This window comes from Paracoccus alkenifer, from assembly GCF_900108405.1.
Taxonomy (GTDB): domain Bacteria; phylum Pseudomonadota; class Alphaproteobacteria; order Rhodobacterales; family Rhodobacteraceae; genus Paracoccus; species Paracoccus alkenifer.
Genome location: NZ_FNXG01000008.1, coordinates 1 through 50773, shown reverse-complemented (window position 1 = coordinate 50773; position 50773 = coordinate 1). Strand labels below are relative to the sequence as shown.

Below are 50773 nucleotides of genomic sequence, written 5' to 3'. Positions count from 1 at the left end.
GCCGACACCTTCGCCCGCCCGATCTATGCCGGCAACGCCATCCAGACGGTGAAATCCTCGGATCCGAAAAAAGTGCTGACCATCCGCACCGCCAGCTTCGACGCGGCGGGCGAGGGCGGCGCGGCCTCGGTTTCCGACGCGGCGCTGGCCGACGATCCGGGCCTGTCGTCCTGGGTCGAGGACAAGGTGGCGGCCTCGGACCGGCCGGAACTGACCTCGGCCAAGCGCATCGTCTCGGGCGGGCGCGCGGTGGGGTCCAAGGAAAACTTTGCCCTGATCGAGGCGCTGGCCGACAAGCTGGGCGCCGCCGTCGGCGCCAGCCGCGCGGCGGTCGATTCGGGCTATGCCCCGAACGACTGGCAGGTCGGGCAGACCGGCAAGGTGGTGGCGCCGGAGCTGTATATCGCCGCGGGCATCTCGGGCGCGATCCAGCACCTGGCCGGGATGAAGGACAGCAAGGTCATCGTCGCCATCAACAAGGACGAGGAAGCCCCCATCTTCCAGATCGCCGACTACGGCATCGTCGGAGACATCTTCAACGTCCTGCCGGAACTGACCGAAAAACTGTGAACAACGCTACGGCAAAACACCTCTGACCCGGTTTTTTGCCGTGGCGAACGTCGAAATAAATATACATACTGACAGTATCAGTGCGAACGATTATTGTGGCACAGCCTGGCTGCAATTACCTCGCCGCTACATCATCGGAGGAAAGCCCACATGGCAAATGCACCCGCTTTCGAGGACATCATCTACGAAGTCCGCGGCCGCGCAGCCTGGATCATCATCAATCGCCCCAAGGTCTATAACGCCTTTCGCGGCCAGACCCTTGAAGAAATCATCAAGGCGCTGCATCTGGCCGGCAACGACAAGGACGTGGCCTCGATCGTCCTGACAGGCGCTGGCGACAAGGCGTTCTGCACCGGCGGCGACCAGTCGGCGCATGACGGCAACTACGATGGCCGCGGCGTCGTCGGCCTGCCCATCGACGAGTTGCAGGGCCTGATCCGCGACACGCCAAAGCCGATCATCGCCCGCGTGAACGGCTTTGCCATCGGCGGCGGCAACGTGCTGGCGACGCTGTGCGACCTGACCATCGCCTCTGACACCGCGAAGTTCGGCCAGGTCGGCCCCCGCGTCGGCTCGTTCGACGGCGGCTGGGGCACGGCGCTTCTGGCCCGTCATGTAGGCGAAAAGAAAGCCAAGGAAATCTGGTATCTGAACGAAGTGTACACCGCCCAGCAGGCGGCGGACATGGGGCTGGTCAACAAGGTCGTGCCGGCCGCCGAGCTGGACGAGGCCACCACCAAGTGGACCGACACGCTGGCCGAACGCTCGCCCACGGCGCTGGCCTTCCTCAAGCGGTCGTTCAACGCCGACAGCGATTCGATCCGCGGGATTTCGAACCTCGCCCTGCACGCGGTCAAGCTGTATTACGCAACGCCGGAATCGCAGGAAGGCGTCAATGCCTTCAATGAAAAGCGCAAGCCCGATTTTTACAAGTTCCTGGAATAAGCGGGAACAGCCATGGCACCCTTGCGGATCGGTTCGCACGACATTGCCGGCCATATTCCGGCCGGTTCCCGGGTCTGGCTTCACGCCTGCTCGGGGGAAAGCGCGCTGATCCGCGAGGGGCTAGAGGCCGCGGATCTACGCGGCCTGACCTTTACCGGGATCTTTGTCCCCGGGCTGAACCGGCTGGGCGGCCTGCTGGCGGCTGGGGGCCGGTTCGACAGCTATTTCATGATGCCCGAATTCGCGGGCCATGATGCGCAGGTCCGTTTCCTGCCTTTCTGCTACCGCGACATCCGGCTGCATCTGGGCGCCCTGCTGCCTGATGTCGCGCTGGTCATGGTGTCGCCCCCGGATGAGCAGGGCATGTGCAGCCTTGGTCCGGTCAACGATTTCATCGCTGATATCTGGCCGCAGATCCCGCGCATCATCGCGCATGTCAATCCGCTGGTGCCGCGGACGCAGGGACGCTCGATACCCCATGACCGTCTGCACGCGGTGATCGAGGGCGAATCGCCGCTGCCGATGTCGAACCCGGGCACCGACGAGGTATCCACCCGCATCGCCGCACTGGCAGCCGGGCTGATCCCCGAGGGCGCGGCGATTCAGGCGGGGCTTGGCCGCGCCCCCGAAGCGGTGCTGAGCGGGCTGACCGGCCACCGCAATCTATCCATCCATTCCGGGCTGATTGGCAATTCGACGCTGGATCTGCTGGACGCCGGGGCCCTGCGCAATGATGCCCCGATCCGCGCCGGAGTCGCCATCGGCGGCGCCCGGCTTTACGACGCTGTGGGCCGCCCGGAATTTCGCTTTGCCCCCCCCTCGGTCACGCATGATCTGGCCCAACTGGCGACGACGGGGCGTTTCGTGACCATCAACTCCGCCATCGAGGTGGACCTGGCCGGAAATTCTTATGCGGAAGCGACACCCAAGGGGCCGGTGTCCGGTCCCGGCGGGGCGTCGGATTTCGCGGCCGGCGCCCGCGGGTTGCAGGGGCTGCGTCTGGTGGTGCTGCCAGCGACCGCCGCCGGCGGCAGGATCAGTCGCATCGTTTCCCCAGGCCGGGCGAATGGTCCCGTCTCGCTGGGTCGCTTCGATACCGATGTGATCATCACTGAATACGGCATCGCCGACCTGCGCGCCGCCAGCCCGACCGAGCGCCGCGAACGACTGATTGCCATTGCCGCGCCAGAGCATCGAGACCGGCTAGCGGACGGCTGATCCGCCCTATGTCCGACCTTGCGGCCCCTGCCACACGAAAGGAAACCACATGATCGAACGCAGCCTGTTCAACGAAGAGCACGAACTTTTCCGGGCCACCGTCCGGCGCTTTGTAGAAAAAGAAATCACGCCCTATCACGCGCAATGGGAAAAGGACGGCGTTGTCCCCCGTGAATTGTGGCTGAAAGCGGGCGAACAGGGCCTTCTGTGCTGCACCGTCCCCGAGGAATACGGCGGGCTGGGCCTTGATTACCTGTTCGACGTGGTGGTGTTTGAGGAATTGTGGCGCGCCGGCGCCTCTGGTCCCGGCTTTCTGATCCACACCGATCTGGTCGCAACCTATATCATGTCTTTCGGGACCGAAGAGCAGAAGCGCAAGTTTCTGCCCAAGATGGTCACCGGTGAATGGATCGGCGCGCTTGGCATGACCGAACCCCACGCCGGTTCCGACCTCAAGGCGATCCGCACCCGCGCCACCCGCGACGGCGATGATTTCGTCATCAACGGGCAAAAGGTGTTCATATCGAACGGGCAAAGCGCCGATGTGCTGGTCTGCGCCACCAAGACCGACCGCGACGCGGGCGCCAAGGGCGTCACCCTGTTCCTGATCGAGGGCGACCGCGAGGGCTTTCGCCGCGGGCGCAACCTTGAAAAGCTTGGGATGCACGCGCAGGACACCTCGGAACTTTTCTTCGACAACGTGCGCGTTCCCGCCGCGAACATGCTGGGGGGAGAGGGCGAGGGCTTTGCCCTGATGATGACCAAGCTCAGCCAGGAACGGCTGGCCCAGGCGATCCGGTCGGCCACCGTGGCCGAGACGATCATCGAATGGACGCTGGACTACACTACCCAGCGCGAGGCCTTCGGCAAGACGATCTTCGATTTCCAGAACACCCAGTTCAAGCTGGCCGAACTCAAGACTCAGGCGACGCTGGCCCGAGTGTTCACCGACAAATGCATCGAGTTGTTCATGCAGGGCAAGCTGGACCCGGTGGATGCGGCCATGGCCAAGATGTATACCACCGAACTGCACTGCAAGGCGGCCGACGAGTGCCTGCAACTGTTCGGCGGCTGGGGTTACATGTGGGAATACCCGATCTGCCGCGCCTATGCCGATGCGCGCATCACCAAGATCGCCGGTGGCTCGATCGAGATCATGAAGACGATCATCGCCCGCGCCATGAAGGCAGAACACGATCGGCAGTAAGAAACCAGCTGGGATCGGCGCCTTCGCCGCGCCGACCCCGGGGACAAGAGAAAGGGTGCCCGGACCCCGCGGCCCGGGCACCCTGACCAGTAAGAAGGCCCCGTTACTGTGCTGCCTTGCCGGCCGCGTATTCGGTTTCAAAGAAGTCGATCATCGCTTCGGGGTCGTCCAGCCCGTGCTTGCGCGCCACCTCGAACCACCCGGTGCGGATCGGCTCCAGCCGCGCTTTGAGATCGGCGACGACATTATCGGGCAGGGTCTGCACCCGCATCCCTTCATCCGGCATCGCCGCCACCGCTTCTTCCAGTGATCTGGCATAGATTTCGCCCATCTGCGTGACCAGGGGCAGCCCGGACACCTCACGGATTGCCGCCTGGTCCTCGGGCGAGATTCGGTCCCAGGCCTCGTGGCTGAACGCCAGCATGTTGACCGTGTTCACAATGCCGCCGGGCACCAGCAGATATTCCTTCATCGTGCCGGCCAGTTTGAACCCCAGCAGCGTGTCGGGAGGTATAATCCCGCCGTCGATCGCCCCGCTCGAGGCAAGTTCATAGACCTCGGACATCGGCTTCGACACCGGGACGGCGTCCAGCAGATCTATCGAGGCCGACGCTGCCTGCTGTGGGCTGCGTAGCTTTTTTCCCGCCAGATCGGGCAGCGCCGTCACCTCGCCGGAACGCAAGGCAATATGGGCCGGGTTGCCGGTGAACACGGCCAGCGGCACGATTTCCTTGAAGATTCCGCTCGGTTCAAGATAGGTTTCATAAGCGCGGTAGCTGACCGGCATCGAAATGCGCGGATCGTCGCCCAGGAAGGGCAACTCCAGCCCTTCGGTCAGCGGGAACCGTCCCGGCGTGTATCCGGGCACCACCAGCGCCACATCGGCAAGCCCGTCGACCAGCACATCGTATTGCCCGGCTACCGTGCCAACCACTTTTGGGGTTGCGACGATCTTCACCCGACCTTCGGTCACCCGCGCGATTTCTTCAAACCACGGATCAATGATTTCAACCTGCAACGGATAAGTCGCGGGCAGCCATTGCGAATAGCGCAGCGTCACCGATTCAGCCTGTGCCGGCGTGGCGAGCGGCATTGATGCCATGGCCGCCAGCAGAACGCCTGACAGCAGTTTTCTAGAAATAAATGTCATGTTTCTCCTCCCCAGGATCGTGGATGGCAGCCAGGATTGCCCCATACCATTCACAAGCATATGATATGCATTGTTTTATATAGTGCCACCCCCAAAGCGGCCTGCGCGAGGCGCAAGGACCCCGGAAAGGCGGCGCCCCTGCTGAAGCTACGGTCGGGGGAACTCAACCCCGATTTTTAAGGATTTCTGGCTCCACCGCACGGTGGAAGCCGTTGTATTCCGGGATGTTGGTTGCCGGATAATTCTGGGTCCAGGTCTGCCGGCGATTGGGCGCACCACCGTCGACGCGCAGGCAACTGCCGGTCACATAGGCCGCCGCAGGGGACAACAGATAGGTGATCGCGGCCGAAATTTCCGATTCGGTGCCATAACGTGGCAGCGGCACCTGCGCCGGATAGGCTAGGATGCGCTCGGTGATCTCTGGGGTGTATTGGTCAAAGCCCGAGGACGCGATCCCACCGGGCGCGACTGCATTCACCCGAACCCCCGAATGCGCCCATTCGCAGGCAGCGGTTTCGGTCAACGTCCACATCCCACCGCGCGAGGCGCCGGAATGTCCCATTTCCGGCCAGCCATTCCAGATGTCGGCGATGATGTTGACGATTGCGCCGCCGTTAGCGTCCATCCAGCGATTGTAGATTTCCCGCATGAAAATGAAGCCGCCGGTCAGATTGTTGCGCACCACCGCCTCGAACCCTTTGGTCGAGATGGTCTTGAGCTCGGCCCGGTATTGCCCGCCGGCGTTATTGACCAGCGCGTTGATGGCGCCGAAACGTTCGAGCGTTTCGTCGATTACGCCGATGACCTGAGCTTCGTCGCGGATGTCGCAGGTAGCGGTGTGAACCTTGCCGCCGTCCTCGGTGATCTCTCGACGGACAGTTTCCAGCTTGTCGGGGTTGCGGCCGACGATGACAACCTGCGCGCCCAGATGCGCCAGTTCGTGCGCGGTGCAGCGTCCAATGCCGCTGCCGCCGCCGGTGACAATGATGGTCTGGCCTTTGAACAGGCCCGGAGCATAGACTGAGTTATAGGACATTCGCATCTCGCTGGTGTTGCGGCGGGCGCAAGGCCGGCCTGGTGTCATTCCCCTGACGTGGCTGGAACGGAATAGCACTGGCTGCGGTCGCTTTGGTGGCGCCCCCTCCTAAATGCAGCCCGTGCATATCATATGCTTACACACTATAGGGCGGGACGTCCTGTGCAATGGTTATTTTCCGGCTTTGCCATCTTTTGCAGCTGGCAGCGGAACGCGTTGCCAGAATCAGCCCAACGACATATGCTTGCATATAATCAATATGATTATCTAATAGGGAACAGCCGATGACGCCAGTTCTGGACCACATTGGTATCGCGGTGCGCGCATTGGAGCCCGCGATGGATTTCTACGGCAAGACGCTGGGGCTGGGACGGCCGATCATCCGCGAGATCCCGGAACTGGGGCTGCGGTTGGCGTTCTTTGACAGCCCCGACGGCGCGATCATCGAACTGGTAGAGGCATCAGGCAAGACCGAGTTGCAGCACGGCGATGTCGTCGTGGCGCTGGAGGTCGAGGATCTGGATGCCGCCATCGCGCAATACCGTGCCCGCGGCCTCAAGGTTTACGACCAGCCGCCGACCGACAACCTGCCGCTGCGCCGCGGCTGGATCACCAAGGGCGGCGGGCATGGCACCATCATCGAGCTTTGCCCCAAGGGGCAGGTCGCGGCCTTCGTACGCGGCACACACGGCTAGCTGGGCGTCAGCACCGCGCCACCGCAGACCGAAATCACCTGTCCGGTCACATAGCCGGACAGGTCGCCGACCAGAAACTCCAGCACATTCGCCATGTCCTCGGAGGTGGCAAAGCGGCGCAGGGCAATGGCCTCAAGCTGTTCGGGGGTGCCGACGCCGTTTTCGGGATCAAGCTTCTGCAACCGCGCGGTCAGGGTAATTCCGGGCGCAATGGCGTTGACCCTTATGCCCTTCGGCCCCAGTTCGGCAGCAAGATTGCGGGTATAGGTGTTCACCGCCGACTTGGCCGCGCCATAGACCGCCATCGCCCCGCCCTTCAGCGGCTCAAGCGAAGTCTGGGACGAGATGTTTACGATCACTCCCGTCCCTTTTTCCGCCATCAGCGGCGCGGCTGCCTGACAGCACATCACGCAGGACCGCAGGTTGACGTCGAGCAGAAAGTCGAAACCCGCCTGGCTGGTCAGGCTTGGAAACGGGCTGGCGTCACGGTAAACGCCGGCCCCGGCATTGTTGACCAGAATATCGACGCCGCCGAACGCCGCGACCGTTTCCGAAAACAGTCGCTCGACGGTGCCAGGGTCGCGCAGGTCGCCCTCGACCCCCAGCGCCCGGGAACCCAGCGCCTCGACCTCGGCCATGACGGTTTCGGCGGTCAGTTCCTCGCCGATGCGGGCCGCGCCCTGCATGTTGAGATCGGCCACAACCACATTCGCGCCCAGCCGCGCCAGTCGCAGCGCATAGGCGCGGCCGATGCCGCGGGCGGCGCCGGTGACGATCGCGGTCTTGCCAAGCAGGGGTTTCGTCATTGCATCCTCCGTTCAGCCGCGCAGCGTGGCGTGGCCGTTGTCGATGACAGTCACGCCGCGTTCCGCCACCAGCGCGCGGAAATGCACCGCCCGCCCCTCGCACCACAATTCGACGCGCAGCGTCTCGCCGGGGAACCCCGGGGCGCTGAACCGGCAGCCGATCTCGGCGATGCGGGCGGGGTCGTGGTCGCAGACCAGCCGCAGGATGGCGTGGCAGGCGATGCCAAGGCTGCAAAGCCCGTGCAGGATCGGGCGGTCGAACCCGGCCGCCCGGGCAATCGCCGGATCGGCGTGCAGCGGGATACGGTCCCCGCTAAGCCGGTAGATCAGCGCCGCCTGCGGCACGGTCGGCAGGTCGCAAGACAGGTCGGGGGCGCGGTCCGGCACCGGCGGCAGCGCCGCGGGGATTTCGCCGTGCACGCCGCCAAAGCCGCCGTCGGCGCGGGCGAATGCGGTGCGCTGGGTGGTGGCGATCAGCTCGCCCGTGTCCGCGTCGCGCAGTTCCTTGCGGCTGTGGACCAGCGCGCCGCGGCCGGCGCCCTTGTCGGCCAGCCCGATCACCCGGGTCTGCCCGACCACGCTGCCCGCAGGCGCAAGGGGGCGGTGCAGGATCACCCGCTCCTCCCCGTGCAGGCTTTGGGTCACGTCGATCCCAAGATCGGGGTCATGCACCCAGTCCATGGTTTCGCCCAGCACCACCGCCATGGTCGGGACCGCCTTCAGCCCCTTTTCATAGACGAATCCGAGCTGCCCTGGATCGGTGGCGTCATGCCCGATGCCGATGCCAAGGGCATAAAGAATCGTGTCGCGGTGTGTATACTGTTGCGCCAGTTCGGGGACGCGGACGGCCAGCGCCTTTTCTGGAAGGATCGCCATCGCCTTATCTTGCCCCGCCGGCGGCAGGCGAATCGCCGCCGCCCAGCCGGTCCCACAGCGCCTGCGGCAAGCCCCAGTCGGTCCAGATCTCGCGGCTGTTTTCGCCCGGTTCCGGGGTCGCGCGGCGCAGGCTGCCGGGGGTGCGCGACAGTCGCGGCGCGGGCGAGGGGTGCACCAGCCCGTCGAATTGCGCATGAACCTCGCGCGCCTGCATCTGCGGATGTTCCCACGCCTCGGCAATGCTGAGAACCGGAGAGAAACAGGCATCGCGCCCAGCCATGGCGGTTTCCCATTCGGCGCGGGTCCGCTGCCGGAACCGCTCGGCGAAAAGCTGCTTCAGCGCGGGCCAGTTCGCGCGGTCCGCGCGGTCGGGGAGGGTCGCCGCGTCAAGGCCCAGCACCTCCAGCAATGCGGCGTAGAACTGCGGCTCGATGGCGCCGACCGCGACATGCTTTCCGTCCGCGGTCTCGTAGCAGCCATAGTCGGGCGAGCCGCCGTCCACGATATTGTCAGCACGCCGGTCCGTCCATGTCCCCTGCTGGGTAAAGGCGCTGAAGGCCGACATCAGATGCGACACCCCGTCGATCATCGCCGCATCGACCCGCTGCCCTTGCCCCGAACGGCGCGCCTCATGCACCGCGGCAAGGATGCCAAAGGCCAGATACATGCCGCCTCCTCCCAGATCGGCAACCAGATTCAGCGGCGGTGCCGGCGGGCGGTCGGGATAGCCGATCGCATCCAGCGCCCCCGTCAGCGCCAGATAGTTGATGTCGTGCCCGGCCTCCATCGCCATCGGGCCGTTAGGCCCCCAGCCGGTCATCGACCCGAAAATGATGCGCCGACTAACCGTCGCGCAGACGTCATAACCCAACCCCAGCCTGTCCATCACGCCCGGCCGGAATCCCTCGATCACCACATCGGCGGCAGCAACCAGCGCCAGCGCCGCCTCGCGCCCGGCATCTGACTTGAGGTTCAGCGCGATGGAACGCTTGTTGCGGTTGTAGAAATCGTATTTCGGCGACAGCAGCGGCTCTCCGGGCCGGTCGACGCGGATGACGTCGGCACCGAAGTCCGCCAGCAGCCCACCGGCAAACGGCCCCGGTCCCTGCCCTGAAAATTCCACGATCCGCAGATCAGACAACGGTCCGGTCATATAGCCTCCTCCCTTCGCGCGCGACGGCCGCTGCCATGGCGGCGTCGCGCCGGAAATCTTGTTGGTTGACGACTCGCTTTTAACGAAATCGGAGCTTGCGCTTTCAGTTCGTCTTTATACAGTAATCTTGCGAAGCAAATTTTGGCAAGCTTGCACAACATCAAGCCTGTCAACTCAGACCTCAGAGCTCTTGGGAGGAGGGAGCGTGCGGGATCTGGCCACCGACGCGGTCGCTGACCACGGCCGGCTCTGGATCCATGAACGTTTCCTGCGCGGTATAGGAGGAGAGTAAAATATGCAGGGAACGTTGCTGCTCAAGCAGGCCGTTCATCGTAACCGTCAAGGTATTGCCACCGTCTGTGGCACCCGCAAACGGTTGTGGCACGAGGTGGGCGACCGCGTTCCACGGATGGCAGCAGCGCTGCGCCGGCTTGGCGTAGAAAGCGGAGCTTTCGTGGCGGTGCTCGCGATGAACTCGGACCGCTACCTGGAACTGTTCTATGCCGTTCCCTGGGCGGGCGGGTGTTTTGCCCCGATGAACGTGCGCTGGTCGGCACAGGAAAACCTGCTTGCTCTGCGCGACTGCGACGCTGTCGTCCTGTGCGTGGACGACAGCTTTGTCGAACAGGGGCACCAACTGCGCAAGGATTTCCCCGGCCTGAAGGCGGTGATCCACATTGGCGACGTCCCCACCCCCGAGGGCATGTTGTCCTATGAACAGCTGATCGCCAGCAATGAACCGATGGAGGACGCCGACCGCAAAGGCGATGATCTTTATGCGGTGTTCTATACCGGCGGCACCACCGGCCAGCCCAAAGGGGTGGCGCTGACTCATAACGCACTAGGCCATGCTGCCACCGCCTGGCTGGCGATGATCCCGGATGTCGAGGATCTGAGCTTTGCCTATGTCGGCGGCTTCTTCCATTTCTCGGGCGCAAGCCCGGTCCATTACATCACCATGGCCGGCGGCACCCATGTCGTGCTGCCCAAGTTCGATCCGCTGCTGATGATGCAGGCCATCCAGGAACACAAGGTGACGAACGCGGTGCTGGTGCCCACCATCGTCAACATGTTCATCAGCCACCCCGATTTCGACAAATACGACCTGTCCAGCCTGCGCACCTGCGTCTATGGCGGCTCGCCCATGCCCGAGGCACTGATGGCCGCCGCCGCAGCGAAACTGCCGAACCTGCGGTTCTATCAGATCTACGGCATGACCGAGACCGGCGGCTTTGCCACCATGCTGCGCTGGCGCGACCATGTGTTTGACGGCCCCAAGGCCGAACGCATCCGCTCCTGCGGCCAGCCGGGCCCGGGGGTCGAGGTCAAGATTGTCTCGCCCGACGGCGACACCCTGCCGCCCCGGGAACTGGGCGAGATCGCCATGCGCTCGGACTATCTGATGATGGGCTATCTGGGTAAACCCGACCAGACTGCCGAGGTTCTGCGCGACGGCTGGATGTATTCTGGTGACGCCGGCTACCTGGACGAGGACGGCTATCTGTATGTCGCCGACCGGGTCAAGGACATGATCGTTACCGGCGGCGAGAACGTCTATTCGATCGAGGTCGAGCGCGCGCTGTTCCAGCACCCTGCCATCCACGAAGCAGCGGTGATCGGGATTCCGTCCGAGGAATGGGGCGAACAGGTCCATGCTGTCGTTGTGCTCAAGCCTGGCGCGACCGCGACCGAGGACGAATTGATCGCGCATTGCCGCACCCTGATCGGCGGATACAAATGCCCAAAATCGGTCGAGTTCCGCTCTGAGCCCCTGCCGCTTGCACCCAAGAATACCGTCATGAAGAACGTCCTGCGCGACCCTTACTGGGTCGGGCAGGAGCGCAAGATCTGATCCGGCGACCGACCTGCCCGACTGGGCAGCCCCCAAGCCGCCAGAGCGGCGGCGAAGACAGGAGGGATGATAATGTCTTATTTTAACCGCGCGGGGATTCTGACCGGTGCGCTGCTGGCGACCTGCGGCGCCACTGCACAGGCGCAGGATGTCACCCTGCACTATTCCAACTGGTTGCCCGCCGGCTATGCGCTGGATGTCGAGCTGATGGAGCCTTGGATCGCCGAGATCGAGCGGGTTACCGAAGGGCGGGTCAAGATCCAGAAAACGACCAAGGTGGTGGGCAGCGTCGCCGCGCAATATGACGTAGTGGCCGAGGGCATGGCCGACATGTCGCTGATGGTGCTCAGCTATACGCCAGGGCGCTTCCCGCTGGTCGAGGGGATGGAACTGCCCTTTGCCAGCGATGACGAATCGCGCACATCACCCGCAGTCTGGGCAACATACGAGAAATATCTCGCCGATACGGACGTGTTCCGCGATGTCGTGCCGATCGGTCTGTTCCAGACCGGCGTCTTCCACGTCTTCACGACCGGGCGCGACCTGTCGATAGCGGACAACTGGAAAGGCGCAAAGCTGCGCAGTTCCAGCCCGTCGCTGACACGCATCATTGAACTGATGGGCGGTAGCCCCGTCAGCAAGCCGGTGTCCGAAGTCTATGAGCTGGCCTCGGGCCGCATGATCGACGGCGCAACCACGCCGCCTGATGCGCTGCTTGGCTTCAAGTTGGACGATGTGCTGCACACCATGACCTTTGTGCCGGGTAGCCTTGGCTCGACCACAGTGCTGGTGTCGGTGAACCCCGACGCCTGGGCAAAGATTTCCGAGCCCGACCAACAGGCGATTCGTCAGGTTTCAGGCGCAGCGGTCGCAAAAATGTCGGGTGACCTGCACCGTAAGGAAACCGAGGCCGCCATCGCCAAGATGCAGGACGACGGTCGGACCATCCACCGCATGAGTGCCGCCGAACTGGCCAAGATGCAGGCGCTTGTGGCGCCGCTGACCGCGGAATGGCTGGAAAAGGCCAAGACCGCCGGTATGGAAAATCCGCAGGAGATGCTGGATTTCTTCCGTGCCGAACTGAACCGGACCGCGCAGTAAGTCCCTCTTGTCCTGCGCGGATCGGGGGCGGGCCTTTGGGGGCCCGCCCTTTTTTCCCGGCGCTTTTCAAGCGCGACTTCCGGGCCGGGGATTACGGTCAGATATGGTCGGTGGGCCGGATCACGATTTCGGCCAGCGCCACGCGGCGGGGCCGGGTGATGATATGGGCGATGGTTTCGGCCACGTCCTCGGGGTGCAGATATTCTACCTTGTCGAGTATCCGCGACAGGCGTTCCTGCGCTTTCGGGGCCTGATGCTCGAACAGTTCCGTGCTTACAGCCCCCGGCTCGACCACCGAGACGCGGACGTCGCGCCGCGCGAACTCTTGCCGCATCGCCTCGCTGAAGGCGGTGACGCCGAATTTCGTCGCGTTATAGACCGCAGCGGTGCCGGACGCGACCCGACCGGCGATCGAACTGATGTTGACCACATCGGCCACGCCCCGCCCACCCTGCGCCGCCTGAACCAGATGCGGCAGCGCCGCCTTGGTGGTGGCCAGCAGTGCGGTCAGGTTCAGATCGACCATCTGTTCCCATTCCGATAGCGGCCGATCCATGGAATCGCCGTTGAGCATGATGCCGGCCGCGTTGATCACGATATCAAGCCGGCGTTCCGTCGCCACCACATCCGCCACCACCTGTGCGGGCACCCCGCGCTCGGCAATGTCGGCGGCAAGCACCCTGGCCTGTCCGCCGGCCGTGGCGATCCGATCTGCCACCTCGGCTAGCCGTTCCGCCCGCCGAGCGACTAGCACGACGCGCGCCCCCTGCGCCGCCAGTTCGACCGCGGTCGCCTCGCCGATCCCGCTTGAGGCGCCGGTCACCAGTGCCGTGCATCCTTCCAGCCTTTTTGCCATCCGCTCATCCTCCTGACGGGTCGGCCGCCTTGCTGTCATCCCTAGGCAGCGACCGTGCCGGGGGCAATGTTCATGCCGGGATCAGTTCACGGTGGAACATCACCGCATCTTCCAGCCCGGCCCTGCCGACGCGGGCCTGATTCGCATCCACAGCGGGATCCTCGTAGCCAAACGAGATGCCAAAGACAGCCCGATGCGTCTGGCCCAGGCCCAGATGGTCACGGATGATCCCCGGATACAGGCTCAGCGCCCCCTGCGCGCAAGAGGAAATCCCGCGCGAGGTCAGCAGCAGCATCAGCGTCTGCGCATAGATGCCCAGATCGACCGCCTCGCGCTCCTCGAACGTATGGTGGATGAAGATCAGCGCTGCATGGGGAGCGCCGAAGAAATCGAGGTTGCGGCGATAGGCCCAGTCCCGACGCGGACGGTCGTGCCGGTCGATCCCCATCGCCCCGTAAAGCTGGACAGCAGCATCGACCTGACGGGCGCGATACACCCCCTCGAACTTGCGGTCGGCGGCGAAGTCCGGGTCGGGAGGGATCCCCGCCTCGGCCGCCGCCACCATCTTGTCCCCAAGACTGCGCAAACTGGGCCCGGACAGCACATGAGTGATCCATGGCTGGATATTGCAGTTCGAGGGCGAAAGCTGCGCCAGCGCCAGCACCTCGCGCAACGTGTCCTGCGGCACCTCGTCTGGCAGATATCCCCGCACAGAGCGGCGCTTGGCCACGGCATCGTCGATATTCATCATGTGCGTTTCTCCTACAGGCCGCTGCGGGCGGCGATTTCCATGCCGCGACGGGCATAGGCGGCGGCAAGCCTGCGCCCCACCTGCGCCGAATCGGGCAGCGTGCTGTTGCCCTGCTCGCCGCGATAAGCGACGCCGGCGCTGCCCACCGCGGCGCGGAACATGGCAAAGACACGATGAAAGTCGGTCATCCGCTCGGTAGTTCCTGCTTCGGCGTAATAACGCGAAAGGTAATCTGCCTCGGTCGGGATTCCGTCGGCTGCAAGGTCGATGCCGAGCAGACCGCCGTTTTCATCGGGGGCCATGTTCCATGCCTGCGTGTTGAATGCCACATCGACCAACGGATGGCCCAGGGTGGACAATTCCCAGTCCAGCACGCCGATCACCCGCGGTTCGGTCGGGTGGAACATCAGGTTGCCGATCCGGCAATCGCCATGGCAAAGCGCCAACAACTGGCTATCCGGGATGCGGCTGCCCAGCCAGCCGATCATCCGGTCCAATTGCGGGTTGTCCTCGTCGCCCTTGCGGTACTGCTGCCAAAGCTGTGACCAGCGGCTGATCTGGCGCTCGAAGTAATTCCCCGCCCGCCCGAAATCACCAAGCCCCGCCGCCCCGAAATCAAGGCGATGGATCGCGGCCATGGTCGTAGCCATGGCCCGGTAGATCGCGCCGCGCTGGTCCGGCGCAAGGCCAGGCAGCGAATATTCAGTGAAGATACGGCCGTCCAGCCATTCCATCAGGTAGAAGGGCGTGCCCAGCAGGCTCGCATCCTCTTCGTAATGGTAAAGCTGCGGGACCGGTACGGCGCTGCCTTGCAGCGCGCCGATCACCCGATATTCCCGGTCGATGGCATGGGCGGATTTGGCCAGCTTCATGCCCGGCTGCTTGCGCAGCACCGCCCGCCAGTCGCCGGCGGTGACGAAATAGGTCGGGTTCGACATCCCCCCCGAGGTGGGGGCGACGGTCAGGTCGCCGACCTCGCGCCCCAGAAACCCGGTCAGGAAACCGCGCAGCGCCGCGATGTCGAAATCGAGCGCCGGGGTTGCGGGTTGCAGGGTCATTCCCCCCTCCGACTTTTAAAGCCGAACAGCTTCTGCGCGATGCGGCGTTTCTGCACCTCTTCCGAGCCTTCGGTGATCTTGTAGCGGCGGTGGTGGCGGTAGATGTGTTCGAACGGCATGTGGCGGGAATAGCCGATGCCGCCATGCACCTGCATGGCGAAATCCGCCGCCCGGCAGACCAGGTTGTTGGCCAGGTAGTTGCAGATCGACACCTCGTCCGACATCGAGGCCGGATCCTGCCGGTCCATCTTCCAGGCAGAGCGGAAGACATAGTTGCGGATCACCTCGCACTCGGCGTGCAGCTCGGCCAGCGGGAACTGGATCGCCTGCCGCGAGGAGAGGGACTCGCCGAACAGCACCCGTTCCTTGGCGTATTTCACCGCCTCCTGAATGCAGTAGCGGGCGGCACCGACGCTGCCGGCGGCCTGACGGATGCGGTTTTCATGGATGAACATCATGGCGATCTTCAGCCCTTCGCCCTCGACATTCAGGATGGCGCTGTCGGGGACGCGGACATCCTTCAGCTCGACCTCGGAGTGGTCGGTGGGCATGTTGAAGGTCCAGTGGTTCATCACGATGCGGTGGCCGGGGGTGTCGGTCGGCACGATAAAGGCGGTGATGCCGCGCGCCTCGCCGGGGTTGCCGCTGGTGCGGGCAAAGACCAGGTTCGCCTGCGCCCGGCCGACCTGGCTGTTCCAGCGCTTGCGTCCGTTGATGACCCAGTGGTCGCCGTCGCGGACCGCCCGTGTTTCCAGCCAGGTCGCGTCCGAGCCGTGGCGCGGTTCGGTCAGGGCAAAGCTCAGGTGACGCTCGCCGGTGATGATGCCCTCGATATAGACCTTTTGTTCCTCGGTCCCGTATTTGGCGATGGCGGGCACGATCGGGAAATTGCCGACGACCGAGTTTTCGTCCTGAAGATCGTTGTGCAGCCCCAGCCCCTTGGCCGCCAGATGCTCGCGGATCGCCGCGTTCATCAGGTTGCCCGCCGCCTGCCCGCCGCAGTTTTCCGGCAGGCACAGCCGCAGATGCCCGGCCTTGTCGGCGCGGCGTTCCATTTCAGACAGCAGCGCGCGCCATTCCTGGCTGGGCGCGCCGTCGTTTTCCCAGTCGGTGCGATAATATTCGCGCCGGTGGTCGAAGAACCTGACGTTCTCGCGCTCGAGAGGCTTGATTTCGGCCTCGATAAAGGCGTCGAGTTCAGCCAGCTTGTCGGTGATGGCCTGCGGCAGTTCAAAGTCCATGTTCGGTCCTCCCGGTTCGTTTCCAATTCGCGCCAGTCGGGCGCGCGCGTGCGTATCTTCAGTCAGCGGCGTATTTCGCCGCCTGTTCTTTCAGCAGGAATTTCTGGATCTTGCCGGCGGCGTTGCGGGGCATGGAGGCGATGATCTCGACCGCCTCGGGCCAGTATTGGCGGGCGGCGCCGCTCTCCTCCATCCAGGCGCGCAGGTCGTCCATGGAAAAGGGGCGGTCGTCGGCAAGCGCCACAAATGCGCAGGCGCGTTCGCCCATGCGCTTGTCGGGATAGCCCACGATGGCGGCATCGGTGACGCGGGGGTGGCGGTAGAGGATCGATTCGATCTCGACCACGGGGATGTTTTCGCCGCTGCGGATCACGATGTCCTTGGAGCGTCCGTTGATCCGGATATACCCCTCGGCGTCCATATAGGCGAGATCGCCGCTGTCGAACCAGCCTTCCGGCCCGCGGGCGTCCAGCCCCGGCCGCTTGAAATAGCCCAGAAATTGCAGCGCCCCGCGAAACCACAGCCGCCCGGTTTCACCCTGCGGCAGCGGCGCAAGGTTCTCGTCCGCGATCAGCAGTTCCACCCCCTCGACCGCGCGGCCGTCGGTGCTGGCGGATTTTTCATGCGCCCGCGCGGGTTCGGTCAGGCTGCCCGCCAGCCCCTCGGACATGCCCCACAGCGACGAGGCGCCAAGGCCGATCAACTCCCGCGCCCGCTCGATCACCACCGGGGGAATCTGGGCGCCGCCGCACAGGAAGGTGCGCAGCCCCGGCACTGGCCCGCCGCCAGCGATCACGCCGCAGATGTCTGACAGGAACGGCGTCGCGGCGGCCATGTGGGTCGCGCCCTCGCGCGCCATGATCGCGACCCCGGCCTCGGGTTCCCAGACATCCTGAAGCACCATCGTGCCGCCGCAATAAATCGCCTGCACCATCATCGCGGTGTAGCCGGTCATATGCCCGAAGGGCGTGACCGCGAAATGCACGTCCTCGGCCGTCAGGCCAAAGCGGTTGCCCAGCGCGGTGGCACAGGCGACCTGGGTGTTGGAGCAATGCATCACCCCCTTGGGCTCGCCCGTGGTGCCCGAGGTATACATCAGCACCGCCATCTCGCCCGGGTCGGCGGGGGTGCCTTCGGCGGCGGGGATCGGCGCGGCACCCGAGTTCATCACCAGCCGGTCGAAGCCCCGCGGACCGTCGTCATCGACGACGATCACATGGTCCAGCGCCGGCAGTTCCGGCCGCAGCCCGTCGATCATGGCCGGGAAGTCATGGCCGCGAAAGCTTTTCGGGATAACGATAGCCTTGGTTTCGGCGAACCCCAGCATGAAGCGCAGTTCGCGTTCGCGAAAGATATGCATCAGCGGGTTGGGCACCGCCCCGATCCGGCAGGCGGCAAAGGCGGTCACGACGAATTCCCACCAGTTCGGCAGCATCAGCCCGATGACGTCGCCCGGACCGACCCCCATCGCCCGCAGGGAACCCGCGGCCTGCGCCACCGCCGCGCCCAGTTCGGCATAGCTCATCACCTTGACCGGGCGATCAAAGCCTTTGTCCTTGCGATAGGCGACAATGGCCCGCTTGCCCGGCGAGGCGGTAATCGCCGCCTCAAGCAGGTCGTCGAAGGTCTTGTCCTGCCACCAGCCCGCCGCGCGCATGGCGCGGGCATGGGCCGCAAGATCAAATCCGTCGGTCATGATGATTTCCCCCCTTTACTGCCCGGCAATCCCGACAGCCGGTAAGGCTGTGCGTCCTTGGGCTGTCCGCGCAGATCGACGCCGGAACCGGCCGCGCGCCCCGTCCGCGGGGGTGCGGCCGGGGCACGTTCAATAGACGAATTTCCCGGCCGGGTGGGTGGCGGAAATCCCTCCGTCCACCGGCAGCAGCTGCCCGTCCATATAGGCCGAGTCGTCCGAGGCGAGAAACGCCGCCACCGCCGCCATATCCTCGACATAGCCGGGGCGCTGCATCGGGGTCAGCTTGCCCAGCCGATCCTCTTTCCCGGCCTTGCGGGCCCAGTCGAACATCGTCCGGGTCAGGCCGGTTTCGGTCAGCCCGGGCAGGATCGCATTCACCCGCACGTTCTGGCCGGCAAAGGCGCAGGCGGCGGTCATGGTCAGGTGGTTCACGCCGGCCTTGGCGGCGCCGTAAGCCTCGGTCCCGCCGCGGGCGCGCAGCGACCCGGTGGAAGAGTTCAGGATGATCGAGCCGCCGCCATGCGCAGCCATGTGGCGCCCCGCCAGCTTGCACGCGATGAAGGCCGGGATCACGTTGTCACGAAACATCCCGTCCCACTGCGCGACGGTCTGTTCCAGGAACGGGGTGACGGAATCGGTGTTGCCGGCATTGGCGAAAAACACCTCGAGCCCGCCCAGTTCCTGCACGCAGCGATCGATAGCGCCCTGCATGGCGGTCTCGTCCCCGGCATCGGCGATCTGGACGATGCAGCTGCCGCCCGAGGCGCGCACCAGATCGGCGGTTTCCTGCAACGGGGCCTCGCGCCGGCCCACAGCCATGACCAACGCTCCCTCGGCTGCAAAGCGCAGCGCGCTGGCGCGTCCGATTCCGCTGCCGGCGCCGGTGATGACAGCCCGGCGACCCTCAAGTCGTTTCACGCTACCTCCTCCCGAACCCTTTACTCCTCCGGGTCCAAATATCGGAATCAGTGTGAAGCTTAGCTATCATAAAGTAAACAAGCTTTCGATATGGCGGGCCGGACTTGTCATGTTAGTTTGCATGGTTATCATATTGCGAACCGCAACCCCCGGCTAAAGAGGCGAACATGCTGCAAGACCCCGTGCTTGTGGACGCAGCGAACCCACGCGTCACCGTCATCCGGCTGAATCGCCCCGAGCGGCTGAACGCCTTTGACGACGCAGCTGTCGAGGCATTCTTTGCCGCGCTGGACCGGATCGGCCGCTCTGACGCCAGCGCCGTCATCATCACCGGCGAAGGGCGCGGCTTCTGCGCGGGCTTTGATCTGAACGCGGCAGCCGAAACCGAGGACGATCCGGTAGCGACGGCCGCCTATTGGACCGGACGACAGGAACATTTCGCCGGGCTGGTCACCCGGCTGCGAGCGTTGCCCCAGCCGGTGATCGCCGCGGTCAACGGTGTCGCCTGCGGCGCGGGGCTGGGGCTGGCGCTGGGGTGTGACCTGCGTATCTGTTCCGACCGGGCCAAATTCAACGCCGCCTTCATCAAGGTGGGGATGACCAGTTGCGACATCGGGGTCAGCTACCTGCTGCCCCGCGCCATCGGCACCTCGCGGGCGTTCGAGATGATGCTGACCGGCCGCATGGTCGACGCCGCCGAGGCCGGGCGCATCGGGCTGGTCTACAAGTCCACCACCGCCGAGGGGCTGATGCCCGCGGCGTTCGAGCTTGCCGAGTCCATCGCCGAGAACGGGCGCCTGAACACCTGGCTGACAAAGCGCGGCATGTGGGCCAATCTCGAGGCCGGCAGCCTTGCCGCAGCAATCGAGCTGGAAAACCGCAGCCAGATCCTGATGCAGGGCACTGGCAACCTTGAACGTGTCGCGCGGGCGCGCGGATTTCTTTGAATATTCCCAACCGGAAGGACGTCAGCATGACCATGAATCGCAACTGGGTGCTGGACAGCTATCCCGAAGGCGCCGCACGGGCCGAGAATTTCCGGCTGGTCGAAAACCCGGTTCCCGAACCCGGGCCGGGGCAGATCCTGATCCGCACCCGCTGGCTGTCGATGGACCCCTATATGCGCGGGCGGATCAGCCCGGCTAAGAACTACACCGCCGGCGTCCACCCCGGCGAGACCATGCACGGCGGTGGGGTGGGCGAAGTCGTCGCCTCGAACCACCCCGGCTGGCAGGCGGGTGATCTGGTCGAATCGATGAACCTCGGCTGGCAGGAATATGCGGTGATCGCCCCCGATCAGGGCGGCACCGCCGCCGCCAACCGGGTGCTGGCCGACGCCCCGCCGCAGGCGGCGCTGTCATGGCTGGGGATGCCCGGCCTGACCGCCTATATCGGGCTGTTCGAAATTGGGCGGCCGAAGCCCGGCGACACGGTGGTGGTGTCCGCCGCCTCGGGCGCAGTCGGCCAGATCGCGGGCCAGATCGCCAAATTGATGGGCGCGCGGGTGGTTGCGGTCGCCAGCAGCGACGACAAGCTGGACTACTGCCGCTCGATCGGTTTCGACGCGGGGGTCAACTACCGCACCGCCCCGGACCTGACCGCCGCCATCGCCGACGCCTGCCCCGAGGGGGTGGACTTCTTTTTCGACAACACCGGCGGGCCGATCCACGACGCGGTGCTGGCCAATCTGGCAAATTTCGCGCGCGTGGCCATCGTCGGGCGCATTGCCGTGATCGACAAGCCCGCGTCGGAAGACATCGGCCTGCGGTCCAGCGCCCGGCTTGTGGTGACGCGCGCAACGGTTCAGGGACTGGTGGTGTTTGACTGGTGGCACCGCCGCAACGAGGCATTTGCCCGGCTGCTGAAATGGCACCGCCAGGGGCATCTGCAATTCCGCGAGGACATCCTCGATGGCATCGAATCGGCCCCCGAGGCGTTCCTGCGCATGATGTCCGGGCGCAATCACGGCAAGCAGCTGGTGCGGCTATAAAACGCAAACGCCGGGCCGGGTGGCACCCTGGCCCGCCTTTTTGCACCTGCGCCCTGCCCGAACCCAAAGGCGGATCAGGTAGAAGAGTCTTATTCTCGATCGCGCTTCCGGCCGATCTTGTAGACCACGCTGGCGTTCACCGAAGGCACGCCGTCCGCGGTCAGCACACAGCGGCTGAACAGGATGTTGCGGGTGCGGCGCAGGATCTGAGGCTGCGCCTCGACCCACTGGCCCAGCACAACGGGCGCAAAGTAATCCAACGTCATCGAGATTGTCGGATTGACCTCGCCCAGATCCTCGCTACGGCTGATCGGGGTGATGTTCATGTCGGCCAACGTCGCCAGAACCCCGCCGTGGCACATGCCGGCGCGGTTGAGGTGGCGACGCTGGACCCGAAAGCCGATTGCCGGCGCCTCCTTGTCTATCCGCACATAATAAGGGCCGCTCAGCAGCTCCGACTGGGAACTCTCGGACAACGGCACGAAGCCGGGCGGCGGGTTGTCCGCCTCGGCTTCGCCGGCCTGAATCGGGGCGCCGGGCATTCGTCGCCCGGTCAAATCATGTTCATCCCGCCCGAGACCGAGATGGTCTGACCGGTGATGAACCCGGCATCATCCGACGCGAGGAAGGCCACGATACCGGCGTAATCCTCGGGCTCGCCCATCCGGCGCAGCGGGATGCCGCGGACCATTGCGTCCTTCCATTTCACCGCATCGTCGCCGGTGCCCAGCACCGACGCCATCATCGGCGTGTTGGTCGGACCCGGGCAGACCGCGTTCAGCAGCACGTTGCTGCGCGCCAATTCTCGTGCCATGGACTTGGTAAAGGCGATCACCCCGCCCTTGCAGGCAGAATACACTGCCTCGGTCGAGGTGCCGACCCTAGCGGCGTCCGACGCAATATTGATGACCCGGCCACCCTTGCGCGCCACCATATGAGGGCAGACGGCTTTGTGGGTGTTCAGCGGACCGCGCAGGTTGATGGCGATGATCTTGTCCCACAGATCGCTTTCGGTCTGCAAAAACATCGCTGGCTTGTCCCACCCGGCGTTGTTCACCAGCACCCAGATCGGGCCGACATTTGCTTCGACATCGGCAACCGCCGCGTTCACCGCGGCCTCGTCCGCCACGTCCAACCCATAGACCTTGACCGTCACGCCGCTGGCGCGAGCCTCGGTAGCAGTGTCCTCGGCCAGTTCGGGCTTCAGGTCGAAGATGGCGACGTTGTAGCCTTCCTTGGCAAGGCGCAGGGTGATGGCTCGCCCAATTCCCTGCCCGCCGCCGGTGACAATGGCGGTTCTGTTGGCGCTGGACATAGATTTCTCCTCCGATGGCAGGGCCCGGTTATGAATCCGACGGGGGCCTCGCCCCGGCCGCATCAAATTTATTCAGATACGATATGCTAGCATACGATCTTTGGCAACAGGATTTTCCACTACCACGCAGCACGGCACTTTACACATATAGTCTACTTAAATACCATAATGAAGCAAACGAAATTGGACTCGGGGGGCATGGCGATTCATCCGCGCCCGACCCGTCGTTCCCGAGGAGGAGGAAGCCATGCGACCATCCAGCAAGGTGATCGTGAGTTGTGCCATCACCGGCTCGATTCACACCCCCACGATGAGCCCGCACCTGCCGGTCAGTGCCGAAACCATCGGCACACAGGCTATCGACGCCGCTCGCGCGGGAGCAGCGATCCTGCATCTGCACGCCCGTGTCGAAGGCACCGGGGCGCCATCGCAAAAGCCCGAGGACTACGCCCGCTTCCTGCCGCGCATCCGCGACAACTGCGATGCCGTGGTCAACATCACCACCGGTGGTGGCCTGGGCATGTCGCTTGAGGATCGGCTGGCGCCAGCGCTGGCCTTTGCGCCCGAGCTTGCCTCGATGAACATGGGTTCACTGAACTTCAATATTTCGGGCGCAGCAAGCAAGATCAAGGAATTCCAGCACGACTGGGAACGTCCCTATCTGGAGATGACGCAGGACTTCATCCTGTCGAACACCTTCACCCAGATCGAGCGCGGCATCCGTGCCCTGTCCGAACAGGGCACCCGCTTTGAATATGAATGCTACGACGTCGGGCACCTCTACAATCTGGCGCATTTCTTGGACCGCGGGCTGGTCGACGGGCCGCTGTTCGTGCAGGGTGTGTTCGGCATCCTGGGCGGGATCGCCGCCGAGACCGAACATCTGCTGCACATGCGCCGCACCGCCGACCGGCTGTTCGGCGACCAGTATGTGATGTCCGTGCTGGCCGCCGGCCGTCACCAGATGCCAATGGCGGTGACCAACGCCACGCTGGGCGGCCATGTCCGCGTCGGGCTGGAGGACAGTATCTATATCGCCAAGGGCGAGCTGGCGCAGTCGAACGCCCAGCAGGTCGAAAAGATCACCCGCATCCTGAACGAGCTGTCGATCGAAACCGCCACCCCCGATGAAGCCCGCACCATGTTGGGCCTGAAAGGAGCCGCCCATGTCAAGTTCTGAGATCCGCGACCAAAGCCCCTACAAGCCCGACCTGCTGGCCGGCAAGCGCATCCTGGTCACCGGCGGCGGCACCGGGCTGGGGCTGGAAATGTCGCGCGGCTTTTCCGCGCTTGGCGCGCATGTGTTCATCTGTGGTCGCCGCGAGGACGTTCTGGCCGAGGCCTGCAAGACCATCGCGGCCGGGGGCGGCGCGGCTGACTATCTGATCACTAATGTCCGCGACCCGGAAAGCGTCGATGCGACCGTGGCGAAGATCTGGGACAGCGGCCCGCTGACCGGGCTGGTCAACAACGCGGCCGCGAACTTCATCGCCCCGACTGAGACGCTCAGCCCGCGCGGCTATCAGGCGATCTCCCAGACGGTAATGGACGGCTCGTTCTACGCCACGCTTTCCTGCGGCAAGCGCTGGATCGCCGATGGGCTGCCGGGCACGGTGCTGTCGAATCTGGTGACCTGGGTGTGGACCGGATCGGCCTTCGTCACCCCCTCGGCCATGTCCAAGGCGGCGATTCAGGCGATGACGATGTCGCTGGCGGTCGAATGGGGGCCCAAGAATATCCGCCTGAATGCGATTGCGCCGGGGCCGTTCCCCACCCCGAACGCCTGGGAAAAGCTGAACCCGATCCCGGGCTCGTCCGTGGGCGCTACGCAAAAGGAAAAAGTGCCGCTGCGCCGCTTCGGGCAGATGCACGAGCTGCGCAACCTGACCGCCTTCCTGATGTCTGACGCCTGCACCTATATCAACGGCGCCACGGTCGCAGTGGATGGCGGACATCATCTGGCCGCACCCTCGACCTTTGCCGATCTGTCGGACATGAGCGCCGAGGACTGGGCAGCGGCGCGCGAGGCGCTGCGGGCCTCGGCCGAAAAGGAAAAGCAGGGGCGCAAAGCCTGATTGCCCTTCACAAGAAAAGCCCGCCGAGAGGCGGGCTTTTTTATTCTGCGATTCCAGCTGGTCAGGCGCCGCTGCGCTGGTTGTAGTAATCGGCGTAGGTTTCGCGCAGGTCCATCTTGCGGACCTTGCCGGTTGCGCTCAGGGGGAACTCGGCGATCTGTACCACGTCATCAGGCACCCACCATTTCGCCACCTGCGCGCCGATCAGCTCAAGGATCGCGCGCGCGTCCAGCACCGCCCCTTCGCGCAGCTGAACGATCAGCAGCGGCCGTTCCTGCCATTTCGGGTGGTCGACGGCGATTGCCGCAGCCTGCACCACATCGGGGTGGCTGGCCGCGATCTTTTCCAGATCGGACGAGCTGATCCACTCACCCCCCGACTTGATCAGGTCCTTGTCGCGGTCCACGATCTTCAGATAGCCGTCGGGGTCGATGGTGGCGATGTCGCCGGTCACCAGCCAGCCATCGCTGTCCAGCGCGCAATCCTTGGGGTGGTTCAGATAGCCTCGCGCCGCCCACAACCCCTTGACGCGCAGATGCCCCCGCGTGGTGCCGTCGCGCGGCAGCACATTACCTTCGTCATCGACGATCCTGATCCGCGTCAGCGCGGTCTGACGGCCGTCCTTCAGCAAATAAGGCATCCGCGCTTCCAGCGGCAGATCGGCATCGCGGCTAAGCAGCGCACCCGAGGTGCCGAACATGCATTCGGTCATCCCCCAGCTGTGGGTGGTGGTAATGTCGTTCTCGTGCAACCACGCAATCAGCCACGGCGCCGCGCCGGCGCCCGAGGTCACGACGGATTCCAGCCGGCCCAGATCCAGCGCCTTTGCCCGGACATGCTCAATGATGCCGGTCAAGACCGAGGGCACCATCGCCGCGCAAGTTACCCCTTCGTCCGCGATCACCCGTTGCAGGTTTTCCGGCGACAGGTTGCGCCCCGGCAGCACCAGCGGCACCCCGGCGTAAACCGCGCCAAAGGGAAAGTTCCAGGCGTTGGAATGGAACATCGGCGCCACCGCCAACAGCACCGGCTTGCCCCGCCGCGTCGGCGGCAGCCACCCCATCGAGGTAAAGGTCATGGTCTGCAACACTGTGGCGCGATGCGAATAGACGACCCCCTTGGGCATTCCGGTCGTCCCCGAGGTAAAGCAGATGGTCGAGGCCGAACGCTCGTCGAACTCGGGCCACTCGAACTGGTCCGATTCGGCGGCCAGCCAGTCCTCGTAGGATTCAAGCGCCAGCGGCCCACCGTCGGGCAGGTTCTCTCGCCGCTCGAGAACCACGAAATGGCGCACATGCGGAAGCTTCCCGACCAGTTCGACCGCACGGGGGACAAGATCCGCGTCAAGAAAAAGAACTTCGGCGCCGCCCTCGTTGATGATGTATTCCAGATGCTCGGTGGTCAGGCGCGGGTTGACGGTGTGGATGGGGCAGCCCATCCCGGTGGCGCCATAGAAAATCTCCATGTGCCGGTGGGTGTTCCAGGCCAGCGTGGCGACCCGCTTGCCCAGCCCCATGCCCCGCGCCGTCAGCGCATTGGCCAGCCGCTTGCTGCGCCGGTTCATGTCCAGAAAACTGTAGCAGTGGCGCTGGCCGGCCAGGTCGTAAGAGACGATTTCCGCCCGCCCATGCGCCTCGGCGCCATGCTCGTTGATCGCCGAGATCAGCAGCGGCAGGTCCATGCTCAGACCCAGAAGATGTGACATCGCTTTCCTCCTGCCCGCGGGCCTGTTGCCACGGGCCAACTTCTTCAGGTCACGGCTAGGGCCAGATGCCTACAGCTCGAACAGATGGGCGTTTTCCTCGGCCGCCATGTCGGCGCTGGCGCCGCCGCCCCTTATCTCGCCCTTGGCCATGACCACGAAACGATCTGTCACCGCACGGATCAGCGCGTGATGTTGTTCGACCACCAGAATGCCGGTGCCGCTGGCGCGCACCTTCAGCAGCGCTTCGGTCAGCACGTCGACGAGCACAGGGGCAAGCCCCTCGGTAGGTTCGTCCAGGACCAGCACCTCGGGGTTGGCCATCAGCGCCCGACCGATGGCCAGCATCTGCAACTGCCCCCCCGACAGCGCCATGCCCGGCGCACGGGCGCGTTCGCGCAGCACCGGAAACAGGTCAAAGACCCCTTCCAGCGTCCAGTCACCTTTGCGGTTGGTGGCCAGGCTCATGCACAGGTTTTCTTGCACGGTCAGGTTTGGCAGGACCATCCGCCCCTGCGGGGAAAACGACACCCCCAGATGCGCGGCGCGATAGGCCGGCAGGGTATCGGTGCGGGTGCCGGCGACGCGGATCTCGCCGCCGAAGACGCGGGTCTGGCCAAAGATCGACAGCAGCAGCGTCGATTTGCCGGCGCCGTTGCGCCCGACGATCCCCACCGATTCGCCGCGATCGACCGACAGCGACAGGTTGCGCAGGATTGTGGCCTTGCCATAGCCTGCGGTCAGGTCCGAGATTTCCAGAAAGCTCATGCTGCGGTCCCCAGATAGGCGGCGACGACCTGCGGGTTGGCGCGGATCTCGGCGGGCGTGCCGGTGGCAAGATGGCGGCCAAGGTCAAGCACGGTCACCACGTCGGACAGCGCAAACACTGCCTCGACATCATGTTCGACCACCACGGCGGCGATATCGCGTTCGGCTGCCAGCTTGCGCAGATGCCTGAACAGATTGGCGGTTTCCTCGGCCGACAGCCCGGCGCCGGGTTCGTCCAGCAGCAGGATGTCGGGCATCCCGATCAGCCCCAGCGCCACATCGACCCGGCGCTGGACGCCGTAGGCGGCGCGGGCAGCCTCAAGATGCAGCACCTCGCGCAGGTCCATCGTGTCGATGATGGCGCCAAGGTCGGGTTCGTTCAGATGCGCCGCGACCAGATCGAGCTGTTCAAGGATCGTCAGCCCCGGAAAGATCGAGGTTTTCTGGAACGACCGCGCCATGCCGTTCTTGCGCCGCCGCTGGATGCTGTCGCCGCTGATGTCGCGGTCCTTGTAGAAGATGCGCCCGGCGCTGGGACGGCGCTTGCCGACAACCGCATCCATGAAGGTGGATTTGCCGGCCCCGTTCGGCCCGATGATGGAATGGACCTGCCCGCGCTGGCCCAGATCGACCGAGATGTCGTTCAGCGCCTTGAAGGCGCCATAGGCGACCGTCAGGTTTTCAACGCGGATCATGCCCGCCCCCCTTTCCGGCGCAGCAGCCGGAGCGGATGCAGGATGCCCTTGGGAATGAACAGCATGACCAGGATCACGGCGATGCCGGTGAACAGCTGCGAATAGCCCAGCGCCCCGAATTCGCTGATTGCCCAAGTGTAGATGACCCCACCTGCAACCGGCCCGATGACCGAGGACACGCCGCCGGTAATCGCCGCCAGCAGGGCGTTGGTCGAGGTGATGATGCTGAACATCTCGGGTGAGGCAAGACCGCTGGCCAGCGCCTGGATCACCCCGGCAATACCCGCGGCCAGCCCGACGCCGGTAAAGGCAAAGACTCTCGGCCAATAGGTGTCGAACCCGGAAAACCGCATGCGTTCCTCGTTTTCCTTGATCGCGCGCAAGCGGACCCCGAAATGCGACGAGGCAACAATCAGGAACAGGCCGGCGATCACCCAGGTGGCGGTCCAGATCAGCGGCCAGACCTGCGCGGTATCCAGCAGGTCCATCGCATCGATGCCGAGCACCCGCCCCTCGGGCATGAACAGCAGACCGTCGCTGCCGCCGGTGGTCCGGCGCAGGCTGGGCAACGCAACGAGATGGCGCATCAGTTCGGCCAGGGACAGACAGATCATCATGAAGGCCAGCGGCTTTACACGGATGACGATGGCCCCGACCAGAAAGGCGGCGGTCAGCGTCACGAGCAGCGCGCCTCCGGCGGCAGCCATCGCGGAAAGCCCGAAGCTGTTGATCAGAATGGCGCAGGCATAGGCTGCAAGCCCATAATAGGCAGCGATACCGAACAGCACGAGGCCGCATTGATGCATGATGAAGGCAACGCACAGCGCCATGACGCCAGTGATCAGCCCGTTGTTCAGCAGCGATTGCAGATATCCGCCTTGTAGATAGCCCGGCAACAGGAACCCGGCCAGAAAGACCGCCAGCGCGAGACCGCCCAGGACGGGCCAGCGCAGCGACGAGGCCGAGCGGGGGGACAGGGGAACGCTGGTCATTCCGCGCTTACTCCGAAATTGAGGCCCTGCGGGCGCCAGACCAGGATGCCGACCAGCATTATATAGGGCAGCAGCACGGAAATCTCGTGCAGGTAGACGGTGCCGAAGGTCTGGACGAAGCCAAGGATCAACGCGGCGAAGATCGCCCCCCAGATCGAACCGGTGCCTCCGATCACCACCACGATCATGCAGGTGATGATCATCGCCACGTCCATGCCGGGATCAATCGAGAGGTAAGGCCCGACCAGAACCCCCGCCAACCCGGCAAACGCGGTCGAAAGCATCGAGATCAGCAGGCTCAGCCGGTTGGCGTTGATCCCCATCATCGACGAGATGTCAGGGGCATGGCTGACGGCGCGGACGAACATGCCGGTCCGGGTGGTGTTCAGCCAGACCGCAAGCGCAATGACCGAACATAGCCCGACCACGGTGATAAACAGGCGATAGACCGGATAATCCGCCCCGAAGATCTTGACCGAAGACGCGAGCATCCGCGGCGCGGTGACCGAAAGCGGCATCCCGCCATAAATGCGAATCACGACCTGCGCGATCACGATGCCGATGCCAAAGGTGATCAGCGCCACCTCGATCTGCTGGCGTTTTTCCAGCGGCCGCAGCACCGCCAGTTCCAGCAGCACCCCCAAGCCGGCCATCAACAGCGGCACGATCAACAGCGCCGCCCAGAAGTTCATGCCCGACGCGATAGTGTAGCCCAGATACGCGCCCACCATGTAGATGGCGCCATGGCCGAAATTCATCACCCGCCGCAGGCCGAAAATCAGCGCCAGCCCGCTGGCCATCATGATATAAAGCGACGAAACTGCCAGCGCGTTCAGGATCAATGTGGGTATCATTCCGCTCCTCCCAAGCGAAAAATCCTTGATGGCCGGTATCCGAAGGCGCCGCAGTTCCCTGCGGTGAAATCCTGAACACCCACACCTCCAAGAACTAAATCGCTAGCCAACTATACGCTTGCAGTCAATACGGCATCCGGTTGCGTCCTTGCGGGTGGCGGCAAAAGATAGACCCTCGGTCTGCTCACCACATTCCTGCGACATCGGCATAAAGATTCTTCTTGCATGCACACAGTTCGCTAGCTTATATTTTCTGATGTATGAGGATACGGATCACGAAGCCGACGCCTTGAAATCACAATTCGGCTATTGGCGCTCGCCTTCCGACCCGACGCGAATTGCGTAGCGCCGCCAGACAGGCTTGCCCGATGCATGTTTCCAGAGAGGATACGGTATGCTGCTGAACTTCCGTGAGGTCGCAGGCCTGCCGGGCCATGAAGGACGCAGGATCCGGCCGGGAATGATCTTTCGCGGCGGCGCCGTCACCGACCCGACCGCGGCCTTGCTGATGTGCGACCGGCGCATCGCCACGGTCTACGATCTGCGCAACCGGCATGAAGAGGCCAGGCGCCCCTCGGCCCTGCGCGGCCTTGGGCTGCGCCATCCGGTCCGCCAGCATGAAATCGACCTTGCCGCACCGATCCGCATGCTGCGTGACGGCGCTGGCAATGCCATGGACAACCGCGCCACGATGCTGCGGATTTACCGTGAACTGCCCCATCTTTTCCAGCCGACGTTCCAGGCGGTCTTCGCCGACCTGCTGGCCAGTGACGGGCCGATCTATATCCATTGCGCCGTTGGCAAGGACCGCACCGGCGTCATGGTCGCCCTGCTGTTAAGCGCGCTTGGCGTCGGACGCGAGGCGATCGAGGGCGACTATCTGCGCAGCAACGACGCCTATGGAGATATCGCCGCAAGCTTCCAACTGAGACACCCCCAAGTGGCGGCAGCGGACAATCCCGCGCTGCGCCCGTTCATCCACGTCGAAACCGACTATCTCGACGTGTTCCTGAACAGCATTCAGACCCCCGATAGCTATCTGCGCCGGCAGATCGGTCTGGACGAGGCGGCGCTGGCCACCCTGCGCCAACGGTTTCTGGATTGATTCCTGCACCTCTTGTTGCCGCGCCTTTCGTCCACCTTCGGCCTTGGATGACAGTCTGGCGCCTTACACGTCGCACGCACCGCGTTTCTGGCAAAGGGCAGGCTGGATGACGATACCCCTCAGCCCCGCCACTCCGCACGGGCGCGGCCAGCAGGCAAGAGGCTTCTACTGGGTCTTGCTCGCCTTTTTCCTGTTCTCGCTCTGCGACGTTCTGACCAAGCAGGTTTCCACGAGCTATCATCCGATTCAGGTTGCCTGGGCGCGGCAAGCAGGGCTTTTTGCCGGCGCCATCGGCATCTTGTGGGCCGGTGGGCGGTCGGTTTTGCGGTCGCGCCGTCCAGGATTGCAGATCCTGCGCGGCGTGACCTCGATCGTATCGACCATCTCTTTCGTGGCGGCGCTGCGTTTCCTGCCCTTGGCCGATGCAACAGCAGTCACTTTTGTCGCACCGTTGCTGATCACCGCACTGGCGCCTCTGTTGCTTGGCGAATACGTCAGCTTGCCGCGCTGGTGCGCCGTGGGGGTCGGACTGGTGGGCACGCTGATCGTCTTGCGCCCCGGCGCAGGCATCGCCCAGCCCGCGACGCTGCTCGTCCTGCTTTGCGCGACGGCCTTTGCGCTGCGTCAGATCTTGTCGCGCATCCTCGCGGGGCTGGACCCGCTTCGCACGACGATTGCATGGTCCGGACTCATCACGACCTTGGCACTGACTGCCGGACTGGCTGTTGTCGGGGCCGTTCCGGCCAGCCTTTCCGATATGCTGATGCTTTTTGGCCTCGCGGTTACCGCCGGTTGCGCCGAGTTGGCGCTGATCCGTGGATTTTCACTGGCCGCAGCGGCCACGCTTGCTCCAGTCCAGTATTCCTTGATGGTCTGGAGCGTCCTGTGGGGGATACTAGTCTTTGACCAGTTCCCCGACTTCTGGACGCTGGGCGGCGCAACAATCATCATCGCCTCGGGCGCCTACAGCATCTGGCGACAGGCCGAGCGCCCCTGATTTGTCGATCTGTGCGATATCCTCAGGGGGTTCGTCGAAGCCCGGGTTTACTCATTCCTAGGTCGGCACCGAACGAGCCGGCACGCGAACTGGCTCGAAACAGGCGGTTCAATCAGACCGGATCCCAGGTGAAGACATCGCCCGACTTGTGCAGCGGATAGAAATCGTTGCGGAACATCGGGAAGACCCGCTCGGCCACGGTTTCCGGCGTCCAGCCGTCCGACGTATGCGCGGTGCGTATCGGACGCGGCTGCGAAAACAGGTAGATCTCGTTGTTGCGCACGCCGAAGATCTGGCCGGTCACATCCTTGCCCGCGTCCGAGGTCAGGGCCACGACAAAGGGCGCGATCTTTTCGGCAACCAGCTTTTTCAGCCCCTCGACCCGCTTTTTCTGCTCCGGCGTGTCGTCGGGAATTGAGGACACCATGCGCGTCCAGGCAAAAGGCGCCACCGCGTTCGAGCGCACGCCAAAACGCTGCATGTCGATGGCGATCGCCTTGGACAGGCCGACGATACCCAGCTTGGCGGCGGTATAGTTGGCCTGCCCCAGATTGCCGATCAGACCCGAGGTCGAGGTCATGTGCACATAGGCGCCCGAACCTTGTTCCTTGAAATGCGGGGCAGCGGCGCGACTGACGTTGAAGCTGCCCTTGAGGTGGACTGCGATGACGGAATCGAACTCTTCTTCGGTCATGCGGTGGAACAGCACGTCGCGCAGGTTGCCGGCGTTGTTCACCACCGCGTCGATGCGGCCAAACGAGTCAAGCGCCGCCTGCACCATCGCCTGAGCAGCGTCCCAGTCGGCGACAGAATGACCATCGGCGACGGCCCGGCCACCCATCGCCTCGATCTCGGCCACGACCTCCTGCGCGGGGCTGAGGCCGGTTTCGGTCGCGCCGCTCAGCGCCACGCCCAGATCGTTGACTACCACCGCAGCCCCCGCCCGTGCCATGTCCAGCGCGATGCCGCGCCCGACGCCACGGCCGGCGCCGGTTACCAGGACCACCTTGCCTTCCATTGCCTTGGTCATGACAGCCCTCTCAGTATGATTTCGGCAGGCCGAGAACCTTCTCGGCGATGAAGCTTGAGATCAGCTGCTCGGTGATCGGGGCGATGCGGGTCACCGCCACCTCGCGGAACAGCCGCTCGACATGATATTCCTTGGCATAGCCAAAGCCGCCCATGGTGAAGATGGCGCGCTCGCAAGCCTCATAGCCAGCGCGCGCGCCCAAAAACTTGGCGGCGTTCGCCTCGGCCCCGCAGGGTTTGCCGGCGTCGTAAAGCTCGGCCGCCTTCATCGCCATCAGCCAGGCGGATTCCAGATACATCCAGCGTTCGGCCAGCGGGTGCTGGATGGCCTGGTTCTGGCCGATGGGGCGGTCGAAGACCACGCGTTCCTTGGCGTATTGGGTGGCCCGGCGCAACGCGTCCTGACCGATGCCGATGGCCTCGACCGCGATCAGCACCCGCTCGGGGTTGAGGCTGTCGAGAATGTAGCTGAACCCCCTGCCCTCGTCGCCGATCCGGTGTTCGTCGGGAATGAACAGATCGTCGATGAAGATGGCGTTCGAATCCACCGCCTTGCGGCCCATCTTGGGAATGCGCTGCACGTCGATCTTGCTGCGGTCGAGATCAGTATAGAAGATTGTAATCCCGTCGGTCGGGCGCTTGCAGTCCTCGAACTTGGTGGTGCGGGTCAGCAGCATGATCTTGTTGGCGACCTGCCCGGTCGAGGTCCAGACTTTTTGCCCGTTCACCCGATATCCGCCCGGCACCTTTTCGGCAAAGGTCTTGATGCGGGTGGTGTTCAGCCCGGCATCGGGTTCGGTAAAGCCGAACGCAACCTGATCGCTGCCCGCGATCAGCCGCGGGATCCATTCGGATTTCTGTTCATGGGTGCCGTGGACCACTATCGGATGCGGCCCGAACAAGTTGATATGAACCGATGAAGTCGCGGCCATGCCTCCGCCGTGGCTGGCGACCTCGTGCATCATGATCGCGGCCTCGGTCACGCCGAGACCCGCACCGCCGTATTCCTCGGGCATGGTGATACCCAGCCAGCCGGCATCGGCCATGGCGCGATGGTATTCGCGGGGAAACACCCCATCTTCGTCACGGGCAAGCCAGTAATCGGCATCGAAATCCGCGGCAACGGCGCGCACCCCCTCGCGGATAGCGGCGCGGGTTTCGGCCAGTTCCTCGGCGGATTGGGTGGTGGTCTGGGACATGGTTATCCTTCCTGCACACTGGCGAGGGTCCGCCGCGCCTGTTTCAGATGGGGAATGTCGTACATCTTGCCGTCGATGCCGATCGTCCCCAGCCCGGGGTCCGCATCAAAGGCCGCGACGATGCGGGCCGCCAGCGCCAGATCCTCGGCCGACGGGGCAAAGGCGCGATTGATCGGGCCCACCTGCGCCGGGTGGATGGCCAGCCGCCCGGCAAAGCCGTCGCGCCGCGATACCCCGCAGGATTCGAGCAGCCCGGCTTCGTTGCGGAAATCAGCGTAAAGCGTATCCAGCGCCGGCACCTCGGCCGCCGCCGCCGCCATCAGGCACAGGCTGCGGGCCAGTTGGTAGGGCTGCGACCAGTCGCCGTCCGTCCCCTTGTTCGAGGTGGAACCGACCACCGCCGACAGATCCTCGGCCCCCCAGGTCAGGGCCGCCAGCCGCGGATGCGCGGGCGCGTAGGAACCAAGGTTGAACATCGCCTGCGCGGTTTCCGTCGCCACCACGATGATGCGGATGCCGCCCGCCGGCAGACCGGCGCGGGCTTCCAGCGCATCCAGATAATGGCCCACCTGCGCCACATCCTGCCCGCCGTTGGCCTTGGGCAGGATCACCCCCGCCAGCCCCGGCCGCACCACTGCCGCCAGATCGGCCAGCGTCAGCCCGGTGTCCAGCGCATTCACGCGGACCCACAGCGCCGGGCCGTCCGAGGCTTCGTCCAGCCAGCCCGCGACCATGGCGCGGGCGGTATCCTTGTTGGGGGGCGCCACGCTGTCCTCGAGATCGAGGATCAGCCCGTCGGCCCCGGTCTCGCGCGCCTTGCGGTATTTTTTTTCGCTGTCGGCGGGGACGAACAGCAGCGATGTCAGCTTCATGCCGGGCGCTTCATCATCAGGGCCAGACGCTTGCATTCACAGACCACCTCGTCGCGCTGGTTCAGGCCGCGATGCAGGAAGGTGACGATGCCCTGCGTCGGGCGCGACTTCGATTCCCGCTTGGCCAGCACCTCGGTTTCGGCGCGGATGGTGTCGCCTGCAAAGACCGGCTTAGGAAATCTGACCTCTTCCCAGCCCAGGTTGCCGACGGTGGTGCCCAGCGTCGTTTCACCGACCGAAAGCCCCACCACCAGCCCCAGCGTAAAGACGCTGTTGACCAGCGGCCGGCCGAACTCGGTGGTCTTGCAATATTCGTGGTCGATATGGATTGCCGCGGGGTTCATGGTCATCGTCGAGAACTGCATGTTGTCCCAATCGGTGACCGTGCGGCGCACGTCATGATGAATGACGTGGCCGACCTCGAGCTCTTCGTAATACTTCCCAGCCATGCGCTTTCCCCTTGTTATTCGAGCCGGCCCAGCACCGACACCGCCGCGACCGAATTCGACGGCTGGCCGCCCAGGTTGTGCGCCAGGCCAAAGTCGATGTTCTTCAGCTGGCGCACACCGGCGCGGCCCTTCAGCTGGGTGTAGACCTCGTAGGCCATGCGCAGCCCCGAGGCTCCGATAGGATGGCCAAAGCATTTGAGCCCGCCGTCGGTCTGACAGGGCACCCGCCCGTCCGCGTCAAAGGCGCCATCCAGCACGTCGAACACCGCGCGGCCATCCTGCGACAGGCCCAGATCCTCCATCGTCACCAACTCGGTGATCGAGAAACAGTCATGGACCTCGGTCAGGCCGAGATCGGCGGCGGTGATCCCGGCTTCCTCATAGGCGCGGCCCGAAGCGATCCTGGTGTTGCGCACATAAGAGCCGTCCCATTCGCCATACTGCATTTCCCACCCGTTCGAGGCGCAAACCTGCACCGACTTGACCGAGACCAGCGCGTCCCTGGACAGGCTGCGGGCGATTTCGGGCGTGCAGATGATCGCGGCCGCCGCGCCGTCGGAAACGCCACTGCAATCGTAAAGCCCCAGCGGGTCGGCAATCATCGGGGCGTTCAGGATGGTTTCCATCGAAACCGCCTTGCGCAGATGCGCCTTTTCGGCATGAACCCCGTTCTGGTGCGATTTCCACGACACATGCGCCATCGCCCGCTTGAGATCGACGGCGTCGATGCCATAGCGCGCCGCATAGGCACCGGCCAGCTGCGCAAAGGTTCCGGGCGCCGAGCCATAGGGCATCCACAGGTCGTTGACCGAGCCCTTGGTGCGGATCGGCAGGCCGCCAAAGCCAGTATCCTTCAGTTTTTCGGCGCCCAGCGCCAGCGCGATGTCCACCGCCCCCGAGGCCACGGCATAGGTCGCGGCCCGCAGCGCCTCGGTCCCGGTCGCGCACATGTTTTCCACACGGGTGACCGGCATTGACGGCAGCCGCAGCGCCGTGGCCAGCGGAATGGCCGAGTTGCCGACGTTCACGTCGTCCAGCGCCGAGCCAAGCCAGGCCGCGCCGATCTGGTCGCGGCTGATGCCAGCGTCGGCCAGCGCCTCGCCGAAGGCCTCGGCCATCAGCATGTCCGAGCTCATGTCCCACCGCTCGCCAAAACGGGTGCAGCCCATGCCGAGGATGACGGCCTTGTCGCGGATACCTTGCGCCATGGGTTTACTCCTTTGCTGCAAGCTGCGGCCGCTCCAGCGGCGCAGCCTTCCAGAAATAGCTGCGGAACTGCCGTTGCCGGTCGATGGCCTTGATGCGGAACCGCATCCGCACAGGCGCACCGACCTCTGGGGCCACGCCCTTGGCGTCGCAATGCTCCATCACCACGCGGGCGCCGTTCTCGAACTGCACAAGCCCGAAATAAAACGGCGGGTCAGGGGTAAAATTCAGGCGGTCCGCGGTGATCGAAACCACGCGCGCAGGCTCGTCACGCAGGATGACATCTTCGTAGCGGCCGGGCTCGGACAGCGCCGGATTGACCGGAAACGGAGTCTTGGGGAACTGCACGTTGCCGCCCTGATCGCGACCGCCGATAAAGCCGTGCATCTCGCGCCCGTGACGCACCAGCACGCTGGCCGAGACCTTCTGGTTCACCTCGGCGCGCGGTCCCCAGTCAAGCTGGATGCCGCCGGTCAGGGACAGCAGGCGGGAATAATTGGTCAGCGGTGCGCCTTCGTCCAGCGCCTGATGCGCAGGGCGGCGCCGGGTCTTGCCCGTCACCTCAAGCAGCAACACGTCACAGCCATTGCCACAACCCGCCAGCAGAACGATCTGCCCCGGCTCGGCCTGCTCCAGCGCCATCGCCAGTCCGAAAAGCGGGGCGGCGGCGCCAAGCTCACCCGCTTCGGCCCCCAGCCGCTCGATCATGTTCGGTGCGGTCAGGCCCAGCTTTCGGGCAGCGGCGGCATATAGCCCCGACACCGGCTCTGGCACCACGGCCAGCACCACATCACTAGCCTGCAAGCCAGCGTCCGCCAACGCGGCCTGTGCGGCTGGAATCAGGGCTTCGGACAGCATGACGTCACGGACAAACCGATCCTCGGCGAGATAAGGAAATCCGCGCGCGACCGAAGTATAGCTGTCCAACAGATCAAGGTTGACCCGACCCGCCCCAAGCAGCCGCGCAACGCCGGGGCCGTTGCTCACGACGACCGCCCCTGCCCCGTCACCCCAAGTCAGGTTCGCGGCACTGCCCGGCTGGGTGGCACGTTTTTCTCCGGCCACGATCAGTTCGGCCCCTTCTGCACCGCGCAGGGCGTGCAGCAGGGCGGACACGGCGGAACGGCGGCAATTTGCCAGATCGACGGTTTCGACATCGCGAGGAAGGTTAAGCGCCTGGGACAACAGGACGGATTGAGAACGGTCCGAGAAGGCCGAGGATGTCGAAGCGAAAACCACCCTCGCAATCGCCTCGCCCACGGGCAAAGCCGCCTCTCGGGCAGCTTCGACCGCCTGCGTCAGGGCATCCTCGTCCCAGCCTGCCACTGCGCGTCGACCCCGGCCGTTGCCGCCCAGCCCCGCCCAACTCAGTTCAGCACGCGCGGACTTTCGCTCGAATCGCAGCAATGGCAGGTAAGCGCCGGTGCTTTGGATAGATCTGTTGGCCATGCTGCCTCCTCAGATGCAGGGGGAGTATGCACTATCGCATACTATACACAAGCATAACAATTGGCTTGAACTATGTTCTTTGCATCATAATATGCAAGCAGTCAAAACCCCGGCCGGCCCACCTGCCGCGCACATAACCTGCAGACAGGACACAAAGATGGAGTGGAGCTGGACCGAACCCGAACGTGAGCGCATGCTCGCGTGGCTCAAGACCCGCAAGCTGGTGCCCCATGACAGCCAGCCGGTGGTGAAGATCATCGGCGACGGGCATTCCAACATCACCTCTCTGGTCGAGTTGGGCGATTCGCGACTGATCCTGCGTCACCAGCCAGTCATTCGGAAGAATGCGCCAGATGTGCTGCGGGAGGCGCGCCATATCACCAAGCTCAACACGGCGGGTGCACTTGCGCCGCAAGTGCTTGCGATGGCCGAGGCCGGCGAGGCGCTGGACGTGCCACTGTATGTGATGCAGCATGTTTCCGGCATCGTAGTGTCCGGCGACCTGCCCGAGCCGCTGCGGCAAGACCCAAACGGCATGGCCCACGCGATGATCGATGCGCTGGCCGATCTGCACGGCCTCGACGCAGCTCTGGTCACATCGCGTCCGCTGAACGATCCCCAGGCAAACCGGTCGCATTTCGCCATGATACGCGGCTTGATCGACGGGCTTGACGGACAGGAGGGTCAAGCCTTGCGTGCCATGGCGGACCGGCTGGACGATCGGGTGCCTGATGCGGCCCGGCAATGCATTGTCCACAGCGATTTCCGGTTGGGCAATCTGATGTGGACGCCAGACCTGCCGCCCCGTCTGGCAACCGTGCTGGATTGGGAACTCAGCACTACCGGCGATCCGCGTCTGGATCTGGGCTATTTCATGATTGCCTATCCTGCGCCGGGAATTACTCGCACACCCTTGCAGGATCTGGGCCGGGCGCTTTATCAGGCCGATTTTCCGCCGATTGCCGAGCTGCTCGACCGTTACACCGCCCGCACCGGCCGGGTGCTAGCAGATCTGGAATGGTTCGCCGCTTTTGTTGCCTGGAAAACGGCCGTTTTCTATGTGCTGTCGCGGCAACGTGGCGAGGATCGTTATTACGACACTGACGCGCATTGCCGCGGCTTTCTTGGGGCCAGCGCCGACCATCTGGCACGTCGGAACAATTGACGAGAAACGAATGGATATAGACGCATTGCGCCGCTTCCGCTTCGATCGGACCCGGCAGAGCTATTCTCAAAAAGACAGCATCCTGTACGCACTTGGACTAGGCTACGGCAGCGACCCGGTGAGTGCGGACGAGCTGCGCTTTACCTATGAGCAGGATCTGCGCGCAGTCCCTTCGATGGTGAATATCCTGGCACATCCGGGACTTTGGGTGCAGCGGCCCGAATTCCAGATGAACTGGCGCCAACTGCTGCACGCAGAGCAGCGGTTCGACATCCTGCGCCCCCTGCCCCCCGAGGGCGAGATCAGCGCGGATTATCGCGTTACCGGTGTCGTCGACCGGGGCGCAGACAAGGGAGCTTGGCTATATCTGCGCAAGGATCTGGCCGACGCTACGGGCCAGCCTATCGCGCGGGTAAGCTCCACCTACCTGCTGCGCGGCGACGGCGGGTGCGGTATGTTCGGCACCCCCGAACCCGCCTTGTCGTCCCTGCCGCAACGCCCCGCGGACCGCGTTCTGCGCCACACCACTCTGCCGCAGCAGGCGCTGCTGTATCGGTTGAGCGGCGACCTGAACCCGCTGCATGCCAGCCCCGAGGTGGCACGGCAGGCCGGATTCGACCGGCCGATCCTGCACGGTCTGTGCACCATGGGTATCGCCTGCCGGGCACTGATTTCGGCCCTGTGCCCGAACGAGCCGGGACGCCTGCGACATCTTTCGCTGCGGTTCTCGCAGCCGGTCTATCCAGGCGAAACCATTGAGACCGAGATTTTCGACGCTGACCCCGGCGAAGTCCGCTTTCGCGCCCGGGTGGTCGAACGCGACGTGATCGTGCTGGATCGTGGGCGCGCCGCACTGGCGCCGGCAGTTGCACCGGCGCTGGACGAGATGGAGTCAGCCCCGACTTGATCCGGTCGAGGCACAGTTTCCCGCACCCCTGTTAACCAGGATGTGCACCCGGAAGGCACCGGACTGCGCCCTGTTTCCCCAGCGGGATGTCACGCCATCAATGCGATAGTGGTTTTTATGCAAGCATATCGTGACATCCGCATATAAGTCGCTTGGTTACTATCAGCTTTGCATGTAACGTCCTCGTGTGCGCCGAAACTCGGTGCGCGACATTTTGGGAGGAACTGATGTTCGGAAACTACCGACCCTCCACCGCAATCGCGGTGGGTCTGATTGCCGCATCCTCGTCGCTGGCTGCCAGCGCCCAGGCTGAAACGCTTTCCCAGCTTGAAGCACGTATCGCGGCGCTCGAAGCGAAAGAGCAAGAGCCGACGCAGATCACGAACCGCCACGGCATGCAGCTGACCTTTTACGGCAAGGTCAAGGTCGATGCGGTGATGGACAACAACTACGCCCTGGGTCCGACGACCGGGGGGCTGACGGGCATTCTTGCTAGCACGGCAAAGGACAACGCCCAGAAAATCCACGCCTATCAGACGCTTTTCGGCTTCCGCGCCGAGCAGGATACTGATTACGGCAAGCTGCGCTTCAACATCGAGGCTGACTTCTTCGGGGCGAACAACAACCTGCGGATCCGGCATGCCTACGGTCAACTGGGCAACTGGACCCTGGGTCAGACCTGGTCGACGTTTTCGGTGCTGAACGAAGCGCCGGCGGTCTGGGACTTCAACGGCCCCGCGGGTCCGGCCAGCTTCCGTGTGCCGCTGATCCGCTATTCGCAGGATTTCGGCACGGGCAGCAACATCACTGCCTCGATCGAAGAAGACTACAAGACCTATGCTGATCGGCCCGCGTTTGCCCTGGCAGCAAGCCACAAGATGGACATGGGCAGCATTCGCGTCGCGTATATCAACCGCAAGCTCGATCACGGCGCCGGCACTGTCACCGGCTGGGGCGCGAATATCGGTGCCACGCTCAAGCCGTGGGAAGGCGGGCTGTTGCAGGCCAGCTACACGCGTGGCGAGGGGATTTCCTCGATCATGGGCTTCAGCGGGGGGGCAGGTCAGCAGGTCACCGCACCGGCGACGCAGACCTTCTTCGACGTTGATGCTGCTGGCAATGCGGTCGAGATGGATGGTTACAACTTTGCCATCAGCCACAAGGTCCGCCCGGACCTGTCAGTGCTTGCGGCATATGGCTCGCAGAAATACGACTCGTTCGCTGGTGAGCGTGTCACCGACACCCGCAAGCTCCAGTCGGTGCATGTCGGCGGCAAGTACAACCTGATGGACAACGTCGCACTGGGCGGTGAGGTCATCTGGGAAAAGCGGAAGCAGTTCAACAGCCAGACGGTCGACAACACCCGGCTGCACCTGAGCGCGACCTTTGAATTCTGAGTCCTGACCAAAGGGACGAGCCGCAACCGGCTCGTCCCAGACAGAAATCCGATCTCGACAAAGGATAGGCAGCATGCCCAACGCCCGCTACCTGCACAAGCTGGACCCCGAACTTGCCAAGCTGGCGCGCCCCCAGGACGACCTGCGCCATCAACCCGCTCCGGGGGGGCAAATGCGCGATTCGCTGTTCTGGCAGGTCAGCATGGCCGACGAAAAGCTTTGCCTTCAGGTCTATTTTTTCGCGACCGACGACGGCAATGCCGGCTGCAACGTCTGCCTGTGGGGCGAAGGCATCACCCCCGAGGTGGTGGATTTTTATTCCGACACCGTTCCCGACGACAGTGACTTTTCGTCGGTTAGCATTGCGGGCCTGACGCTGCATCAGGACATTCATGCCCAACGCTCGACAATCGCCTATGAGGGTGCACGGCTGAAACTGGATTTCAACTTTTCCGGACTACACGAGCCTTTCAGCTATCATGCCAACGCCGACGGCCTGCCCGGATGGATGGCCGCAAATCGTATCGAGCAAAGTGGAATTTTGCAGGGCTGGCTCGAGATCGACGGGCGCCGGGTGTCGCTTGACGGACGAATCGGGCACCGCGACCATTCCTGGGGCCTGCGCGAATGGGGGATGCCGCAGCATTGGAAATGGCTGGCGGCCTATACCCCCGACGGTGCCATCACCATGAACGGGTGGATCTGGATCGCGGGCGGTGAGCGCGGGGTGGCCGGCTATGTGGCCCGGGACGGCAAGGTCAGCCCGATCACCGCGATCCGCGACCACACCGAATACGATGCCGAGATGATCCAGAACGCCGCGACGATGAGCATCGACTATGGCGCGGAACAGCCGCTGGAACTGCGGTTCGAGACGTTTTCTGCAATCCGCTTTCCCAGTTCCAAGCGGAATCCGATCACTATCACCGAGGCCGGCTGCGCCGCGACGCTGGACGGCATCGCCGGGTCTGGGCAGTTCGAGACCCACTGGCCGACGCCCTACCTGGATTATCTACGCGGGCGCAAGCAGGCGCCGGAGGGCTGATCGCCGGCAGGTTGTCTGCGCGGAATCATCATCCACCCGCGCAGAGAGCTGTCGTCCCCGTCAGCCCCGCCCGCGCAGGGCGGCAATTCGCATCTGGATTTCTGCCGCACTTACGCGGGAATTAACGGCAATTGCGGTTTCACGTTCAATCTCCAGCGCGCCGTCAAACGAAACGCCGGCACCTTTGCGCAGCAACTCCTTATACGCTTCGACGCCACCTGGGGGGGCCGCCAAGCTCTGCGCGGCAAGGTCAAGCGCGGTGGGCAGCAGCGTCTCGGGCGGGACCAGATGGTTGATAAGGCCCCAATCCAGCGCCTCTTGGTCCGAGAGGAACCGCGCGGTCAGCGCCAGTTCCATGGCCCGGGCCAGCCCCACGCGTTCGGCAAGCCGAACCGAACCGCCCCACCCCGGAAGCAGCCCGACCCGGCTATGAGTATCGGCAAAGCGCGCGCCCTTTGCGGCGATCAACAGGTCGCACGCCAGCGCAAGTTCCAGCCCGCCGGTCACGCAAAGCCCGTTGATCGCTCCGATCACCAGGCCCGAGAAACCCCTCAGCGCCGCCACGGGGTCGTGTTTCCATGCACCCGCCGCTGCCGCGCCAGCGCTGCCCCATTCCGAGACCTCCAGCCCCGCGGAAAATGCCCGCCCGGTTCCAGTCAGGATCAGAACCCGCACCGCCGGATCCGCCTCGAGCCGCGCCACTTCGGCGATAAGCGCCTTGCGCAGCGAAACCGAAAGCGTGTTGAGCCGCTCTGGCCGGTTCAGGCGCAAAACCGCCCAACCCTCGTCGGAAACTTCCGTCAAAAGCTCAGAAATGGGCATAAGCCCCCCCAACTTATTCATGCTGGCTTAAGAAAAGAGCAAACCTGCGGCGCTTCTTAAAGTTCTTCCTCGGCAAGATATTCGCTGCCCGCGGTATTCCCATGCAGTTCTCGCATGATGTTGGCTTTCATTTTGGCCAGAACCTCTTCGGCCACCGGAATGAATTCTTTGGGTATTTCATTCAGGATCAAAGCGTTGAGCTCTTGGCTGACGCTTTGCATCTGTCGCAGTGTAGCCCGACCCGCCTCGGTCACCACCACCCGCTTCGCGCGGCGGTCGTTCGCGCAAGGCATCCGGCGCACAAAACCTCCAGCTTCGAGCCGATCAATCAGGCCGCCCACGGTCACCTTGCCCACGTCCAGAACATTCGCCAGTTCGGTCTGCAACATCCCCTGCTCGCCAAGGGTCTTTTCCGACCGGCCCAGCTGCGCCAATACCCACCATTGCGAGCGGGTCACGCCCAGCGGCTTCATCTTCTGATCGAACAGGGTGCGCCGCAGGCGCGAAACGTCATGCACGAAATAGCCGATCCGCAGATCGCTGCTGGCGCGGCCTGATTTGTCGATGATGCCAGTGTCTTTCTCGTTCATGGGGAAGCCTTTGTCATGGAAATATGCAGTTGCCTGTGTGCGAAAACCGAACTCTCGACCAGGTTCAAGATCACATGATATCCAAGCTTATGTTGTGCCACCAGCGCCAACACACTACAAGCCGAGATTATTGTTCGCTTGCATAATATATTCAAGCACTACAAACTGCTGGGCGAGCACTGGGGGGATTCGGACAATGCTTTTCACCGAAGAGCAACAGGCTATACGCGACATGGCCATGCGCTTTGCCCGCGAGACGCTGCAACCCGGCTATATCGCCCGTGAAAAGCACGGCGGGCTGGACCGCGACTTGATCCGCGAACTTGGCAGGCTGGGCTTTCTGGGTGCAGATCTGCCCGAGAACCTGGGCGGACTGGGCACCGATTCGATCATGGTCGGGCTGATCGCCGAGGCGATGGGCTACGGCGATTTTTCGATCAGCCAGGTTCCGGTGAACGTGTCGCTGAACGCGGCAATCCTGCTGCGCCATGCGCCGCGCGCCATCGTCGAGGAATGGGTGCCGCAGATGGTCCGCGGCGAAAAGATCATGTCGATCTGCCTGACCGAACCCCGCGGCGGCTCGGACGCGGCCAACATCCAGCTGCGCGCTCGCAAGCGCGGCTCGGACTATGTGCTGACCGGCGAAAAGACCTCGATCACCTTCGCGACCGAGGCCGACATCCACCTGGTCTTTGCCCGCACCGGTCCGGTCGACAGCGGAGCGCGCGGAATTTCGGCGTTCTTCATCCCCGAAGGCGTGGCGGGGATCGCCACCACCAGCTTTGACGACATGGGCTGCCGGCAGATCGCCCGCGGCTCGGTGTTCTTTGAGGATGTGGTGGTGCCGGCCGAATATATGCTTGGCGACGAGGGCGGAGGGTTTTCGCAGGTCATGCAGGGATTCGACTATTCCCGCGCCCTGATCGCGCTGGAATGCTGCGGCGCCGCGCAGGCATCCTTGGACGAGGCATGGGATTATGCCCGCACGCGCGAAGCGTTCGGGCGACCCGTCGGGCAGTTCCAGAACGTGTCCGGGCCGCTGGCCGACCACGACACGCTGGTCACGGCGGCGCGGCAGTTGGCGTGGCACACGCTGCAACTGCGCGAGGCCGGCAAGGACCACACCGCCGAAGCCGCGATGTGCAAGTGGTTCGGGCCCAAGGTTGCCTTTGACGCGATCCATCAGGCACTTTTGACCGAGGGGCATTACGGCTATGTCACCGACAGCCCCCATCAACAGCGGATGCGCGACGTGCTGGGCTTGCAGATCGGCGATGGCACCGCCGGGGTAATGAAGCAGATCATCGCCCGCAGCCGCATCGGCCGGGCCGCGGTGCAATACTGAAGGTCTGGACCCCGGGCGCAAACCTGTGTCGCAGTCGAATCTGCTTTACGGCACTCTTTCGTATGATATGCTACATTACTAAATAGCATTTCGGAGGAGGCAAGGCTCATGCTGCCCAATCGCGCGATCTACGACGAGGATCACCAGCAACTGCGCGATACCGTGCGCCGCTTTGTTGCAACCGAGGTCGCTCCGAACTTCGCCCACTGGGAAGAAACGGGCATCGTCGCACGCGAATTCTGGTCCAAGGCAGGTGAGGCCGGGCTGCTTTGCCCCACCGTTCCTGAAGAGTACGGCGGCATCGGCGCCGATTTCCGCATGAACATGGTGGTCTGCGAAGAGATGGCGTATTCCGGCTTTGCCGGGCCGGCTGCGGACATCTCGGTCCATTCGGATGTCTGCCTAGGCTATCTGATCCAGCACGGCACCCCTGAACAAAAGGCACGCTGGCTGCCCGGGATGGTTGACGGGTCAGTGGTCTGCGCAATCGCAATGACCGAACCCGGGACCGGGTCAGACCTTCAGGGCGTGCGCACCACCGCGACCCGCGACGGCGACGACTATGTGGTCAATGGGCAAAAGACCTTTATCTCGAACGGCCAGCATTGCGATATCGTGATCGCGGTGACGCGCACCAGCACCGAACGCGGCTCGGGCTCGATGAGCCTGATCGTGGTCGAAACCAGCCGTGAAGGGTTCCGCCGAGGCCGCAACCTCGACAAGCTTGGACAGCTTTCGGCCGACACTTCGGAAATCTTTTTCGACGACGTGCGAGTTCCGGCGGACAACCTGCTGGGCGGCGAGGGTCGCGGCATGAACATCCTGATGTCCGAACTGCCGCAGGAACGGCTGACCATCGGCGTAACCGCGCTGGCCGCCGCGCAACGCGCCTACGACATCACCGTGGCTTACGCGTTCGAGCGCAAAGCCTTCGGCAAGCCGATCGGCGACTTTCAAGTCAATCGCCACAAGCTGGCCGATATGAAGACCGAGCTGACCATCGGATGGGCCTTTGCAGATCAGTCCATCGGTCGCCATGTCAACGGCCAGTTAAATGCCGCAGAAGCTTCGATGGCCAAGCTGTGGCTTACCGAAATGCAAGGACGCATCGTCGATCAGTGCGTGCAACTGCACGGCGGCTATGGCTTCATGCGCGAATACGACATCTGCCGCATGTATGCCGACGCGCGGATCCACCGCATCTATGGCGGCACTTCGGAAATCATGCGCGAGCTAATCTCGCGGGCGCTGTAGCCGGGCCTGCGGCACATTCGAATGATTGACAGTATAATAATCTATATTACGGTATGGTATAGAAGCAAACTGCCGCCGGTCAGGCACGAAATGGTTAAGGCATGACGATCCGCTACCCCGACATCCTGGACCACGACTTTCCGGCAGGCCGGCAGACCTATGGCCCCAAGGACTGCATCCTTTACGCACTTGGCACTGGTTTCGGACGCGATCCGCTGGATCCCGAGCTGCTGCGCTATGTCTATGAACGGGATTTGCAGGTCTCGCCCACCTTCGCCACGGTGCTGGGAGAGAATACTGATTGGAGCAGTGACCCCCGACTGGGACTGACCATCAGCGGCCTTCTTCATGGCGAAGAGCATCTTACCCTGCACCGACCGCTGCCCGTCTTGGCGGAAATCCGCTGCGAAACCCGCTTCAGCGAAGTTTTCGACCTGGGGGCCGACCGCGGCGCGCTGCTGGTGATGGATCGTCGCATCGAAACTAGGGCTGGCGAGTTGCTGGCCGAGCTGCGCCGGATCGAGTTCGCTCGCGCCGACGGCGGTTTTGGTGGTCCTGCGCCGGGTCAGGGACGGATCGAGCTGCCGTCACTCGCCGACATGCCCCATCGCGCCCCAGACCGACAGGTGACGCTGGATATCGACCCAGCCACGCCGCTGATTTATCGGCTGTCCGGCGATATGGTCGCCATCCATGTCGACCCCGAGGCGGCGCGGCGCGCGGGCTTTGGCCGCCCTATCCTGCACGGCCTGTCCACTTTTGGCTTTTGCTGCCAGGCGGTGCTCGGGGTAGCGGGCAATTACGACAGCACTCGCCTGGCCCGCATCGGCGCCCGCTTCACGGCTCCGGTCTTTGGCGGGGACCGATTGCTGGTCAAGCTATGGATCGACGGCCCGCAGGTCCGGTTTCAGGCCGAGGTCCCCGACCGCGACGTCGTAGTGATCCGTGGCGGCTATGCAGAACTGAACACATCGGGCGCGACCGCCGCAAGCTGACACGCCCGCGACACCCATTAATGTTCCAGAGGAGGAGTATGGAATGAAACTTGCAGCAGTCGCTCTGTCGGCAGCGGCGCTTTCGGCAGCAGCCGGGGCCGCATGGGCGCAGGACACGGTCAAGGTCGGTGCGCTGATGATCGACAGCGGGCCCCTTGCGGCCTTTTATCAGTATTCAGTAGCCGGGCTGGAAACCGCGGTGGTCGAAATCAACGAGGCTGGCGGTATCAACGGCCGGCCGGTCGAACTGGTATCGATGACCTACTCCGGCACACCCGAAGCTGCCTTGCAGACCGCCACCCGCCTGGTCAAGAATGATAACGTCGCGGCAATCACCGGCATGATCCCCACTGCCGTGGCGCTGGCGATTTCAGGCAGGGCAACAGCGCTGGACACAATCATCATCGACCCGCTTTCCGCCGCGGTTCCGCGCTGCAACCAGAACTATTTCCGCATCAAGGCGTCCAGCGAGATGCTGGGGGCCAGTTACAAGGCCTTCCTTGCGCAGAACCCGGTGGAATCATGGGATACGATCGCCGGCGATACCACTTCCGGCCATGACAATGCCGAATCCTTCGCAGAGGACGTCAAGGAACTTGGCGGCGTGGTCCACAAGCAGTTGTTTACCCCAGTGCCCACTCCCGATTTTGGCACCTATATCACGCAACTGAATCAAGAGCCGGCCAAGGGGCTGCTTGCAATCATCTATGGCTCGGACGCCGTGACCTTTGCCAAGCAGCAGCAACAGTTCGGACTGCTGGACAAATACGATGTCGTGCTTGGCAACAACTTCGCCATTCCAGCCGTGCTGCCCGCGATGGGAGAAGCTGCTTTGGGCGTCATCCAAAACGTCAGCTACATTCCGCAGGTCGAGGATCAGGAAGTCCGCAAGTTCGCGGATGCGTTCGCCAAAATTGCCGGGCATGACCCGGACGACGTGGCCTTCGACATGTATGTCTCGATGATCGCGCTGGCGCAGGCGATGAACAAGGCCGGCACCGAAGATGCCTCGGCCGTGTCCACGGCGCTCGAAGGTCTGGTGATCGACAGCCCGGTTGGTCCGCTGGAAATGCGCGCCGAGGATCACCAACTGACCCGACCTTATATCTTTGCCGAGGTGGTGCCCGCCGCGCCCGACAGCGGCAAGGTGGTCGACTACGAGATCAAGACGATCATCCCTGCCGCGGACTACATGCCGCCCCCGGCGGACTGCTCAATGTGACACTGACCGCCCCGCCTTTGGCGGGGCGTTTCCATCCCATCGGATATTCGGTGACGTCAGTGCTACACATTGCTTGACGGTACCATACGCTACATAACAATATGCTTAACATAGCCCAGCGCACTGGCCGGATCGGAGGAGGAGCCCGATTTCGGGGAGCCATGCGCCGGGCATCCTGACGGAGGGGGAGAGGATGCGCCTTTTTCAAGGATTGGTGGCCATCGCTGCAGCGGTGCTAATCTTTTCCCTGATGATGCTGACGTTGTTCGACGTGATCGGCCGCAACATCCTCAACCACCCCATCCGCGGCGCGACCGAACTGACCGAGATCGGGCTGGTCATTCTCAGCTTCTTGCTGTTTCCCATTGTCGCAGTCCAGCAGCGTCATATCGTGGCCGATGTTGCCGATGTTTTCCAAAGCCGCGTCCTCGATGCGCTGCAACTGCTGCTGACGGCGGGTCTGGGTTGCGGGTTCTTTGCCCTGATCGCGTGGCGGATGTGGCTGATGGCCGAGCGCTCGGCGCGCTACAATGACGTCACCGCAAGCTTGGGAATACCGATTGCGCCGGTGCTTTATGCGGTGGCGGTGCTGGCCGGGTTTGGGGCGCTGTGCTTTCTGCTGCCGCTGCGGGATCTGCCGCGGGTGCTACGGACACAAGCCAAGGCGGCGGACCCTAGAAACAGCATTCTCTGACATCAAAAAAAGGGGCGCGACCGCCATGTTGCTTGCCGGTATCGGATTCTTCGCCTCGTTGCTGCTGATCTTCCTGCGGGTGCCGATCGCCATCGCGCTGGGCGTGACCGGCTACGTCGGCTTCGGCTATATCGTGGGGTGGAACCAGGCCGGCTCAATGCTGGCGTTGATGGCGCGCGAAAGCACCATGTCCTATGGGCTGGTGGTGATTCCGCTGTTCATCCTGATGGGAAATTTCGTCGCCGGGGCCGGGATTTCGGGCGATCTGTATCGCGCGGCGCAGGCCTGGTTCGGCCACCGCCGCGGCGGGTTGGCCACGGCCACGGTAATGTCCTGCGGCGGCTTTGCTGCAGTCTGCGGATCCAGCGTTGCAACGGTTGTGACCATCGGCAAGGTAGCGCTGCCGTCAATGCGCAAGTACCATTACGCTGACCAGCTAAGCACCGCATCGGTCGCGGCGGGGGCGACACTGGGCATCATCATCCCGCCCTCGATCATGCTGGTGATCTACGGCATCATGACCGAGACCCATATCGGGATGCTTTATGTCGCGGGGTTCATCCCCGGTATCCTGGGGCTGATCGGCTATGTGCTGGCGGTGCGCTGGACAGTATGGCGGCGCCCCGAAAGCGCGCCGGTCGCCGAACGCGCCGACCGTGTCGAGAAAGTCGATTCCCTCAAGCGTATTTGGTCGATCTGCGCCCTTTTCTTACTGGTGATCGGGGGAATATACGGCGGCTTTTTTACCGCGGCCGAAGCTTCGGGGATCGGCGCATTCGGAGCGTTCTTGCTGGCGTGGTCGATGGGCCGGCTGAGTTGGAGAATACTTTATGAGATCTTGGTCGATTCGGCCCTGACCTCGGCCATGCTGATCGCGATGCTGGTCGGAGCTTCGGTCTTTACCGAGTTCCTGAACTACACCAGCGCACACGAGGGTCTGCTGAACTTTGTTAACGACTCGGGATTGCCTCCGGTGGGTGTGGTCCTGCTGATCTGCGGAATCTACATCGTGTTGGGTGCGCTGATGGAGGAGCTGTCGATGATCCTGCTGACGGTGCCGCTGTTTTTCCCGATCGTGATAGGGCTTGGTTATGACCCGGTATGGTTCGGGGTATTGGTGGTAGTATTGTGCGAACTGGGGATGATTGCGCCGCCGGTGGGGGTTAATCTGTTCGTAGTTCGCACCATCGCCCGGGATGTCCCGCTCACTCAGATCATAAGGGGCATCGTCCCCTTCGCAATGGCCAATATCATCCGCATCTTCATCCTGGCGGTTTTTCCGGCAATCAGCTTGTTCCTGCCCCGATTGCTGTATTGAGCAAGGGTGCATAAAATATGTAAGCCTCGCTTATGACGCCCTTGCCCGCCTCTACCCCGCCCTACGAATTTCTTCGCAAACCTTGACGCCGCCCACAGGTGAGTTACACTTACCAGTAGCAGGCTGCACCCGGAGGAGGACCAGATGAAATCCTGTGTGATGGGGATCGACTTCGGCTCGACCACCGCAAAGG

At 63.7% G+C, this 50773-nt stretch carries 50 protein-coding genes; 23 read left to right on the top strand and 27 right to left on the bottom strand.

Annotated features, from left to right (window positions below):
* The 4 genes from BLW83_RS14605 to BLW83_RS14590 all read left to right on the top strand — a co-directional run.
* A partial coding sequence (locus BLW83_RS14605; protein ID WP_218139145.1) for an electron transfer flavoprotein subunit alpha/FixB family protein occupies positions 1-570 on the top strand: 570 nt, incomplete at its 5' end.
* Between the two features lie 150 nt (positions 571-720).
* Complete coding sequence (locus BLW83_RS14600; protein WP_090849023.1) at positions 721-1515, top strand: enoyl-CoA hydratase-related protein; 795 nt, start codon at positions 721-723, stop codon at positions 1513-1515.
* A 12-nt stretch (positions 1516-1527) separates the two neighbouring features.
* Positions 1528-2733: an acetyl-CoA hydrolase/transferase C-terminal domain-containing protein gene (locus tag BLW83_RS14595; RefSeq protein WP_090849021.1), complete on the top strand. Its 1206-nt coding sequence runs from the start codon at positions 1528-1530 to the stop codon at positions 2731-2733.
* 49 nt (positions 2734-2782) lie between these two features.
* Positions 2783-3940: an acyl-CoA dehydrogenase family protein gene (locus BLW83_RS14590; protein WP_090849019.1), complete on the top strand. Its 1158-nt coding sequence runs from the start codon at positions 2783-2785 to the stop codon at positions 3938-3940.
* Positions 3941-4043: 103 nt separating this feature from the next.
* Here the strand turns inward: BLW83_RS14590 and BLW83_RS14585 are convergent, their stop codons facing one another.
* The gene (locus BLW83_RS14585) at positions 4044-5135 is read right to left on the bottom strand and encodes a TRAP transporter substrate-binding protein (protein ID WP_177172591.1); all 1092 of its coding nucleotides are present in this window, start codon (positions 5133-5135) and stop codon (positions 4044-4046) included.
* A gap of 118 nt (positions 5136-5253) precedes the next feature.
* Positions 5254-6204 (bottom strand): SDR family oxidoreductase, encoded by a 951-nt coding sequence (locus tag BLW83_RS14580; RefSeq protein WP_245728911.1) that lies wholly within the window; start codon positions 6202-6204, stop codon positions 5254-5256.
* A 206-nt stretch (positions 6205-6410) separates the two neighbouring features.
* Between BLW83_RS14580 and BLW83_RS14575 the strand changes: the two genes are divergently transcribed.
* Positions 6411-6821, top strand: coding sequence for a VOC family protein (locus BLW83_RS14575; protein ID WP_090849013.1), 411 nt, complete (start codon positions 6411-6413; stop codon positions 6819-6821).
* Here BLW83_RS14575 and BLW83_RS14570 read toward each other — a convergent pair.
* The 4 genes from BLW83_RS14570 to BLW83_RS15775 form a co-directional block, all read right to left on the bottom strand.
* Positions 6818-7627: an SDR family NAD(P)-dependent oxidoreductase gene (locus tag BLW83_RS14570; protein ID WP_090849011.1), complete on the bottom strand. Its 810-nt coding sequence runs from the start codon at positions 7625-7627 to the stop codon at positions 6818-6820. The two genes, BLW83_RS14575 and BLW83_RS14570, sit on opposite strands and share 4 nt — an antisense overlap.
* Positions 7628-7639: 12 nt before the next feature.
* The gene (locus BLW83_RS14565; RefSeq protein ID WP_090849009.1) at positions 7640-8503 is read right to left on the bottom strand and encodes a MaoC/PaaZ C-terminal domain-containing protein; all 864 of its coding nucleotides are present in this window, start codon (positions 8501-8503) and stop codon (positions 7640-7642) included.
* Positions 8504-8507: 4 nt separating this feature from the next.
* Positions 8508-9656, bottom strand: a complete 1149-nt coding sequence (locus BLW83_RS14560; protein WP_090849007.1) for a CaiB/BaiF CoA transferase family protein — start codon at positions 9654-9656, stop codon at positions 8508-8510.
* Between the two features lie 181 nt (positions 9657-9837).
* Complete coding sequence (locus tag BLW83_RS15775) at positions 9838-9987, bottom strand: hypothetical protein (protein WP_177172585.1); 150 nt, start codon at positions 9985-9987, stop codon at positions 9838-9840.
* Between BLW83_RS15775 and BLW83_RS14555 the strand changes: the two genes are divergently transcribed.
* The gene (locus tag BLW83_RS14555) at positions 9952-11508 is read left to right on the top strand and encodes an AMP-binding protein (protein ID WP_090849005.1); all 1557 of its coding nucleotides are present in this window, start codon (positions 9952-9954) and stop codon (positions 11506-11508) included. The two genes, BLW83_RS15775 and BLW83_RS14555, sit on opposite strands and share 36 nt — an antisense overlap.
* A gap of 72 nt (positions 11509-11580) precedes the next feature.
* Positions 11581-12609, top strand: a complete 1029-nt coding sequence (locus BLW83_RS14550) for a TRAP transporter substrate-binding protein (protein WP_177172590.1) — start codon at positions 11581-11583, stop codon at positions 12607-12609.
* 97 nt (positions 12610-12706) lie between these two features.
* Here BLW83_RS14550 and BLW83_RS14545 read toward each other — a convergent pair whose 3' ends face one another.
* From BLW83_RS14545 to BLW83_RS14520, 6 genes are all read right to left on the bottom strand, one after another.
* The gene (locus BLW83_RS14545; RefSeq protein WP_090849001.1) at positions 12707-13465 is read right to left on the bottom strand and encodes an SDR family oxidoreductase; all 759 of its coding nucleotides are present in this window, start codon (positions 13463-13465) and stop codon (positions 12707-12709) included.
* A 70-nt stretch (positions 13466-13535) separates the two neighbouring features.
* Entirely contained in the window at positions 13536-14216 is a 681-nt protein-coding gene (locus tag BLW83_RS14540) for a nitroreductase (protein ID WP_218139144.1), read from the bottom strand.
* Positions 14217-14227: 11 nt separating this feature from the next.
* The gene (locus BLW83_RS14535) at positions 14228-15274 is read right to left on the bottom strand and encodes a phosphotransferase family protein (RefSeq protein ID WP_090848999.1); all 1047 of its coding nucleotides are present in this window, start codon (positions 15272-15274) and stop codon (positions 14228-14230) included.
* Positions 15271-16515: an acyl-CoA dehydrogenase family protein gene (locus tag BLW83_RS14530; protein WP_090848997.1), complete on the bottom strand. Its 1245-nt coding sequence runs from the start codon at positions 16513-16515 to the stop codon at positions 15271-15273. The genes BLW83_RS14535 and BLW83_RS14530 overlap by 4 nt, the downstream gene beginning before the upstream one ends.
* Positions 16516-16573: 58 nt before the next feature.
* Entirely contained in the window at positions 16574-18211 is a 1638-nt protein-coding gene (locus BLW83_RS14525) for an AMP-binding protein (RefSeq protein WP_090848994.1), read from the bottom strand.
* A 129-nt stretch (positions 18212-18340) separates the two neighbouring features.
* Positions 18341-19129, bottom strand: a complete 789-nt coding sequence (locus tag BLW83_RS14520) for an SDR family NAD(P)-dependent oxidoreductase (RefSeq protein WP_090848992.1) — start codon at positions 19127-19129, stop codon at positions 18341-18343.
* Positions 19130-19296: 167 nt separating this feature from the next.
* Between BLW83_RS14520 and BLW83_RS14515 the strand changes: the two genes are divergently transcribed.
* Together BLW83_RS14515 and BLW83_RS14510 are read left to right on the top strand one after the other, a co-directional pair.
* Complete coding sequence (locus BLW83_RS14515) at positions 19297-20076, top strand: enoyl-CoA hydratase/isomerase family protein (protein ID WP_090848990.1); 780 nt, start codon at positions 19297-19299, stop codon at positions 20074-20076.
* 26 nt (positions 20077-20102) lie between these two features.
* On the top strand, positions 20103-21119 hold the full coding sequence (locus BLW83_RS14510) for an NADP-dependent oxidoreductase (protein ID WP_090848988.1): 1017 nt from the start codon (positions 20103-20105) through the stop codon (positions 21117-21119).
* Between the two features lie 89 nt (positions 21120-21208).
* Here BLW83_RS14510 and BLW83_RS14505 read toward each other — a convergent pair whose 3' ends face one another.
* Both BLW83_RS14505 and BLW83_RS14500 read right to left on the bottom strand, forming a co-directional pair.
* On the bottom strand, positions 21209-21661 hold the full coding sequence (locus BLW83_RS14505; RefSeq protein ID WP_090848986.1) for a PaaI family thioesterase: 453 nt from the start codon (positions 21659-21661) through the stop codon (positions 21209-21211).
* Between the two features lie 11 nt (positions 21662-21672).
* Positions 21673-22434: a glucose 1-dehydrogenase gene (locus BLW83_RS14500; protein ID WP_090848984.1), complete on the bottom strand. Its 762-nt coding sequence runs from the start codon at positions 22432-22434 to the stop codon at positions 21673-21675.
* A 247-nt stretch (positions 22435-22681) separates the two neighbouring features.
* Between BLW83_RS14500 and kce the strand changes: the two genes are divergently transcribed.
* Entirely contained in the window at positions 22682-23614 is a 933-nt protein-coding gene (gene kce / locus BLW83_RS14495) for a 3,5-dioxohexanoate:acetyl-CoA acetone transferase (protein WP_090848983.1), read from the top strand.
* Positions 23601-24509 carry an SDR family oxidoreductase gene (locus tag BLW83_RS14490; protein WP_090848981.1) on the top strand — a complete coding sequence of 303 codons (909 nt, stop codon included), beginning with the start codon at positions 23601-23603 and terminating at the stop codon, positions 24507-24509. Before kce ends, BLW83_RS14490 begins: the two co-directional genes overlap by 14 nt.
* A 61-nt stretch (positions 24510-24570) precedes the next feature.
* Here the strand turns inward: BLW83_RS14490 and BLW83_RS14485 are convergent, their stop codons facing one another.
* The 5 genes from BLW83_RS14485 to BLW83_RS14465 form a co-directional block, all read right to left on the bottom strand.
* The gene (locus tag BLW83_RS14485) at positions 24571-26214 is read right to left on the bottom strand and encodes an AMP-binding protein (protein ID WP_090848979.1); all 1644 of its coding nucleotides are present in this window, start codon (positions 26212-26214) and stop codon (positions 24571-24573) included.
* 69 nt (positions 26215-26283) lie between these two features.
* A complete protein-coding gene (locus BLW83_RS14480) occupies positions 26284-26979 on the bottom strand; it encodes an ABC transporter ATP-binding protein (protein WP_090848977.1) in 696 nt (231 codons plus the stop codon).
* Complete coding sequence (locus BLW83_RS14475) at positions 26976-27674, bottom strand: ABC transporter ATP-binding protein (RefSeq protein ID WP_090848975.1); 699 nt, start codon at positions 27672-27674, stop codon at positions 26976-26978. Before BLW83_RS14475 ends, BLW83_RS14480 begins: the two co-directional genes overlap by 4 nt.
* The gene (locus tag BLW83_RS14470) at positions 27671-28666 is read right to left on the bottom strand and encodes a branched-chain amino acid ABC transporter permease (protein WP_090848973.1); all 996 of its coding nucleotides are present in this window, start codon (positions 28664-28666) and stop codon (positions 27671-27673) included. Before BLW83_RS14470 ends, BLW83_RS14475 begins: the two co-directional genes overlap by 4 nt.
* On the bottom strand, positions 28663-29520 hold the full coding sequence (locus BLW83_RS14465) for a branched-chain amino acid ABC transporter permease (RefSeq protein ID WP_090848971.1): 858 nt from the start codon (positions 29518-29520) through the stop codon (positions 28663-28665). Before BLW83_RS14465 ends, BLW83_RS14470 begins: the two co-directional genes overlap by 4 nt.
* Positions 29521-29914: 394 nt before the next feature.
* On the opposite strand from BLW83_RS14465, the gene BLW83_RS14460 reads away from it, so the two are divergent.
* Positions 29915-30625, top strand: coding sequence for a tyrosine-protein phosphatase (locus BLW83_RS14460; RefSeq protein ID WP_090848969.1), 711 nt, complete (start codon positions 29915-29917; stop codon positions 30623-30625).
* 106 nt (positions 30626-30731) lie between these two features.
* Positions 30732-31622, top strand: coding sequence for a DMT family transporter (locus BLW83_RS14455; RefSeq protein WP_090848967.1), 891 nt, complete (start codon positions 30732-30734; stop codon positions 31620-31622).
* Between the two features lie 112 nt (positions 31623-31734).
* On the opposite strand, the gene BLW83_RS14450 is transcribed toward BLW83_RS14455, so the two are convergent.
* Genes BLW83_RS14450 through BLW83_RS14425 form a run of 6 tightly spaced genes read right to left on the bottom strand, consistent with a single transcriptional unit; the run spans position 31735 to position 37493 of the window.
* The gene (locus BLW83_RS14450) at positions 31735-32652 is read right to left on the bottom strand and encodes an SDR family NAD(P)-dependent oxidoreductase (protein WP_090848965.1); all 918 of its coding nucleotides are present in this window, start codon (positions 32650-32652) and stop codon (positions 31735-31737) included.
* A 10-nt stretch (positions 32653-32662) separates the two neighbouring features.
* Positions 32663-33850 (bottom strand): acyl-CoA dehydrogenase family protein, encoded by a 1188-nt coding sequence (locus BLW83_RS14445; protein WP_090848963.1) that lies wholly within the window; start codon positions 33848-33850, stop codon positions 32663-32665.
* 2 nt (positions 33851-33852) lie between these two features.
* The gene (locus BLW83_RS14440) at positions 33853-34722 is read right to left on the bottom strand and encodes an HpcH/HpaI aldolase/citrate lyase family protein (RefSeq protein ID WP_090848961.1); all 870 of its coding nucleotides are present in this window, start codon (positions 34720-34722) and stop codon (positions 33853-33855) included.
* Positions 34719-35171: a MaoC family dehydratase gene (locus BLW83_RS14435; RefSeq protein WP_090848959.1), complete on the bottom strand. Its 453-nt coding sequence runs from the start codon at positions 35169-35171 to the stop codon at positions 34719-34721. Before BLW83_RS14435 ends, BLW83_RS14440 begins: the two co-directional genes overlap by 4 nt.
* A 14-nt stretch (positions 35172-35185) precedes the next feature.
* The gene (locus tag BLW83_RS14430; protein ID WP_090848957.1) at positions 35186-36379 is read right to left on the bottom strand and encodes an acetyl-CoA acetyltransferase; all 1194 of its coding nucleotides are present in this window, start codon (positions 36377-36379) and stop codon (positions 35186-35188) included.
* Positions 36380-36383: 4 nt separating this feature from the next.
* Positions 36384-37493 (bottom strand): hypothetical protein, encoded by a 1110-nt coding sequence (locus BLW83_RS14425; RefSeq protein ID WP_177172589.1) that lies wholly within the window; start codon positions 37491-37493, stop codon positions 36384-36386.
* A 490-nt stretch (positions 37494-37983) separates the two neighbouring features.
* Between BLW83_RS14425 and BLW83_RS14420 the strand changes: the two genes are divergently transcribed.
* The 4 genes from BLW83_RS14420 (at position 37984) to BLW83_RS14405 (ending at position 42340) form a co-directional block, all read left to right on the top strand.
* A complete protein-coding gene (locus BLW83_RS14420) occupies positions 37984-38991 on the top strand; it encodes a phosphotransferase family protein (RefSeq protein WP_177172588.1) in 1008 nt (335 codons plus the stop codon).
* A 10-nt stretch (positions 38992-39001) separates the two neighbouring features.
* Positions 39002-39898 carry a MaoC/PaaZ C-terminal domain-containing protein gene (locus BLW83_RS14415; protein WP_090848951.1) on the top strand — a complete coding sequence of 299 codons (897 nt, stop codon included), beginning with the start codon at positions 39002-39004 and terminating at the stop codon, positions 39896-39898.
* Positions 39899-40125: 227 nt separating this feature from the next.
* Positions 40126-41295 carry a DcaP family trimeric outer membrane transporter gene (locus BLW83_RS14410; RefSeq protein WP_090848949.1) on the top strand — a complete coding sequence of 390 codons (1170 nt, stop codon included), beginning with the start codon at positions 40126-40128 and terminating at the stop codon, positions 41293-41295.
* 73 nt (positions 41296-41368) lie between these two features.
* The gene (locus tag BLW83_RS14405; protein ID WP_090848947.1) at positions 41369-42340 is read left to right on the top strand and encodes a DUF7064 domain-containing protein; all 972 of its coding nucleotides are present in this window, start codon (positions 41369-41371) and stop codon (positions 42338-42340) included.
* Between the two features lie 60 nt (positions 42341-42400).
* Here the strand turns inward: BLW83_RS14405 and BLW83_RS14400 are convergent, their stop codons facing one another.
* Positions 42401-43162, bottom strand: coding sequence for an enoyl-CoA hydratase-related protein (locus BLW83_RS14400; RefSeq protein ID WP_218139143.1), 762 nt, complete (start codon positions 43160-43162; stop codon positions 42401-42403).
* A gap of 56 nt (positions 43163-43218) precedes the next feature.
* Positions 43219-43752 (bottom strand): MarR family winged helix-turn-helix transcriptional regulator, encoded by a 534-nt coding sequence (locus BLW83_RS14395; RefSeq protein WP_090848943.1) that lies wholly within the window; start codon positions 43750-43752, stop codon positions 43219-43221.
* 196 nt (positions 43753-43948) lie between these two features.
* Between BLW83_RS14395 and BLW83_RS14390 the strand changes: the two genes are divergently transcribed.
* From BLW83_RS14390 to BLW83_RS14365, 6 genes are all read left to right on the top strand, one after another.
* Positions 43949-45097 carry an acyl-CoA dehydrogenase family protein gene (locus tag BLW83_RS14390; protein WP_090848941.1) on the top strand — a complete coding sequence of 383 codons (1149 nt, stop codon included), beginning with the start codon at positions 43949-43951 and terminating at the stop codon, positions 45095-45097.
* A 108-nt stretch (positions 45098-45205) separates the two neighbouring features.
* Positions 45206-46351: an acyl-CoA dehydrogenase family protein gene (locus BLW83_RS14385; protein WP_090848938.1), complete on the top strand. Its 1146-nt coding sequence runs from the start codon at positions 45206-45208 to the stop codon at positions 46349-46351.
* 101 nt (positions 46352-46452) lie between these two features.
* Positions 46453-47346, top strand: coding sequence for a MaoC/PaaZ C-terminal domain-containing protein (locus BLW83_RS14380; RefSeq protein WP_090848936.1), 894 nt, complete (start codon positions 46453-46455; stop codon positions 47344-47346).
* Between the two features lie 43 nt (positions 47347-47389).
* On the top strand, positions 47390-48568 hold the full coding sequence (locus tag BLW83_RS14375; protein WP_090848934.1) for an ABC transporter substrate-binding protein: 1179 nt from the start codon (positions 47390-47392) through the stop codon (positions 48566-48568).
* Between the two features lie 214 nt (positions 48569-48782).
* Complete coding sequence (locus BLW83_RS14370; RefSeq protein ID WP_177172586.1) at positions 48783-49262, top strand: TRAP transporter small permease; 480 nt, start codon at positions 48783-48785, stop codon at positions 49260-49262.
* Between the two features lie 25 nt (positions 49263-49287).
* Positions 49288-50580 carry a TRAP transporter large permease gene (locus tag BLW83_RS14365; protein WP_090848928.1) on the top strand — a complete coding sequence of 431 codons (1293 nt, stop codon included), beginning with the start codon at positions 49288-49290 and terminating at the stop codon, positions 50578-50580.
* The last annotated feature ends 193 nt before the right edge of the window (positions 50581-50773 follow it).

What these genes read in the sequence shown, in the direction of transcription:
- BLW83_RS14600 (WP_090849023.1), top strand. Translation starts at nt 721, where the DNA reads ATGGCAAATGCACCCGCTTTCGAGGACATCATCTACGAAGTCCGCGGC.
- BLW83_RS14595 (WP_090849021.1), top strand. Translation starts at nt 1,528, where the DNA reads ATGGCACCCTTGCGGATCGGTTCGCACGACATTGCCGGCCATATTCCG.
- BLW83_RS14590 (WP_090849019.1), top strand. Translation starts at nt 2,783, where the DNA reads ATGATCGAACGCAGCCTGTTCAACGAAGAGCACGAACTTTTCCGGGCC.
- BLW83_RS14585 (WP_177172591.1), bottom strand. Translation starts at nt 5,135, where the DNA reads ATGGGGCAATCCTGGCTGCCATCCACGATCCTGGGGAGGAGAAACATG.
- BLW83_RS14575 (WP_090849013.1), top strand. Translation starts at nt 6,411, where the DNA reads ATGACGCCAGTTCTGGACCACATTGGTATCGCGGTGCGCGCATTGGAG.
- BLW83_RS14570 (WP_090849011.1), bottom strand. Translation starts at nt 7,627, where the DNA reads ATGACGAAACCCCTGCTTGGCAAGACCGCGATCGTCACCGGCGCCGCC.
- BLW83_RS14565 (WP_090849009.1), bottom strand. Translation starts at nt 8,503, where the DNA reads ATGGCGATCCTTCCAGAAAAGGCGCTGGCCGTCCGCGTCCCCGAACTG.
- BLW83_RS14560 (WP_090849007.1), bottom strand. Translation starts at nt 9,656, where the DNA reads ATGACCGGACCGTTGTCTGATCTGCGGATCGTGGAATTTTCAGGGCAG.
- BLW83_RS14555 (WP_090849005.1), top strand. Translation starts at nt 9,952, where the DNA reads ATGCAGGGAACGTTGCTGCTCAAGCAGGCCGTTCATCGTAACCGTCAA.
- BLW83_RS15775 (WP_177172585.1), bottom strand. Translation starts at nt 9,987, where the DNA reads ATGAACGGCCTGCTTGAGCAGCAACGTTCCCTGCATATTTTACTCTCC.
- BLW83_RS14550 (WP_177172590.1), top strand. Translation starts at nt 11,581, where the DNA reads ATGTCTTATTTTAACCGCGCGGGGATTCTGACCGGTGCGCTGCTGGCG.
- BLW83_RS14545 (WP_090849001.1), bottom strand. Translation starts at nt 13,465, where the DNA reads ATGGCAAAAAGGCTGGAAGGATGCACGGCACTGGTGACCGGCGCCTCA.
- BLW83_RS14540 (WP_218139144.1), bottom strand. Translation starts at nt 14,216, where the DNA reads ATGATGAATATCGACGATGCCGTGGCCAAGCGCCGCTCTGTGCGGGGA.
- BLW83_RS14535 (WP_090848999.1), bottom strand. Translation starts at nt 15,274, where the DNA reads ATGACCCTGCAACCCGCAACCCCGGCGCTCGATTTCGACATCGCGGCG.
- BLW83_RS14530 (WP_090848997.1), bottom strand. Translation starts at nt 16,515, where the DNA reads ATGGACTTTGAACTGCCGCAGGCCATCACCGACAAGCTGGCTGAACTC.
- BLW83_RS14525 (WP_090848994.1), bottom strand. Translation starts at nt 18,211, where the DNA reads ATGACCGACGGATTTGATCTTGCGGCCCATGCCCGCGCCATGCGCGCG.
- BLW83_RS14515 (WP_090848990.1), top strand. Translation starts at nt 19,297, where the DNA reads ATGCTGCAAGACCCCGTGCTTGTGGACGCAGCGAACCCACGCGTCACC.
- BLW83_RS14510 (WP_090848988.1), top strand. Translation starts at nt 20,103, where the DNA reads ATGACCATGAATCGCAACTGGGTGCTGGACAGCTATCCCGAAGGCGCC.
- BLW83_RS14505 (WP_090848986.1), bottom strand. Translation starts at nt 21,661, where the DNA reads ATGCCCGGCGCCCCGATTCAGGCCGGCGAAGCCGAGGCGGACAACCCG.
- BLW83_RS14500 (WP_090848984.1), bottom strand. Translation starts at nt 22,434, where the DNA reads ATGTCCAGCGCCAACAGAACCGCCATTGTCACCGGCGGCGGGCAGGGA.
- kce (WP_090848983.1), top strand. Translation starts at nt 22,682, where the DNA reads ATGCGACCATCCAGCAAGGTGATCGTGAGTTGTGCCATCACCGGCTCG.
- BLW83_RS14490 (WP_090848981.1), top strand. Translation starts at nt 23,601, where the DNA reads ATGTCAAGTTCTGAGATCCGCGACCAAAGCCCCTACAAGCCCGACCTG.
- BLW83_RS14485 (WP_090848979.1), bottom strand. Translation starts at nt 26,214, where the DNA reads ATGTCACATCTTCTGGGTCTGAGCATGGACCTGCCGCTGCTGATCTCG.
- BLW83_RS14480 (WP_090848977.1), bottom strand. Translation starts at nt 26,979, where the DNA reads ATGAGCTTTCTGGAAATCTCGGACCTGACCGCAGGCTATGGCAAGGCC.
- BLW83_RS14475 (WP_090848975.1), bottom strand. Translation starts at nt 27,674, where the DNA reads ATGATCCGCGTTGAAAACCTGACGGTCGCCTATGGCGCCTTCAAGGCG.
- BLW83_RS14470 (WP_090848973.1), bottom strand. Translation starts at nt 28,666, where the DNA reads ATGACCAGCGTTCCCCTGTCCCCCCGCTCGGCCTCGTCGCTGCGCTGG.
- BLW83_RS14465 (WP_090848971.1), bottom strand. Translation starts at nt 29,520, where the DNA reads ATGATACCCACATTGATCCTGAACGCGCTGGCAGTTTCGTCGCTTTAT.
- BLW83_RS14460 (WP_090848969.1), top strand. Translation starts at nt 29,915, where the DNA reads ATGCTGCTGAACTTCCGTGAGGTCGCAGGCCTGCCGGGCCATGAAGGA.
- BLW83_RS14455 (WP_090848967.1), top strand. Translation starts at nt 30,732, where the DNA reads ATGACGATACCCCTCAGCCCCGCCACTCCGCACGGGCGCGGCCAGCAG.
- BLW83_RS14450 (WP_090848965.1), bottom strand. Translation starts at nt 32,652, where the DNA reads ATGACCAAGGCAATGGAAGGCAAGGTGGTCCTGGTAACCGGCGCCGGC.
- BLW83_RS14445 (WP_090848963.1), bottom strand. Translation starts at nt 33,850, where the DNA reads ATGTCCCAGACCACCACCCAATCCGCCGAGGAACTGGCCGAAACCCGC.
- BLW83_RS14440 (WP_090848961.1), bottom strand. Translation starts at nt 34,722, where the DNA reads ATGAAGCTGACATCGCTGCTGTTCGTCCCCGCCGACAGCGAAAAAAAA.
- BLW83_RS14435 (WP_090848959.1), bottom strand. Translation starts at nt 35,171, where the DNA reads ATGGCTGGGAAGTATTACGAAGAGCTCGAGGTCGGCCACGTCATTCAT.
- BLW83_RS14430 (WP_090848957.1), bottom strand. Translation starts at nt 36,379, where the DNA reads ATGGCGCAAGGTATCCGCGACAAGGCCGTCATCCTCGGCATGGGCTGC.
- BLW83_RS14420 (WP_177172588.1), top strand. Translation starts at nt 37,984, where the DNA reads ATGGAGTGGAGCTGGACCGAACCCGAACGTGAGCGCATGCTCGCGTGG.
- BLW83_RS14415 (WP_090848951.1), top strand. Translation starts at nt 39,002, where the DNA reads ATGGATATAGACGCATTGCGCCGCTTCCGCTTCGATCGGACCCGGCAG.
- BLW83_RS14410 (WP_090848949.1), top strand. Translation starts at nt 40,126, where the DNA reads ATGTTCGGAAACTACCGACCCTCCACCGCAATCGCGGTGGGTCTGATT.
- BLW83_RS14405 (WP_090848947.1), top strand. Translation starts at nt 41,369, where the DNA reads ATGCCCAACGCCCGCTACCTGCACAAGCTGGACCCCGAACTTGCCAAG.
- BLW83_RS14400 (WP_218139143.1), bottom strand. Translation starts at nt 43,162, where the DNA reads ATGCCCATTTCTGAGCTTTTGACGGAAGTTTCCGACGAGGGTTGGGCG.
- BLW83_RS14395 (WP_090848943.1), bottom strand. Translation starts at nt 43,752, where the DNA reads ATGAACGAGAAAGACACTGGCATCATCGACAAATCAGGCCGCGCCAGC.
- BLW83_RS14390 (WP_090848941.1), top strand. Translation starts at nt 43,949, where the DNA reads ATGCTTTTCACCGAAGAGCAACAGGCTATACGCGACATGGCCATGCGC.
- BLW83_RS14385 (WP_090848938.1), top strand. Translation starts at nt 45,206, where the DNA reads ATGCTGCCCAATCGCGCGATCTACGACGAGGATCACCAGCAACTGCGC.
- BLW83_RS14380 (WP_090848936.1), top strand. Translation starts at nt 46,453, where the DNA reads ATGACGATCCGCTACCCCGACATCCTGGACCACGACTTTCCGGCAGGC.
- BLW83_RS14375 (WP_090848934.1), top strand. Translation starts at nt 47,390, where the DNA reads ATGAAACTTGCAGCAGTCGCTCTGTCGGCAGCGGCGCTTTCGGCAGCA.
- BLW83_RS14365 (WP_090848928.1), top strand. Translation starts at nt 49,288, where the DNA reads ATGTTGCTTGCCGGTATCGGATTCTTCGCCTCGTTGCTGCTGATCTTC.